Origin of the sequence: Pseudomonas sp. GOM7 (assembly GCF_026723825.1) — a bacterium.
GTDB lineage: Bacteria > Pseudomonadota > Gammaproteobacteria > Pseudomonadales > Pseudomonadaceae > Aquipseudomonas.
In genome coordinates, this window is the sequence record NZ_CP113519.1 from 1,078,698 (window position 1) to 1,134,840 (window position 56,143).

50 protein-coding genes, 3 tRNA genes and 3 pseudogenes (2 of these 56 only partly in view) are annotated in these 56,143 nt (G+C 61.8%); 15 read left to right on the forward strand and 41 right to left on the reverse strand.

The window, feature by feature from the left end; all coding sequences use genetic code 11:
• The 6 genes from OU800_RS04880 to OU800_RS04905 all read right to left on the reverse strand — a co-directional run.
• Positions 1-671: the start of a DUF748 domain-containing protein gene (locus OU800_RS04880; protein ID WP_268181633.1), read on the reverse strand. It extends 2,203 nt beyond the left edge of the window; the window shows 671 of its 2,874 coding nt (coding positions 1-671); it begins with the start codon at positions 669-671; the stop codon falls past the left edge of the window.
• Positions 672-755: 84 nt separating this feature from the next.
• Positions 756-1,772, reverse strand: a complete 1,017-nt coding sequence (locus OU800_RS04885) for a class I SAM-dependent rRNA methyltransferase (RefSeq protein ID WP_268181635.1) — start codon at positions 1,770-1,772, stop codon at positions 756-758.
• 166 nt (positions 1,773-1,938) lie between these two features.
• Complete coding sequence (locus OU800_RS04890; protein WP_268181636.1) at positions 1,939-3,117, reverse strand: acetyl-CoA C-acetyltransferase; 1,179 nt, start codon at positions 3,115-3,117, stop codon at positions 1,939-1,941.
• 84 nt (positions 3,118-3,201) lie between these two features.
• Positions 3,202-4,068 (reverse strand): oxygenase MpaB family protein, encoded by an 867-nt coding sequence (locus tag OU800_RS04895; RefSeq protein WP_268181637.1) that lies wholly within the window; start codon positions 4,066-4,068, stop codon positions 3,202-3,204.
• A gap of 120 nt (positions 4,069-4,188) precedes the next feature.
• Complete coding sequence (gene acs, locus OU800_RS04900; protein ID WP_268181638.1) at positions 4,189-6,126, reverse strand: acetate--CoA ligase; 1,938 nt, start codon at positions 6,124-6,126, stop codon at positions 4,189-4,191.
• Between the two features lie 64 nt (positions 6,127-6,190).
• Positions 6,191-7,288 carry a DJ-1/PfpI family protein gene (locus OU800_RS04905; protein WP_268181640.1) on the reverse strand — a complete coding sequence of 366 codons (1,098 nt, stop codon included), beginning with the start codon at positions 7,286-7,288 and terminating at the stop codon, positions 6,191-6,193.
• A gap of 106 nt (positions 7,289-7,394) precedes the next feature.
• On the opposite strand from OU800_RS04905, the gene OU800_RS04910 reads away from it, so the two are divergent.
• Positions 7,395-8,363 (forward strand): GlxA family transcriptional regulator, encoded by a 969-nt coding sequence (locus tag OU800_RS04910; protein WP_268181642.1) that lies wholly within the window; start codon positions 7,395-7,397, stop codon positions 8,361-8,363.
• A 30-nt stretch (positions 8,364-8,393) separates the two neighbouring features.
• Here the strand turns inward: OU800_RS04910 and pgi are convergent, their stop codons facing one another.
• From pgi to dksA, 10 genes are all read right to left on the reverse strand, one after another.
• Positions 8,394-10,058 carry a glucose-6-phosphate isomerase gene (pgi, locus tag OU800_RS04915; protein ID WP_268181644.1) on the reverse strand — a complete coding sequence of 555 codons (1,665 nt, stop codon included), beginning with the start codon at positions 10,056-10,058 and terminating at the stop codon, positions 8,394-8,396.
• A gap of 81 nt (positions 10,059-10,139) precedes the next feature.
• Positions 10,140-10,997, reverse strand: coding sequence for a pantoate--beta-alanine ligase (panC, locus tag OU800_RS04920; RefSeq protein WP_268181645.1), 858 nt, complete (start codon positions 10,995-10,997; stop codon positions 10,140-10,142).
• Positions 10,994-11,794: a 3-methyl-2-oxobutanoate hydroxymethyltransferase gene (gene panB / locus OU800_RS04925; RefSeq protein WP_268181647.1), complete on the reverse strand. Its 801-nt coding sequence runs from the start codon at positions 11,792-11,794 to the stop codon at positions 10,994-10,996. The genes panC and panB overlap by 4 nt, the downstream gene beginning before the upstream one ends.
• A gap of 375 nt (positions 11,795-12,169) precedes the next feature.
• A complete protein-coding gene (gene folK, locus OU800_RS04930; protein ID WP_268181649.1) occupies positions 12,170-12,655 on the reverse strand; it encodes a 2-amino-4-hydroxy-6-hydroxymethyldihydropteridine diphosphokinase in 486 nt (161 codons plus the stop codon).
• Positions 12,655-14,052 (reverse strand): polynucleotide adenylyltransferase PcnB, encoded by a 1,398-nt coding sequence (locus tag OU800_RS04935; protein WP_268181651.1) that lies wholly within the window; start codon positions 14,050-14,052, stop codon positions 12,655-12,657. Before OU800_RS04935 ends, folK begins: the two co-directional genes overlap by 1 nt.
• A 682-nt stretch (positions 14,053-14,734) precedes the next feature.
• Entirely contained in the window at positions 14,735-16,168 is a 1,434-nt protein-coding gene (locus OU800_RS04940) for a sigma-54-dependent transcriptional regulator (protein WP_268181653.1), read from the reverse strand.
• Between the two features lie 59 nt (positions 16,169-16,227).
• Positions 16,228-19,182, reverse strand: a complete 2,955-nt coding sequence (locus OU800_RS04945; protein ID WP_268181654.1) for a sensor histidine kinase — start codon at positions 19,180-19,182, stop codon at positions 16,228-16,230.
• A complete protein-coding gene (locus tag OU800_RS04950; RefSeq protein ID WP_003244646.1) occupies positions 19,166-19,342 on the reverse strand; it encodes a hypothetical protein in 177 nt (58 codons plus the stop codon). The genes OU800_RS04945 and OU800_RS04950 overlap by 17 nt, the downstream gene beginning before the upstream one ends.
• A 140-nt stretch (positions 19,343-19,482) precedes the next feature.
• Entirely contained in the window at positions 19,483-20,370 is an 888-nt protein-coding gene (gluQRS, locus tag OU800_RS04955; RefSeq protein WP_268181657.1) for a tRNA glutamyl-Q(34) synthetase GluQRS, read from the reverse strand.
• 59 nt (positions 20,371-20,429) lie between these two features.
• Positions 20,430-20,876, reverse strand: a complete 447-nt coding sequence (dksA, locus tag OU800_RS04960) for an RNA polymerase-binding protein DksA (protein ID WP_268181659.1) — start codon at positions 20,874-20,876, stop codon at positions 20,430-20,432.
• 281 nt (positions 20,877-21,157) lie between these two features.
• Here dksA and OU800_RS04965 point away from each other — a divergent pair, with 281 nt between their 5' ends.
• From OU800_RS04965 to OU800_RS04975, 3 genes are all read left to right on the forward strand, one after another.
• The gene (locus tag OU800_RS04965; RefSeq protein WP_268181661.1) at positions 21,158-22,339 is read left to right on the forward strand and encodes a pyridoxal phosphate-dependent aminotransferase; all 1,182 of its coding nucleotides are present in this window, start codon (positions 21,158-21,160) and stop codon (positions 22,337-22,339) included.
• Complete coding sequence (sfsA, locus tag OU800_RS04970; protein ID WP_268181662.1) at positions 22,329-23,036, forward strand: DNA/RNA nuclease SfsA; 708 nt, start codon at positions 22,329-22,331, stop codon at positions 23,034-23,036. The genes OU800_RS04965 and sfsA overlap by 11 nt, the downstream gene beginning before the upstream one ends.
• A 114-nt stretch (positions 23,037-23,150) precedes the next feature.
• Positions 23,151-24,065: a DMT family transporter gene (locus OU800_RS04975; RefSeq protein ID WP_268181664.1), complete on the forward strand. Its 915-nt coding sequence runs from the start codon at positions 23,151-23,153 to the stop codon at positions 24,063-24,065.
• A gap of 77 nt (positions 24,066-24,142) precedes the next feature.
• Here the strand turns inward: OU800_RS04975 and OU800_RS04980 are convergent, their stop codons facing one another.
• Positions 24,143-24,589: a hypothetical protein gene (locus tag OU800_RS04980; protein ID WP_268181665.1), complete on the reverse strand. Its 447-nt coding sequence runs from the start codon at positions 24,587-24,589 to the stop codon at positions 24,143-24,145.
• Between the two features lie 10 nt (positions 24,590-24,599).
• Positions 24,600-24,773, reverse strand: coding sequence for a hypothetical protein (locus OU800_RS04985; protein ID WP_268181666.1), 174 nt, complete (start codon positions 24,771-24,773; stop codon positions 24,600-24,602).
• 138 nt (positions 24,774-24,911) lie between these two features.
• Here OU800_RS04985 and OU800_RS04990 point away from each other — a divergent pair, with 138 nt between their 5' ends.
• Positions 24,912-25,265, forward strand: a complete 354-nt coding sequence (locus OU800_RS04990; protein WP_268181667.1) for an excalibur calcium-binding domain-containing protein — start codon at positions 24,912-24,914, stop codon at positions 25,263-25,265.
• 5 nt (positions 25,266-25,270) lie between these two features.
• Here OU800_RS04990 and OU800_RS04995 read toward each other — a convergent pair whose 3' ends face one another.
• Positions 25,271-25,480, reverse strand: coding sequence for a hypothetical protein (locus OU800_RS04995; RefSeq protein WP_268184456.1), 210 nt, complete (start codon positions 25,478-25,480; stop codon positions 25,271-25,273).
• 220 nt (positions 25,481-25,700) lie between these two features.
• Between OU800_RS04995 and OU800_RS05000 the strand changes: the two genes are divergently transcribed.
• Positions 25,701-25,777 (forward strand) — tRNA-Met (locus OU800_RS05000).
• Between the two features lie 60 nt (positions 25,778-25,837).
• On the opposite strand, the gene OU800_RS05005 is transcribed toward OU800_RS05000, so the two are convergent.
• From OU800_RS05005 to OU800_RS05030, 7 genes and pseudogenes are all read right to left on the reverse strand, one after another.
• Positions 25,838-25,963: a YhfG family protein gene (locus tag OU800_RS05005; RefSeq protein WP_330221404.1), complete on the reverse strand. Its 126-nt coding sequence runs from the start codon at positions 25,961-25,963 to the stop codon at positions 25,838-25,840.
• A gap of 53 nt (positions 25,964-26,016) precedes the next feature.
• A complete protein-coding gene (locus OU800_RS05010) occupies positions 26,017-26,376 on the reverse strand; it encodes a helix-turn-helix domain-containing protein (protein WP_268181669.1) in 360 nt (119 codons plus the stop codon).
• Positions 26,376-26,679 (reverse strand): annotated as a pseudogene (locus OU800_RS05015) (type II toxin-antitoxin system HigB family toxin). Before OU800_RS05015 ends, OU800_RS05010 begins: the two are co-directional and overlap by 1 nt.
• 165 nt (positions 26,680-26,844) lie before the next feature.
• Positions 26,845-27,750: a methyl-accepting chemotaxis protein gene (locus tag OU800_RS24195; RefSeq protein ID WP_442964761.1), complete on the reverse strand. Its 906-nt coding sequence runs from the start codon at positions 27,748-27,750 to the stop codon at positions 26,845-26,847.
• 42 nt (positions 27,751-27,792) lie between these two features.
• A pseudogene (locus tag OU800_RS24200) lies at positions 27,793-29,007 on the reverse strand (PDC sensor domain-containing protein); the annotation flags it as partial.
• A 570-nt stretch (positions 29,008-29,577) separates the two neighbouring features.
• Positions 29,578-29,862: pseudogene (locus tag OU800_RS05025) on the reverse strand (HigA family addiction module antitoxin); the annotation flags it as partial.
• Between the two features lie 106 nt (positions 29,863-29,968).
• A complete protein-coding gene (locus OU800_RS05030; protein WP_268181672.1) occupies positions 29,969-30,469 on the reverse strand; it encodes a BRO-N domain-containing protein in 501 nt (166 codons plus the stop codon).
• Between the two features lie 467 nt (positions 30,470-30,936).
• Here OU800_RS05030 and OU800_RS05035 point away from each other — a divergent pair, with 467 nt between their 5' ends.
• Positions 30,937-31,311: a transposase gene (locus tag OU800_RS05035; protein WP_268181674.1), complete on the forward strand. Its 375-nt coding sequence runs from the start codon at positions 30,937-30,939 to the stop codon at positions 31,309-31,311.
• 145 nt (positions 31,312-31,456) lie between these two features.
• On the opposite strand, the gene OU800_RS05040 is transcribed toward OU800_RS05035, so the two are convergent.
• From OU800_RS05040 to OU800_RS05095, 13 genes are all read right to left on the reverse strand, one after another.
• Positions 31,457-33,121 carry a response regulator receiver domain gene (locus tag OU800_RS05040; RefSeq protein WP_268181676.1) on the reverse strand — a complete coding sequence of 555 codons (1,665 nt, stop codon included), beginning with the start codon at positions 33,119-33,121 and terminating at the stop codon, positions 31,457-31,459.
• Complete coding sequence (locus tag OU800_RS05045) at positions 33,114-36,182, reverse strand: ATP-binding protein (RefSeq protein WP_268181678.1); 3,069 nt, start codon at positions 36,180-36,182, stop codon at positions 33,114-33,116. Before OU800_RS05045 ends, OU800_RS05040 begins: the two co-directional genes overlap by 8 nt.
• Positions 36,183-36,584: 402 nt before the next feature.
• Positions 36,585-36,731: a hypothetical protein gene (locus OU800_RS24205; protein ID WP_442964737.1), complete on the reverse strand. Its 147-nt coding sequence runs from the start codon at positions 36,729-36,731 to the stop codon at positions 36,585-36,587.
• 60 nt (positions 36,732-36,791) lie between these two features.
• Entirely contained in the window at positions 36,792-37,829 is a 1,038-nt protein-coding gene (locus OU800_RS05050) for a DNA cytosine methyltransferase (protein WP_268181680.1), read from the reverse strand.
• Between the two features lie 393 nt (positions 37,830-38,222).
• On the reverse strand, positions 38,223-39,323 hold the full coding sequence (ychF, locus tag OU800_RS05055) for a redox-regulated ATPase YchF (protein WP_268181682.1): 1,101 nt from the start codon (positions 39,321-39,323) through the stop codon (positions 38,223-38,225).
• Positions 39,324-39,347: 24 nt separating this feature from the next.
• Positions 39,348-39,938: an aminoacyl-tRNA hydrolase gene (gene pth, locus OU800_RS05060; RefSeq protein ID WP_268181684.1), complete on the reverse strand. Its 591-nt coding sequence runs from the start codon at positions 39,936-39,938 to the stop codon at positions 39,348-39,350.
• 60 nt (positions 39,939-39,998) lie between these two features.
• Positions 39,999-40,616: a 50S ribosomal protein L25/general stress protein Ctc gene (locus OU800_RS05065; RefSeq protein WP_268181685.1), complete on the reverse strand. Its 618-nt coding sequence runs from the start codon at positions 40,614-40,616 to the stop codon at positions 39,999-40,001.
• A 105-nt stretch (positions 40,617-40,721) separates the two neighbouring features.
• A complete protein-coding gene (locus tag OU800_RS05070) occupies positions 40,722-41,663 on the reverse strand; it encodes a ribose-phosphate pyrophosphokinase (RefSeq protein ID WP_268181687.1) in 942 nt (313 codons plus the stop codon).
• A gap of 46 nt (positions 41,664-41,709) precedes the next feature.
• Positions 41,710-41,784: transfer RNA gene (locus OU800_RS05075), tRNA-Gln, on the reverse strand.
• A 56-nt stretch (positions 41,785-41,840) separates the two neighbouring features.
• Positions 41,841-41,915 (reverse strand) — tRNA-Gln (locus OU800_RS05080).
• A gap of 26 nt (positions 41,916-41,941) precedes the next feature.
• Positions 41,942-42,814 (reverse strand): 4-(cytidine 5'-diphospho)-2-C-methyl-D-erythritol kinase, encoded by an 873-nt coding sequence (gene ispE / locus OU800_RS05085; RefSeq protein WP_268181688.1) that lies wholly within the window; start codon positions 42,812-42,814, stop codon positions 41,942-41,944.
• A 1,030-nt stretch (positions 42,815-43,844) separates the two neighbouring features.
• Positions 43,845-44,462: a lipoprotein insertase outer membrane protein LolB gene (gene lolB / locus OU800_RS05090; protein WP_268184194.1), complete on the reverse strand. Its 618-nt coding sequence runs from the start codon at positions 44,460-44,462 to the stop codon at positions 43,845-43,847.
• The gene (locus OU800_RS05095; protein WP_268181690.1) at positions 44,459-46,186 is read right to left on the reverse strand and encodes a tetratricopeptide repeat protein; all 1,728 of its coding nucleotides are present in this window, start codon (positions 46,184-46,186) and stop codon (positions 44,459-44,461) included. The genes lolB and OU800_RS05095 overlap by 4 nt, the downstream gene beginning before the upstream one ends.
• 228 nt (positions 46,187-46,414) lie before the next feature.
• On the opposite strand from OU800_RS05095, the gene hemA reads away from it, so the two are divergent.
• From hemA to OU800_RS05135, 8 genes are all read left to right on the forward strand, one after another.
• A complete protein-coding gene (gene hemA, locus OU800_RS05100; RefSeq protein ID WP_268181692.1) occupies positions 46,415-47,695 on the forward strand; it encodes a glutamyl-tRNA reductase in 1,281 nt (426 codons plus the stop codon).
• Positions 47,692-48,774, forward strand: a complete 1,083-nt coding sequence (gene prfA, locus OU800_RS05105) for a peptide chain release factor 1 (RefSeq protein ID WP_268181694.1) — start codon at positions 47,692-47,694, stop codon at positions 48,772-48,774. Before hemA ends, prfA begins: the two co-directional genes overlap by 4 nt.
• Before the next feature lie 177 nt (positions 48,775-48,951).
• Complete coding sequence (gene prmC, locus OU800_RS05110; RefSeq protein WP_268181696.1) at positions 48,952-49,785, forward strand: peptide chain release factor N(5)-glutamine methyltransferase; 834 nt, start codon at positions 48,952-48,954, stop codon at positions 49,783-49,785.
• A gap of 4 nt (positions 49,786-49,789) precedes the next feature.
• The gene (locus tag OU800_RS05115) at positions 49,790-50,542 is read left to right on the forward strand and encodes a molybdopterin-synthase adenylyltransferase MoeB (protein WP_268184196.1); all 753 of its coding nucleotides are present in this window, start codon (positions 49,790-49,792) and stop codon (positions 50,540-50,542) included.
• On the forward strand, positions 50,532-51,320 hold the full coding sequence (gene murI, locus OU800_RS05120) for a glutamate racemase (protein ID WP_268181697.1): 789 nt from the start codon (positions 50,532-50,534) through the stop codon (positions 51,318-51,320). The genes OU800_RS05115 and murI overlap by 11 nt, the downstream gene beginning before the upstream one ends.
• Before the next feature lie 93 nt (positions 51,321-51,413).
• Positions 51,414-51,929, forward strand: a complete 516-nt coding sequence (locus tag OU800_RS05125; protein WP_268181699.1) for an acyloxyacyl hydrolase — start codon at positions 51,414-51,416, stop codon at positions 51,927-51,929.
• 236 nt (positions 51,930-52,165) lie between these two features.
• Positions 52,166-53,158, forward strand: a complete 993-nt coding sequence (locus OU800_RS05130; protein ID WP_268181701.1) for a TerC family protein — start codon at positions 52,166-52,168, stop codon at positions 53,156-53,158.
• A gap of 32 nt (positions 53,159-53,190) precedes the next feature.
• Positions 53,191-53,496, forward strand: coding sequence for a hypothetical protein (locus OU800_RS05135; RefSeq protein WP_268181702.1), 306 nt, complete (start codon positions 53,191-53,193; stop codon positions 53,494-53,496).
• A 196-nt stretch (positions 53,497-53,692) separates the two neighbouring features.
• Here OU800_RS05135 and rhlB read toward each other — a convergent pair whose 3' ends face one another.
• Positions 53,693-55,126: an ATP-dependent RNA helicase RhlB gene (gene rhlB, locus OU800_RS05140; protein WP_268181704.1), complete on the reverse strand. Its 1,434-nt coding sequence runs from the start codon at positions 55,124-55,126 to the stop codon at positions 53,693-53,695.
• 126 nt (positions 55,127-55,252) lie between these two features.
• Positions 55,253-56,143, reverse strand: the 3' portion of a protein-coding gene (locus OU800_RS05145; RefSeq protein WP_268181705.1) for a GGDEF domain-containing protein. Its footprint extends 48 nt past the window's final position; only the last 891 of its 939 coding nucleotides appear in the window; its start codon lies off the right edge, out of view; the stop codon is at positions 55,253-55,255.

Genomic DNA, 56,143 nt, shown 5'->3' on the forward strand with positions numbered 1-56,143 from the left:
CCGTCGCTGATCTTCAGGCTACCGCTGGAGGTAATGGCAGGCGTCAGGCTGAGCTGGCCCTGCCAGTCGATACGTGCACCGTAGGGGCCGCTGGCGGTCAGGGTCATTTCGGCATCGTCGCCGGCCAGGGTGCTGAGGTTGCGCAGGTGCAGGTTCAAGGCGTCGTAGGCGAACTCCACGGGTTCGCTGGGGCGCAGATCCTGGAAGCGCAGGGCATTTTCCTGCACGCGCAGATCGTCGATGCGCAGCGGGAAGGGCTGGCTGTCACTGGGTGGCTCCTGTGCATCGCGTGGCGGCAGGCGGAACAACTGAGCGAGGTTGAGCTTGCCTTCCTTGTCGAACAGCACCGCCGTGTGCGCGCCTTGTAGCTCCACCTCGGCCAGGTGCAGGGCGCCACTCCAGAGGCTGTCGGCCTGCAGGTTGGCATACAGGCGTTGCACACGCAGATCCTCCTGTTCGCTTGCACCGAGGCGCAGCCCCCACAGGCTGAGTTCGAGGCTGAAGGGGTTGAACTGTACGCGCTGCAGGCTGGCCGGTACGTTGGCGTACTGGGCGAGCTGCTGGTTGGCGATGCGCAGGGCGATGCCTGGCAGAATCAGAAAGCCGATCAGGCTGTAGAGAAAAACGGCGATCAACAGGGCGCTCAGTGCGCGCTTCAGTCCTTTGGGCATGGCAAGGCGTCATCTATCCGGACGAGGAGACGAATTTGATTATGGCACGGCGGTTCGGTTCCGGCTGTGACAGGCCCGGCTGAGCTAGAGGTGCAGGATCAGGGTTTTCAGCGGCGGCCTGGCGTCGTGCGAGGGAAAGTCTGCCGCCGGGGCGAGCGCCTGGCAATCCCGCACGGGGCGGCCAAGCTTCTCGGCGCAGCGCAGCACCTGGGCGCGAAAATCCTCCATCTGCACCTTCGCCAGGTTGTTGCAGCACACCAGGGTGCCGCCCTCGGCGGTGGCCAGCAGGGCCGGCTTGAGCAGGCTCTGATAATCGCGCAGCAGATCCACCGTGCCGAAGGCGCTCTTGGCCCAGGCTGGCGGGTCGAGGAAGACCAGGTCGAACTGGCGTGGTTGCAGGCGCGGGTAGCTCGGTAGTTTCTGTCCACGACGGCTGCTGATCGGCAGGTCGGCGAGCTGGCGGATGGCCGGGAAGTAGTCGGACTGGATGAACTGCATGGCTGGCAACTCGGGGTTCAGCGCGCCATTCTCACGGCCCACGGCCAGGTTGCCCTGAGCGAAGTCCAGATTGACCACCTCGCGTGCCCCACCGGCTGCCGCGCACAGACCGACGCCACAGGTGTAGGCGAACAGGTTGAGCACGGACTTGCCGGCACTGTTGGCCTTGACCCAGCCACGGGCGTTGCGCAGGTCGAGAAACAGCAAGGGATCCTGCCCGGCGTGGCGGCCGCGCACGCGGTAATTCAGCCCCCACTCCTGGCCGATCATATCCGCCAGTGCCGCTTCTTCGGCCTGGAACAGCGTCGGGTCACGGTCGATGCGCGAGTTGCCTTTGCAGCGGTCGTTGTAGATCAGCAGCAGCGTCTGGCCGAGGTGGGCCTCGACAGCGCTGGCGATGGTCTGCAAGTCGTCGGCTGGCAGTGGCTGATGAAAGCTTTGCACCAGCAACTGCGGGCCGTAGCGATCGACGGTCAGGCCTGGCGCGCCTTCCTGGCTGCCGTGGAACAGGCGGTAGCAGTCGGTGCCTTGGGCGTGCAACTCGGCCAGAAGATCCCGGCGGGCGTCGAGGGCGGCGCGCAGCGCCTGGTCAAGAGCAGACATGCGCGGCGTCTCGGAGAAAGGAGGGGCAGCAGTTTATCAAGAAAAGCAGTCGCCTCCGAGGCTGCACCATAAGGTAGCCCTTCCCACAGAAGCCAGGCAGTAGGGTGGATGTCGCTGTTTACATCCACCCAAGCGGTGGATCGATGAAGCGCGATCCACCCTACGGTCAACGCTCGATGGCCAGCGCCACGCCTTGGCCACCGCCGATGCACAGGGTGGCCAGACCCTTCCTGGCGTCGCGGCGGATCATCTCGTGCAGCAGGCTCACCAGCACGCGGCAGCCCGAGGCGCCGATGGGATGGCCCAAGGCGATGGCGCCGCCGTTGACGTTGACCTTGTCGGCATCCCAGCCCAGTTCCTGACCCACTGCCAGGGCCTGTGCGGCGAAGGCCTCGTTGGCTTCGATCAGGTCCAGCTCGGCCAGGCTCCAGCCAGCCTTGTCCAGGCAGCGGCGGGTGGCGGAAACCGGGCCGATGCCCATGATCGCCGGGTCGACGCCGGCATTGGCATAGCCGGCAATCCTGGCCAGCACCGGCAGGCCCAGCGCTTGTGCCTTGGCTGCGCTCATCAGCAGCACGGCAGCGGCGCCGTCGTTGAGGCTGGAGGCATTGCCGGCGGTGACGCTACCATCCTTCTTGAACGCCGGCTTGAGCTTGGCCAGGGACTCGGCACTGGTGCCGGCGCGCGGCTGCTCGTCACGGGCGAAGGCGATGGGGTCGCCCTTGCGCTGCGGGATCATCACTGGAGTGATCTCGGCATCGAAACGCCCGGCCTCGATGGCCGCCACGGCCTTCTGCTGTGAGGCGGCGGCGAAGGCATCCTGGGCTTCACGGCTGATGCCGTATTTCTCCACCAGATTTTCGGCAGTGATGCCCATGTGGTAGTCGTTGAAGGCGTCCCACAGGCCGTCGACGATCATGCTGTCGAGCATCTGCGCGTGGCCCATGCGCAGGCCGGTACGCGCTTTCGGCAGCACGTAGGGCGCCAGGCTCATGTTCTCCATGCCGCCGGCGATGATCACCTCGGCATCGCCGCAGCGAATGGCCTGGGTGGCCAGGTGCAGGGCCTTGAGGCCCGAGCCACAGACCTTGTTCAGGGTCATGGCGGGCACGGCATGGGGCAGGCCGGCGCGGATGGCGGCCTGGCGTGCGGGGTTCTGGCCACTGCCTGCGGTGAGCACCTGGCCGAGGATGACTTCATCGACCTGGGCGGCGTCGAGGTTGGTCTGCTCCAGCAGGCGCTTGATGACGATGGCGCCGAGTTCCGGCGCGGGGATGTCAGCCAGGCTGCCCTGGAAGCTGCCGATGGCGGTGCGGGTGGCGGCGACGATAACGACGTCTTGCATGTGCAGATCCTCGATTCGGTTCAGACAATGACCGGAAAGACGCCGATGGTCGCATAGCCCAGCGTGACCGGCCAGCCACGCTGCCTAGCGCTCCAGGCGCTTGCGGGCGCGCTGCGCGGCACTGCTGCGCATGGCCCAGCGCAGTACGCTGGCGGTGCGCTGCACACTGGCGCGTATCAGCGGGCGCTGCCAGGCTGCCTGGTGTTCACCCAGCAGATCACTGGCCCAGTCCGGCAGCAGGTCGATGCCGGCCTGCATCATCAGCTTGCCGAAGGGTTTGGTCAGGACGTTCGGCGCTGGTGCGGCATACAGCAGCCTGACCACTTCGCGGGTGCGGGCGTCGCAGAGCAACTGCGGGCGCATGCGTTGCAGGTAGTCGGCGATCGCCTGGCGTGACCTGGGCACCTCCTGCGCGCCGAGGCGCTCGGCGATCAGCGCCACTTCGCGGTAGTAGCGATCCTGCTCCTGTGCGGGCAGTTGCGGGTCGACGTAGCGCAGGTAGCCGGCGAGAAACTGGCTGACCTCCGAGACATGCACCCAGGTCAACAGCTCGGGATCGCTGGCGGCATAGGCTCGCCCATCCGGTGCATGGCCGACCACCTGCAGGTGAATGCGGCGTACCTTGTCGATCAACTGCTCGGCATCCTGCAGGCCACCATAGCTGGTGCCGGCGATGAACAGGCTGGTGCGGCGCAGGCGGCCGAGCATGTCCTGGCGAAAGTTGGAGTGATCCCACACCCCAGCCAGCGCCAGCGGGTGCAGCATCTGCAGGAGCAGCGCAGAGACGCCGCCGACCATCATCGCGGTGAAGTCGGCGTGCACCTCCCAGACCATCGACTGCGGGCCGAACAGGCCGACGTCGCCGCGCGGCTGGTCGAGGTCGAGCACACCCAGCGAGGCGCCGGTGAGGCTGTGCACCTGTTGTTCGATATGACGGCGTAGGCTTTCCATGGTGCGCAGTGTCGAACCTCGGCTCGGCAGACGCAAGGCGGAGGTCCGTAGGGTGCGCCGCGCGCACCTTCATACGCTACGGCGAGTGACCTGGTGCGCACGGCGCACCCTACGGTGGGTTCAGCGGTTGAGTCGCTGCTCAATCAGGCTGTCCACCACGCTGGGGTCGGCCAGGGTGGAGGTATCACCCATGTTCTCCAGCTCGTTGCAGGCGATCTTGCGCAGGATGCGCCGCATGATCTTGCCCGAGCGGGTCTTGGGCAGGCCCGGCGCCCACTGCATCAGCTCCGGCTTGGCGAAGCTGCCGATCTCCTTGCCGACCAGGCTCAGCAGCTCCTTCTTCAGTTCCTCTGAGGGCTCCTGGCCGTTCATCAGGGTGACGTAGGCGTAGATGCCCTGACCCTTCACATCGTGCGGGTAGCCGACCACCGCCGCTTCGGCCACGGCATCGTGCAGCACCAGGGCGCTTTCCACCTCGGCGGTGCCGATGCGGTGGCCGGAGACGTTGATCACGTCGTCCACCCGTCCGGTGATCCAGTAGTAGCCGTCTTCGTCGCGGCGTGCGCCGTCACCGGTGAAGTAGTAACCGGGGTAGGGCTTGAAGTAGGTGTCAATCATGCGCTGATGGTCGCCGTAGACACTGCGGATCTGGCTTGGCCAGCTCGCCTTGATGGCCAGCACGCCGCTGCCGGGGCCGTCGATCTCCTTGCCCTGTTCGTCCAGCAATACCGGCTGCACGCCGAAGAAGGGGCGGGTGGCCGAGCCCGGCTTGAGGTCGGTGGCACCGGGCAGCGGGGTGATGAGGATAGAGCCGGTTTCGGTCTGCCACCAGGTGTCGACGATCGGGCAGCGGGTTTCGCCGACGACGTGGAAGTACCATTCCCAGGCCTCGGGGTTGATCGGTTCCCCCACCGTGCCGAGCAGGCGCAGGCTCGAACGCGAGGTGCTCTTGACCGGCCCTTCGCCCTCACGCATCAGCGCGCGCAGGGCAGTCGGCGCGGTGTAGAAGGTATTGACCTGGTGCTTGTCGATCACCTGCCAGAAGCGCGAGGCGTCCGGGTAGTTGGGTACACCTTCGAACATCAGAGTGGTGGCGGCGTTGGCCAGCGGGCCGTAGACGATATAGCTGTGCCCGGTGACCCAGCCGACATCGGCGGTGCACCAGTAGATGTCGCCTTCGTGGTAATCGAACACGTACTTGTGGGTCATCGCTGCGCCGAGCAGGTAACCGCCGGTGGTGTGCAGCACGCCCTTGGGTTTGCCGGTGGAGCCGGAGGTATAGAGGATGAACAGCGGATCCTCGGCGTCCATCGGCTCGGCCGGGCAGTCGCTGCTCGCCGTATGCAGGGCTTCGTGGTACCAGATATCGCGGCCTTCCACCCAGGCCACATCGCCCTGAGTGCGTTCGACCACCACCACGGTGGAGACGTCCGGGCAGCTTTGCAGGGCCTTGTCGACGTTGTTCTTCAGCGGGATGTACTTGCCGCCACGCACGCCTTCGTCGGCGGTGATCACGGTGCGGCAGTCGGCATCGAGGATGCGGTCGCGCAGAGCGTCGGGGGAGAAGCCGCCGAACACCACCGAGTGCACGGCGCCGATGCGTGCGCAGGCGAGCATGGCGTAAGCCGCCTCGGGCACCATCGGCATGTAGATGCACACCCGGTCGCCCTTCTTCACGCCACGATCCTTGAGCACGTTGGCCAGGCGGCTGACATTGTGGTGCAGCTTGTTGTAGGTGATGTGCGCCGACTCGGCGGGGCTGTCGCCCTCCCAGATGATGGCGACCTGCTCACCGCGCTGTTCCAGATGGCGGTCGATGCAGTTGTAGGCGACGTTGAGTTGGCCGCCCTTGAACCATTCGGCGTGGCCTTGCTTGAGGTCGCTGGCGTGTACCTGATCCCAGGGTTTGAACCAGTCGAGGAAGGCCTTGGCCTGCTCGGCCCAGAAGGTTTCGGGTTGTTCGACGGATTGTTGGTACAGACGCAGATAGGCGTCATTGTCCAGGTGCGCACGCTGACGCACCGCATCGGGTACGGGATGGCGGGTGATCTCGAACATGGCGGGGTCCTTGTAATTGTGTGGCCGCAACGACCACAAGGGTGCACCCAGGCATGTGTTGGGTTCAAGGCTTAAGCATTTCCATATGCTGCCGAGCCCGCTCGTGCGGCCGGTATTCGAGTTGTGCTGCGACCAGACGTCGGGTCGATGCACCGTAACGACTGGCGATTGCCGCGAGCGCCTCATCGAGGGTCTGCGCGGCGTTCGTGGCGCCTCCCGGCAGTTCTGGCAAGCCGCTGGCTTGCGTGCGCTGCGGTATGAACTCCAGCCCGCTGGCGCTGAATACCGGCTGACTGGCCACGCCTTGCACTTGGGTGCGAAAGGTGCGTGCCCAGGCATCCACGCGCAGTGCCAGGCTGATTTCGTCCATGGCGGGGTGCAAGGTGACGGCGAAGGTTTCGTGCTTCCAGAGCGCCAGGTAGTTACCCGCCGCTGTTAGGTAGCCCTGGCTGCCAAGGGAAAACGCCTCGCTGTCATGCTGGGGCGTCCAGTTGCCGACGCCGAGCTCCTGGCCCAGGGCGTGCGCTCTGGCGGTGCCGGCAATGGCTTCGACCAGCGCCAACGTCGCTGGTAGGGCTGCGCTGACGCCTGCGGTGGTCATCAATGGGCCGTCCACCACGTAGCGCCGGTTTTCCTGCCATCGGGTATCGGGAAAGTCGCTCAGGCGCTGGTCGCGTGAGTACCAGTGTCCCGTCGCACGGCGCCCTTGCAGCAGGCCGGCATGAGCTAGCGGCAGCACGCCGTCGCAGATGCCGATGACGCTCGCGCTCAGCGCCGCCTGCTGCCTGATGAAGTCCAGCAGGCGGCGCTCCTGGCTGTCATGCACGGCGGGCACGATCAGGTAATCGGCGCCCTGGGGAAAGTCGCGCTGAAACTCGGCGATGCTGGCGTCGGCGCGCACGCTGAGCGCCGGCATCAATTGCACCGGGCCCGGGTCGATCGCCACCGCCAGCACCCGGGCCACACCGGCGCGACGCAGAACCCCGAGCGGCACCACGAAATCCGTCAGCTCCGTCATCCGGTTCTGCGCGATCACCACTACCAGGGGCTGCTCGCGCTCGAAGCGCGGCTGGTAGATGGGCAGTCGTTCGTCATCGGCGTTTACGCAGCCGACGAAACATAGCAGGCCGAGCAATGCGGCCATTGGCCATTTTCTGCACATGACGTCACTCCTTCGTCTGCAAGAGGCGAGCAGTGTGTCGTGTATATGCTTGGCGCATATGTCATAAATGAGTGAAAACCTGCCATTGATGACGGAAAAGGAAGCGATGACGCACAGGGTTCTGCTGTTGGTGTTTCCCGAGTTTCAGTTGCTCGATGCCACCGGGCCTGCCGACGTGTTCGCCGCGGTGGACGAGCATTTACCGGCAACTGGCCGACCGGCCTACTTGTTGCAGGCGATATCGCTACTGGGCGGTCTGATCGCCTCCAGCAGCGGGCTGGCGATGGCGACCCAGCCGTTGCCGGAACCGCAGCAACTGGTCGGCTGTACCTTGCTGGTGGCGGGTGGACATGGTGTGCAGCGCGCCTTACAGCAGGGGCAGCTCACTCGGTGGTTGGGACAGGCCGGGCCGCTGGCAGCACGCTGTGCCTCGGTGTGTACGGGCGCCTTTCTGCTGGCGCAGGCCGGTTTGATGACGGGCCGCAAGATGGTCACCCACTGGCGTTATGCCGAGTTGTTGCAGCGGCTGTACCCGGGCGTGGAGATCCTGCATGACAGCCTGTTCATCCGCGATGGGGCCTTCTACAGCTCGGCTGGGGTTACGGCGGGGCTGGATCTTTGCCTGAGCCTGGTGGAGGACGACCACGGGCGTGACGTTTCGCTACAGGTGGCCAAGGGGCTGGTGATGTACCTGAGACGGCCCGGCGGGCAGCGTCAGTTCAGTGCCGAGCTGCTGGCCCAGCAGGCGCCTGCCGAGGGCATGATGCAAGGCTTGCTGATGGAGCTGCGCAAGTCCCTGGCTAGCCCTTGGGACGTGGAAAGCATGGCGACCTTCACTAACATGTCGCCGCGTACCTTGCATCGGCATTGTCAGGCCGAACTCGGAGTGACGCCGGCTCGGCTGCTGCTGCACCTGCGTCTGGAATGCGCTTGCCAATTGCTGGAGGCGGGAGAAGCGTCGCTCAAGCGCGTGGCGCTGCGCAGCGGCTTCAGCAACGAGTACAACCTGCGACAGGCGTTCTCCCGGGCGTTGGGGGTAACGCCCGGGGAGTATCGTCAGCGCTTCTGTCGCTGAGGTATGCCGGGGCGCGCCCCTCTCGGACGATCAACCGCGATGCTGGGAGCGGAAGTGCTCGATCAGCCCCTGGGTGGAGGCATCGTTGGCCGGCTCGGCAGTGGCGCCGGTGAGGCGTTGATAGACCTCCTTGCCCATTTCCTTGCCCAGCTCCACGCCCCACTGGTCGAAGGCGTTGATGCCCCAGATGGCGCTCTGCACGAATACCTTGTGCTCATACAGCGCCACCAGCGCACCGAGGTTGAACGGGGCGATGCGGTTCATCACCAGAATGTTGCTCGGGCGGTTGCCAGGGATCACCTTGTGCGGCGCCAGACGTTGCACTTCATCTTCGGCCATGCCCTTGGCACGCAGTTCGGCCTCTGCCTCTTCGCGGGTCTTGCCCTGCATCAGCGCCTGGGCCTGCGACAGGCAGTTGGCGAACAGCCACTGGTGGTGGTCGGACAGCGGGTTGTAGCTGTTGACCGGGACGATGAAGTCCGCCGGCACCAGCAGGCGGCCCTGGTGCAGCAACTGGTGGTAGGCGTGCTGGCCATTGCAACCGACGCCACCCCAGATGATCGGCCCGGTGGTGATGTCCAGCGCGCTGCCGTCCTGGCGCACGCTCTTGCCGTTGGACTCCATGTCGAGCTGCTGCAGGTGCTTGGTAAAGTTGCGCAGGTAGTGGTCGTAGGGCAGGATCGCCTGGCTCTGCGCGCCCCAGAAGTTGCTGTACCAGATGCCCAGCAGGGCCATCAGCACCGGCATGTTCTCGGCCAGTGGCGCCTGGGTGAAGTGCTCGTCCATGGCGTAGGCACCGGCCAGCAGCTCCTTGAAGTTGGACACGCCGATGGCCAGGGCGATGGGCAGGCCGATGGCTGACCACAGCGAGTAGCGCCCACCGACCCAGTCCCACATGGGGAAGATGTTCTCCTCGCGGATGCCGAACTCGACAGCGGCCTTGCGGTTGCTGGTCACCGCGATGAAATGGCGGTGCAATTCCTCTTCAGGGCCACCCATGGCCAGGTACCAGTCACGCGCGGCCAGGGTGTTCTTGAGCGTTTCCAGAGTGCCGAAGGATTTGCTGGAGACGATGAACAAGGTAGTTTCCGGATCGAGGCGGGCGGTCAGCTCACGGAACTCGCTGCCGTCGATATTGGCCAGGTAGTGGCAGCGCACACCGCGCTGGGTGAAGGGGCGCAAGGCTTCGGAAACCAGTTGCGGGCCGAGGAAGGAGCCACCGATGCCGATGTTCACCACTTCCTTGATCGGTTTTTCGCTGTAGCCGCGCCACAGCCCGCTGTGCACACGGGTGACCAGTTCGGTCATCTGGTACAGCACGCGATGCACCTCGGGGATGATGTCCTCGCCGTCCACCACCAGGCGCCGACCTACCGGGCTGCGCAGGGCGGTATGCAGGGCGGCGCGCTGCTCGGAGGCGTTGACCTGCTCGCCGTTGTACAGCGCCTCGATGGCATCGCCCAGGCGCGCCTGCTCGGCGAGCTGGATGAGCAGATCCAGGCTGTGTTCGTTGATCAGATTCTTCGAGTAATCGAGCAGCAGGCCGCAACTGTCCAGCGAGAAGCGCTGGAAACGGCGGGGATCGCTGGCGAAGGCCTCACGCATGCTGAAACCGGCCATCTCCTCGCGGTGCTGGCGCAGGGCCTGCCAGGCGGGCAGGGTGGTAACGTCGTGAGGCTGTTGATAGTAGGCCATCGGAACTCCTGATCCGCAAAAGCAAAAAGGCCCGGATTCGTCCCGGGCCATGAAAGTGTAACCGCCTGGCTTTGGATGCAGCTACTGGCCCGGCAGTTCAACCAGAAGGTTGTCGATCAGGCGCGTCTTGCCCAGGTGTGCGGCGGTCAGTATCACCAGGTGACGGTCGTCGATGACGGCTGGACGCAGGCTGATGGCGTTGCGGATTTCCAGGTAGTCCGGCACGAAGCCGGCCTGGCGCTGTTGCGCCTGAGCTGCCTCGATCAGGCGCTGGTAATCGCGCGCACCGCGGCGCAGCTCCTCGGCGATGGCTTGCAGGCTGCGGTACAGCGCCGGGGCGGCGGCGCGCTGCTCGGCACTGAGGTAGCCGTTGCGCGACGACAGCGCCAGGCCGTCTTCGGCGCGCTGGGTTGGCGCGCCGACGATCTGGATGGGCATGTCGAGGTCGCGTACCAGGGTACGGATCACCGCCAGTTGCTGGTAGTCCTTCTCGCCGAATACGGCGATATCCGGCTGCACCATGTTGAACAGCTTGGTCACCACCGTGGCCACACCCTCGAAATGCCCCGGGCGGCTGGCACCGCACAGGCCTTCGGACACGCCCTGCACCATCACCCGCGTCTGGCCGGCCATGCCCTGTGGATACATTTCGCTGACATCCGGGTGGAACAGCAGGTGGCAGCCTGCACCGAGCAGCTTCTCCTGGTCGGCGGCCAGGGTGCGCGGGTACTTGTCGAGGTCTTCAGTGGGGCCGAACTGCAACGGGTTGACGAAGATGCTGGCAACCACGAAGTCGGCGCGCTGGGCAGCGATCTGCACCAGCGAGACATGCCCGGCATGCAGGTTGCCCATGGTCGGCACGAAACCGATGCGTTTGCCCTCGGCGCGAGCCTGGGCGATGGCGGCGCGCAGCTCGCGCAGGGTGGTAACGGTGTTCATGCGGAGAAACCATGTTCGGCAGCGGGGAAGCTGCCGTCCTTGACGGCCTTGACGTAGGCGCCGATGGCGTCGGCAATGCTGCCCTGGCCGTCCATGAAATTGCGCACGAACTTGGGCGTGCGCCCCGACAGCGACAGGCCGAGCATGTCGTGCTGCACCAGCACCTGACCATCGGTGGCGTTACCGGCACCGATGCCGATGACCGGAATCTGCACTGCCTGGGTGATCTCGGCGGCCAGCTCGCTGGGCACGCATTCGAGCAGCAGCATGGCGGCGCCGGCCTGTTCCAGGGCCATGGCATCGGCACGCATCTGCCGCGCCTGGGCTTCCTGGCGGCCCTGCACCTTGTAACCGCCGAGCAGGTTCACCGCCTGCGGGGTCAGGCCCAGGTGCGCGCATACCGGCACGCCGCGTTCGGCCAGCAGGCGGATGGGTTCGGCCAGCCAGCCTGCACCCTCGAGCTTGACCATATGCGCGCCGGCTTGCATCAGCGCGGCGCTGTTGAGCAGTGCCTGTTCGGTGGTGGCGTAGGCCATGAACGGCAGGTCGGTGATGATCAACGCGCCCTGATTGCCGCGTTTGACACAGGCGGTGTGGTAAGCCATGTCCGCGACGCTGACCGGCAGGGTGCTGTCGTGGCCTTGCAGTACCATGCCCAGGGAGTCGCCGACCAGCAGCACGTCGACACCGGCCTGGCTGGCGACCTGGGCGAAGGTGGCGTCATAGCAGGTCAGCATGACGATCTTCTCGCCGTTTTGCTTGCAGCTCTGCAGGGTGGTCAGGGTGACGTCAGGCATTTCAAGGGTCCTCGCTCAGGCCTGGTATACGGCTTCTAACCGGCAGCAATCCGGCCTGGATTGGCATAAAGGTGCACCCGGCAGTGGGCGACGGGACGCCTATAGTCCCGATGGGGGGGCATGAAGTCAATTGCAGGTGTTACCGCCCTGTTACTGGCGTTACCGCCAATGCCAGAGGGATGCACTCGATGGGGGCTGTCGCCTGGATACATGGGGCGCGCAGCCAGGGCTCTAACAGGCTGTTGAAAAACTATCTGCGTTGCCTGGCCGTCGTTAAAAACAGCCTCAAAATGCTCATTTACAGCACGTAAACTGCGCTTTTTCGGCTGTTTTTGCCTAGGCCAGCCTGCCTCGTCTACGTTTTTCAACGGCCTGCTAATCGGTCAGGCGTTCCAGCCCGGTGAAGGGGCAGGCGGCGAGTAGTTCGGGCAAGCTTCGGCCATCGGGCAGCAGCAGCTCGGGCGCCAGCTCGGCCAGTGGGTAGAGCACGAACGGGCGGGCCTGCATGTGGTAGTGCGGCACGGTGAGGCGTTCGTCGTCGATCAGCCGTTGGCCGAACAGCAGGATATCCAGGTCCAGGGTGCGTGGGCCCCAGCGCTCGGCCTTGCGCACGCGCCCCTGTTCCTGCTCTATGCGCTGCAAGGCATCGAGCAGTGTCCAGGGCTGCAGCTCGGTATCCAGCGCGGCCACGGCATTGACGTAGCGTGGCTGGTCGGGCGGGCCCAGCGGGTCGCTGGCATACAGCGAAGAGTGAGCGACCAGATGGCTCTGTGGTAGTTGAGCCAGGGCGGCGAGCGCGCTGTGCAGTTGCAGGCGGGGCGTGTCGAGATTGCTGCCCAGGCCGATGTAGACCCGTTCCATCACTCGGCGCTGCCAGTGTTCTCGGCACCACGCTTGCGTCGGCCACCGCTACGCCGGCGCTTGCGCGGCGCGCTGCCTGCCGCTTCCGGCTTGCCGGCCAGGTCACGGATCATCTGCCGGCGCTGGCTGTCGGCGGCATGCTGATATTCCGTCCACCACTCACCCAGGCCTTCGGTGTCCTCGCCGGCACGTTCGCGCAGCAGGAGGAAGTCGTAACCGGCGCGGAAGCGTGGATTCTCCAGCAACAGGTCGGCGCGCTTGCCGCTGCGTCGTGGCAGGCGCTCCTGCATGTCCCAGATCTCGCGAATCGGGATGGTGAAGCGCTTGGGGACGGCGATGCGCTGGCATTGCTCGACGATCAGCGTGTGGGCGGCTTCCTGCATGGCGGGAATCGGCGGCATGCCCTTGCTCTGCAATTGCAGCACGCGCGCCGGCAGGGCGGGCCAGAGCAGGGCGGCGAAGAGGAAGGCGGGGGTGACCGACTTGCCCTCGTGGATGCGGTCGTCGGTGTTGATCAGCGCTTCGCGGATCAGCTTCTCGGTGTATTCGGGGTTGCGTGCGAGCGCCTCGCCGCTGGCCGGGAACAACTGGGCGAAGAGGTCATGCTCGACCAGCAGGTCGAAGGTGTATTCGGCGTAACCGGAGAGGAACAGCTTGAGCACTTCGTCGAACAGGCGCGCAGCGGGGATGTCACGTAGCATCGGCGCCAGGCGACGGATCGGCGCGGCGCTGTGCTTCTCGATGTCGAAATCCAGCTTGGCGGCGAAACGTACCGCGCGCAGCATGCGCACCGGGTCTTCCAGGTAACGCTGCTCCGGGTCGCCGATCAGGCGTACCAGGTGGTTGCGCACGTCATGCATGCCACGGGCGTAGTCGAGGATGTGTTCCTGGGTCGGGTCGTAATACAGCGCGTTGATGGTGAAGTCGCGGCGCTGGGCATCGTCTTCCAGGGTGCCGTAGACGTTGTCACGCAGGATGCGCCCGCTCTCGTGGCGTGCGGCCTGGTTGCTGTTTTCCTCGTCCTCGCCCTGTGGGTGATTGGCGCGGAAGGTGGCGACCTCGATGATCTCGCGGCCGAAATGCACGTGCACCAGCTTGAAGCGACGGCCGATCACCCGCGCATTGCGGAACTCGGCGCGCACCTGCTCGGGGGTGGCGCTGGTGGCCACGTCGAAATCCTTGGGATCGAGATCCAGCAGCAGGTCGCGCACGCAGCCACCGACCAGATAGGCCTGATAACCGGCGCGCTGCAGGCGCTCGACGACGCTGATGGCGTGACGGCTGATCTCGTTACGCTTGAGCGGGTGTTGGTTATTGCTCAGCACTTCGGGCGTGCTGCGAGGGCGGGGTACGCGGCGCAGGGGCGAGCGGAAGGACGTAAACAGCTTTTTCAGCATGGGATGCACTGTGTGGAGGCGTGACCGGCCAGACGAAACGATGACCGCATGATTGCAGCGGATTCTAGCATCGTGTCGGGAGAAGATGTGTAGAGGGGCGGCAGGCGGGGATCCGGGAACCGGAAGCTACTGGGGGAGCCTAAGCTCCCCCCCAAGTTGGTGCGTGCTTCTTTTTTATTGTTATTGAGGGCCTGTTGTTCTTGTTGTGTGGCCCTTCCCGGCTTGCCGTGGCTTACCGGGTGCTCCCCAGAGCGGGGAGCCAATAGCAAACGGATTTCTTTGGACGCTGATGTTGCCATTACCAACCAGTTCCGGCGCTGCCTGAAGGCAGTTTTGTTGTTCTCAGCCTGGCTGCAGGGGCGAACCCCTCGCGGCAACTCCTCTCCAAAAGAATCAGTTAGCTGCGCCTCCGTACCTTGTTGTTCTTGTTGTTCTGGAGTCGTTACGTCTTGTTCTTGTTATGGGTCACTGCTTGTTATTGTTGTTGTGCCAGAGATAAAGCAGATGCCGTGCCAGTTTTTTAAAAGCCTTGTAAATCAAGGGCTTGAGGATTCTGTTGGCAGGGAGGGCGAAAAAAAAGCCGGTTTTTCGTTACCTTTGAACCCGGCTTCTGTTACGAAATATTGAAGCGGTAACAGCCTGCGGAACCTCCGCTTGACCAGGCTGTCACCGTGCAGCTTTGTCAAGGGGCGTTGGTGGCGCCCGATTTGCGCCGCGGGATGCCCAGGCGCTGACGGCGCTCCCACAGGCACTTGCGGCTGATGCCCAGTTTGCGCGCCAGCTCGGTTTCGGTCATGTGATCCTGATGTTCGAGCACGAAGTGCTGGAAGTAGTCTTCCAGCGACAGGTCTTCGGTGGGCTCGTGGCTGGCGTTACCCTGGCCCGAGGCCATGGCGGCCAGGTCGAAGTCGTCGTCGTCGAGATCGTCCAGCTCGACATCGATGCCCAGCAGCTCGGCGGAAATCTCCGAGCCCTCGCACAGGATCACCGCGCGCTCGATGGCGTTTTCCAGTTCGCGCACGTTACCCGGCCAGGGGTAATGACGAATGGCCTGTTCGGCATCGTGGGCGAAGTGCAGCGGTTCGCGCCCCATGCGCGTGTACTGGCGCACCAGGAAGGCCTGGGCAATCTCGATCACATCGTGCCCGCGCTCACGCAGCGCCGGCAGCTTGAGGGCGATGACGTGCAGGCGGTAATAAAGGTCTTCGCGGAACTGGCCGGTCTTGGCCAGCGTCTTGAGGTCGCGGTGGGTGGCGGCGATCAGGCGTACATCCACCTTCTGCGACTGTACCGAGCCAACCCGACGAATTTCCCCTTCCTGCAGCACGCGCAGTAGGCGCGCCTGGGCCTCGAGTGGCAGCTCGCCGATCTCGTCGAGGAACAGGGTGCCGCCGTCGGCAGCTTCCACCAGGCCGGTGCGGCTGGCGCTGGCGCCGGTAAAGGCACCCTTCTCGTGGCCGAACAGTTCGGACTCGATCAGGGTTTCCGGGATCGCCGCGCAGTTCACCGAGATCAGCGGCGCCTTGGCGCGGCGGGAGAGGTTGTGCAGGGCGCGGGCGACCAGTTCCTTGCCGGTACCGGACTCGCCCTGGATCAGCACGTTGGAGTCGGTGGGGGCGACCTTGCGGATCTTGCCGTACAGATCCTGCATGGCGGCGCAGGAGCCGATGATGCCGATGTCGCCGTTGGCGTTGTCCGTGGCCTTTTCGGCAGCGCCGCTACGCGATGCGCTGACCACGGCTGGCGCCGGTGCGCTCTTGGCTTCCTGGCGGTCGCGCAGGATACGCGCGACGGCTTGCAGCATCTCGTCGTGGTCGAAGGGCTTGGCGATATAGTCGACGGCGCCCATCTTCATCGAGTCCACCGCCGAACGCAGGCTGGCGTAGCTGGTCATGATCAGCACGGGTGTGCCTTCGCCCAGCTTGATCAGCTCGGTGCCGGGGGCGCCGGGCAGGCGCAGGTCACTGACGATCAGGTCGAAGCTGGGGATGCTGTAACGCTCCTGGGCTTCCTGTACCGAGCCAGCTTCGCTGACTTGGTACTGATTGCGTTCGAGCAGGCGGCGCAGGGCAGAGCGGATAATGGTTTCGTCTTCGACGATAAGGATATGTGGCATCAATTCGGTCTCTCGACGGTCACTTGAGGGACTGCCGGTGGCAACCCTTCTGTCGCTGTTTACATCGCTACGGACGTCGCCTCGACATGCCTTGGCAGGGTGATCCGGAAACGAGTGCCCAGTTGGCGCTCGGGATCGGCCGGGCTGTCGATTGTTATCTGTCCATAATGCTCTTCCACGATCGAATAGACCAGCGCAAGGCCCAGTCCGGTACCTTCACCCGGATCCTTGGTGGTGAAGAACGGCTCGAACAGACGGTCGAGGATGGCCTTGGGAATACCACTGCCCTCGTCCTCGACTATCAGGTCGACGGTATGCTCGCTGGCCTCGCTGCGCACGCGGATGGCACCACCGGGCGGCGAGGCGTCGCGGGCGTTGGAAAGCAGGTTGATCAGCACCTGGGCCAGGCGCTGCGGGTCGCCATAGGCCCAGTGCTGCGGGTCGCACAGGTTGTAGAACTGGATGTCGAAGTTGCGTTTGTTCAGCGACAGCAGGCCGATGGCATCCTGCGCTACGTCGGCCAGGCACACCGGCTCGTCGTTGCGCTGGTGGCTGCCGGAGTGGGCGAAGCTCATCAGCGACTGGACGATACGCGACACGCGCTTGGTCTGCTCGAGGATCTGCCCGCTGATCTCGGTCAGCTCGGCATCGGCCTCGCGTTCTTCGCGCAGGTTCTGCGCCAGGCAGGCGATGCCGGTGATGGGGTTGCCGATCTCGTGGGCCACACCGGCGGCCAGGCGGCCGATGCTGGCCAGGCGCTCGGAGTGCACCAGTTTGTCACCGAGCATCTGAGTTTCGGTCTGATCCTCCACCAGCAGCACCAGGCCACTGTTACCGGGGGCCAGGGGCTCGTTGATCGCCGCCTTGTGCAGGTTCAGCCAGCGGGTCTGGCCGTCCAGCGCCAGGTGCTGCTTGTGCAGGTGCTGGTCGGGGCGTTCGATGAAGTTCTGCAGCAGGCTCTGCCAGGGCTCGGCCAGGGCGCTCAGGCGCGAACCGACGATACGCTGGGCGGGAATCTCGGTGAGCTCTTCCATGGCCCGATTCCACATCAGGATCTCCTGATCCTTGGCCAGCGAGCAGACGCCCATGGGCAACTCCTGCAGGGTCTGGCGGTGATAGCGGCGCAGGGCGTCGAGTTCGGCGGCCAGGCCAGTGAGGCGCGACTGGTAATCCTCCAGGCGGCTTTCGATGAAGTGAATGTCCTCGGTGACGTAACCCTCGGAGCCGGACTTGTAGGGCAGGAAGGTCTCGACGATGTCCTGCGCCACGCTCGGCCCCATCAGGCCGGAGAGGTTGGCCTCGATGCGATCACGCAGACGGCGCAGGGCATAGGGACGGCTTTCGTCGAACGGCAGGTGCAGGTCGCGCAGTGCCTGTTGCACTTCGCGCTGGGCGGTCTTGGCGCCGAGCGGTTTGGCCAGTTGCGCGGCGAACTCCTGCGGGGTAACGGCGAGCAGCTCGCGGCGTTGCGGGCGGCGCACGTTGTCCACTGCACAGGCTTCGGCGGCACTCTTTTCCTCGGGGCTGGCTTCGGTGAACAGCGACACCAGGGTGAAGGCCAGCACGTTGGCGGCCAGCGAGGCGATGGCCGCCAGGTGCCAACTGGCGTCGTCGAGCACGTAGATGACATCGAACAGCGGCAGATAGAAGCCTTCCAGATTGCCCAGCAACGGCAGCAGCATGGTCACCGCCCAGACGCTGATGCCCGCCAGCAGGCCGGCGAGGAAGCCGCGGCGGTTGGCCGTCTGCCAATACAGCACCGAGAGCACGCCCGGGAGGAACTGCAGGGTGGCGACGAAGGCGACGATGCCCAGGTTGGCCAGATCCTGCTGCGCGCCGAGCAACAGGTAGAAGCCGTAGCCGGCCATGATGATGGCGATGATCAGGGCGCGGCGCGTCCATTTCAGCCAGCGGTAGATATTGCCTTCGGCCGGCGGCTGGTACAGCGGCAGCACCAGATGGTTGAGCGCCATGCCTGAAAGCGCCAGGGTCGAGACGATGATCAGGCCGCTGGAGGCCGACAGCCCGCCGACGTAGGCGAGCAGCGCCAGTGTGGGGCTGTTCACCGCGATGCCCAGGCCGAGGGTGAAGTATTCCGGGTTGGTGGTGGCGCCGAGCTTGAGGCCGGCCCAGAGGATCAGCGGCACCGCCAGGCTCATCAGCAGCAGGAACAGCGGCAGGCCCCAACTGGCGCTGACCATCGCGCGCGGGTTGAGGTTCTCGGTGAAGGTCATGTGATACATGTGCGGCATGACGATGGCCGAGGCGAAGAACACCAGCAGTAGCGTGCGCCAGGGGCCTTCCTGCAGCGGCGTGTGTAGGGTGGAGAGTGCTGCCTGGTTCTGCACCAGCCAGATCTCCAGCTCGCGCGGGCCGCCGAACACGTGGTACAGCGCGTAGAAACCGATGATCCCCAGCGCCCCCAGCTTGACCAGCGACTCGAAGGCGATGGCGAACACCAGTCCCTCGTGCTTCTCACGGGTGGCGATATGGCGTGCACCGAAGAGGATGGTGAACAGGATGATCAGCGCGCAGTAGCTCAGCGCCACCTTCTCTTGCAGCGGCTCGCGGCTGAGGATGCCCACCGAATCGGCCACCGCCTGGATCTGTAAGGCCAGCAGCGGCAATACGCCAATCAGCATGAACAGGGTGGTCAGCGCCCCGGCCCAGGTGCTGCGAAAGCGGAAGGCGAACAGGTCGGCCAGCGAGGACAACTGGTAGGTGCGGGTGATGCGCAGGATGGGGTAGAGCAACACCGGCGCCAGCAGGAAGGCCCCGGACACCCCCAGGTAACTGGCGAGAAAGCCATAGCCATACTGATAGGCCAGGCCCACCGTGCCATAGAAGGCCCAGGCACTGGCGTAGACGCCCAGCGACAGGGTGTAGGTCAGGGGGTGGCGGATGATCGCGCGCGGGATCAGCCCATGCTCGCTGACCCAGGCCACGCCGAACAGCGCCAGCAGGTAGCCGGCGCTGATCAGCACCAGTTCGCTCAGACTAAAGCTCATCGGCATCACGTTGGCTCTGCAGGATGAAGGTGACGACGATGAGGATCAGCCACAGCAGATAGGGCCGGTACCAGGCACCGTTGGGGTCGATCCACCAGTCCATGATGGCCGGGGAGAACAGATAGATCCCCACCACCAGGATCAGAACCAGTCGGTAGATATACATGTGGCAACTCGTCGGAAGATGCCCCGATGGTAAAGGAAGCGGCGCGCTTCAAGCCACAAACTTGAGGCTTACCCTAGGGTGCGCTGTGCGCACCGAGACCGTACACGGTTCGCTTGGCGGATCGGTGCGCGCAGCGCACCCTACCTCAATTGCGCTTCGGCCAGGGTGCGGCTGCGCGGGATGCGGCTGGCGTCCCAATGAGCGATGCCCCAGGCCAGCAGTTCTGCAGGCGCGGCGCCCTGCAGTTCGGCCGGTGGTTGCTGCCCCAGCGCGCGCAGGGCGCGCAGCAGCAGCGGCCCGGCCTCGTCAGCGGCCAGGGGCGGGGAGCGGTAGCTCTTGCCCAGCTTGTGCCCGTCCGGCTGGATGATCAGCGGCACGTGCAGGTAACGTGGTTGCGGCAGGCCGAGCAGCTCCTGCAGATAGAGCTGGCGCGGAGTGGAGTCGAGCAGGTCGGCGCCGCGCACCACATCGGTCACCCCCTGCCAGGCATCGTCCAGCACCACGGCGAGCTGATAGGCGAACAGGCCATCACGGCGGCGAATCACGAAATCCCCCACCTCGCGCCCCAGATGCTGGCCGAACTCGCCCTGCACGCGGTCGTTGAAGCGATACTCCAGCTCCGGCACACGCAGGCGGATGGCCGCATCCTCATCGGCATGGCAGGCGTTGCGGCAGAAACCGGGGTAGATGCCGGCATAACCTTCCAGTTGCTTGCGCGAGCAGACGCAGGCGTAGGCCAGGCCCTGGGCGAACAGGCGGGCGATCACCGCAGCGTATTCGGCGTGGCGCTCGCTCTGGCGTACCAGCGTGCCATCCCACTCGAAGCCATAGGTCTCCAGGGTACGCAGGATGGCATCCTGGGCACCGGGCATTTCCCTTGGCGGGTCGAGGTCTTCCATGCGCAGCAGCCAGCGGCCACCGACGGCGCGGGCATCGAGGTAGGAGGCGAGGGCGGCGACCAGCGAGCCGAAGTGCAGATAACCGCTGGGCGTGGGGGCGAAACGCCCGATATAGGCAGTGTTCGTCATGGCGCGTCAGTAACGGAAGCCAGAAACACAACGGGGCGCCTGAGCGCCCCGTCGACAGATCAGGAACCGATCTGTTTTTCCTTGATTTCCGCCAACGTCTTGCAATCGATGCACAGCGTGGCGGTGGGGCGGGCTTCCAAACGGCGAATGCCGATCTCGACACCGCACGACTCGCACCAGCCGTAGTCGTTGTCTTCGATCAACTGCAGGGTCTCGTCGATCTTCTTGATCAGCTTGCGCTCGCGGTCACGGGCGCGCAGTTCCAGGCTGAATTCCTCTTCCTGGCTGGCACGGTCGGCCGGATCGGGGAAGTTGGCGGCTTCGTCCTGCATGTGGTGCACGGTGCGGTCGACTTCCTGCATCAGTTCCAGCTTCCACTTGTTGAGGATGCTGGTGAAGTGAGCGCGCATCGAGTCGCTCATGTATTCCTCGCCCTTCTTCTCTTGATAGGGCTCGAAACCACGAATCAGCTGGCTGGCGCTTTGTGCTTTATCTTTTGTCGGCATGGATGACGCCTCTCACTCTCTCGAATCCATTACGCAGGTTTGTTCCATGGCCAAGCGAATATCAGCCCTGCGTCTGCAAGCGGGCGAACTTACCAGATCGAATCAGGGCGCGCTACTCCCGGTTGTCCATGCGGTGGCGGGTTGTGAACGAAAGCTGCATGGGCACGCGCTGCAGGCGTAACGGCAGGCTTCGGCGGGGTTGAAAGGTGCAGTCGTTGCGCTTGCCGCCCGGCCTGCACGCCCTGCTAGAATCCGCCGCTCGCAATCTTGAAGACAGACCCATGGCCCAGCTCTACAGCGCGCGCAGTCGCGCCATCGAACCCTTCCACGTGATGGCCTTGCTGGCGCGCGCCAACGAGTTGCAGGCTGCCGGGCATGACGTCATTCACCTGGAGATCGGCGAGCCGGATTTCACCACCGCCGAGCCCATCATCCGCGCCGGCCAGGCCGCCCTGGCCGCCGGGCACACGCGCTACACCGCTGCGCGTGGCTTGCCGCAACTGCGCGAGGCCATCGCCGGCTTCTACGCCGAGCGTTATCGGTTGAGCATAGACCCACAACGCATTCTGGTGACGCCAGGCGGCTCCGGAGCGCTGCTGCTGGCCGCCAGCCTGCTGGTGGATCCGGGCAAGCACTGGCTGCTGGCCGATCCCGGTTACCCCTGCAATCGCCACTTCCTGCGCCTGGTCGAAGGCGCCGCGCAACTGGTGCCGGTCGGCCCCGATGTGCGTTACCAGCTCACCCCGCAACTGGTGCAGCGCCACTGGGATACCAGCAGCGTCGGCGCCCTGGTGGCCTCGCCGGCCAACCCCACCGGCACCTTGCTGCACAAGGACGAGCTGGCGGCGTTATCCACCTGCCTCAAGCAGCGCGGCGGCCATCTGGTGGTGGACGAGATCTACCACGGCCTGACCTATGGCTGCGATGCGCCCAGCGTGCTGGAAGTCGACGACGAGGCCTTCGTGCTCAATAGTTTCTCCAAATATTTCGGCATGACCGGCTGGCGCCTGGGCTGGCTGGTGGCGCCCGAGGCGGCGGTGCCTGAGCTGGAGAAGCTGGCGCAGAACCTCTACATCAGCGCACCGAGCATGGCCCAGCACGCCGCGTTGGCCTGCTTTGAGCCGGATACCCTGGCCATCCTCGAAGAGCGCCGCCACGAATTCCAGCGCCGCCGCGACTACCTGCTGCCGGCACTGCGTGAGCTTGGCTTCGGCATCGCCGTGGAGCCGGAAGGCGCCTTCTATTTATATGCCGACATCAGCGCCTTTGGCGGCGACGCCTTCGCCTTCTGCCGCCACTTCATCGAAACCGAGCACGTCGCCTTCACCCCGGGCCTGGATTTTGGTCGTTACCAGGCCGGGCACCACGTACGCTTCGCCTACACGCAGAACATCGAGCGCCTGCAGCAGGCCGTCGAACGTATCGCCCGTGGCCTGAAAAGCTGGCAGCCCGATGCGCTTTGATCCGCCGCTGGAAGAAGGGCGCCTGCTGCGCCGCTACAAGCGCTTTCTCGCCGATATCGAGACGGCCAGCGGCGAGCAGATGACCATTCACTGCGCCAACACCGGCTCGATGCTCAACTGCATGAGCGAAGGTTGTCGGGTGTGGTTCAGCCGCAGCAACGACCCCAAGCGCAAGCTGCCGGGCAGTTGGGAGATCAGCGAAACCCCGCAAGGGCGCCTGGCCTGCATCAACACCGCGCGGGCCAACGCCCTGGTGGAAGAAGCGTTGCGCGCCGGGCTGATCAGCGAGCTGGCCGGTTTCACCGCGCTCAAGCGTGAAGTGCCCTATGGCGTGGAGAACAGTCGTGCCGACTTTCGCCTGGACTACGCCGAGGGGGCCGTCTTCGTGGAGGTGAAGAGCGTCACCCTGGGCTTCGACGGCAGCGACATTGCCGCCTTCCCCGATGCCGTGACCCTGCGTGGTGCCAAGCACCTGCGCGAACTGGCGGCGCTGGCGCGGGTCGGGGTGCGCGCCGTGCAACTGTATTGCGTGAACCTCTCCGGCATCCGCGCCGTGCGCGCCGCCGAGGAGATCGACCCGGCCTACGCCGCCGGCCTGCGCGAGGCCAAGGCCGCCGGAGTGCAGGTGCTGGCCTACGGCGCCGAACTCAGCCCTGAGGGCATCGCCCTGGTGCGGCGGCTGGACGTACAGCTCTGACCATCCGCTGCCTTGCCAAGCCCGGCATGCCTCCGTATGGTGCAAAATCGCCTGATTCGGAAGCCACCTAATGAATGCGCCGCTCTGCCCAGACGCGCGTCTTGTTGCCGACCTATGACTGCCCTCAATCATTCCCGCCCACTGGCCTTCGGCGGCCTGATACTGGCCAACCTGTGCTGGTCCGGCAATGCCCTGGTGGCGCGCGCCTTCGCCGGTGAGATCACGCCCTTCACCCTGTCGTTCTGGCGCTGGTGCCTGGCCTTGGCGCTGCTGCTGCCCTTCGTTGCCTTGCCGCTATGGCGCCACCGCGCCGCGTTGCGCCATGCCGGTTGGCGCCTGCTGGTGCTCGGTGCCCTGGGCATCACCGGCTACAACACCTTGCTCTACAGCGCGGCGCAGACCACGGCGGCCATCAACATCTCCCTGGTCAACACCTGCCTGCCACTGGTGACCTTCATTGGCGCCGGGCTGCTGCTCGGCGAGTGGCCGGCGCGCCGTGCCTGGTGGGGCATGGCCGTGGCCGTAATGGGCCTGGCGGTGCTGATCGGCCAGGGCCAGTGGAGCCGCCTGGCGGGCCTGTCGTTCAACCAGGGCGACATGATCATGCTGCTGGCGGTGGTGGACTGGTCGCTCTACTCGCTGTTGTTGCGGCGCTGGTCGGCCTATCTGCAACCCATTCCACCGCTGGCGCTGCTGGGCGTGTTCATCCTGCTCGGCGTGCCGCTGATCTTGCCGCTGTACCTTTATGAACTGAGCCAGGGCGCACACCTGGCGCTGAACGTCGCCAACCTTTCGGCCATCGCCTACACCGCCGTATTCGCCTCGCTGGTGGCCTACCTGGGCTGGAACCATGGCATCAAGGTGGTGGGCGCGGCCAAGGCGGCGCTGACTAATTATCTGATGCCGGTATTCACCGCGCTGTTGGGCTGGGTGCTGCTGGGCGAGAGCCTGCAGGCTTATCACTGGATCGGCGCGGCGATGATCTTCGGTGGCCTGCTGCTGGCGACCCGCCCGCGCAGGAGCGTGTAACCGAGTAGGGTGCATCACGCTTCATCGATCCACCTGGCGTAGGGTGGATGAAAAAAGCGTCATCCACCCTACGGCTATCACTCCGGCCTGAGCATCACGAAGGCTTCGCCGCCCTCGCGGTCGTGCATGATGATGAACGGCTGGCCAGCGATCATCAGCTTCGCCGGCACGCGGCGTGGTACCTCGGTGCCGGCGCTTTCGGCAGCGGCGCTGAGCAGTTGCCGGGTCAGGCTGTCGTCCTGCTGGCTGTCGGTGGTGATCACGCACTCGTGGCTGGCTTTCACCTGCAAACCCAGGCTCTTGTCGGCATTGAAGCCGACGGTGGCGAAGCCCATGTCGGTCAGATCCTCGATCCCATGCTGGCGCGCCACGCTGTGCGCCTCGGCGAAGCTTGGTGCGGTTTTCAGGCAGATATCGCGAAAGGCCTGCACCGCTGGCGAACTGATCGGCATGGGCGGCTGCGTACCCAGGCCCGCACAGGCCGAGAGCAGGGTGACGCTGGCGAACAGAGCGAGCTTCTTCATTGCATCTTCCTTAATGAGGGGGAGGTTGTTGGCACAGGTCATGGCCAAGCAATTGCGAGGCCAGCCTCTTGGCCAGGTAGGTTTCTACCACGCGGCCATCGGCGCACTCCGTCTTATGACCGATAGCGAGGCCGACGGACAACAACACGAACAGGGCCAGGCCGATATGCTGGATGGGCGTCATGACTGGGCACTCGAATAAACGATGGACGAGGATGCAGAGGCCAGCAAGGGATGACAAGTGCGCCAGTGCGCAACTCTGGTCTTTGCTTGATTGCTCCTTGATACTGCCGAACATCTTTCACGTGCAACGGAATGTCTCATGAAGAAGTGGCTAATCATCCTTCTGCTTGGCGGCGCCTTTTGGCAGTTCTACCTGAGCAAACCGGGAAACCCGTTGATCAGCAATATCGCCAGTGATGGCTCACAGATGAGCGAACCCATCATCACTCAGCCCACATCATCTACTTTCTCACCTGAAGGCCGCAGCACTTCATCCACTCTCGGCCAACCGGCGGCACAAACCACCGGCAGCCGCTACCGCTGCGATGGCCGCACGCACTGTTCGCAGATGACGTCATGCGCTGAAGCCACCTTTTTCCTGCGTAACTGCCCGGGCACGGCAATGGATGGCAATAACGACGGCGTGCCTTGTGAGCGGCAATGGTGCCGGTGAGAGACTCAGTGCAGCGTGATGGCCAGGCCGCCGAGCGCGATACGGGAGATGACCAGCCAGGCAACCGCACTGATGACCCCCAGCACGCCATAACCGACCACGATCCCCAGCGCGATCTGCTTCCACAGCCCGGCGAAGCGGTTCGCCTCATGTCGGTGGCGCATCGGCATATCGCGCTCGGCGCGCAGATCGTCGAAATCGTCTCTGTCTCTCAAGGTAGGCTCCAGGGCCGAACGGCCCGAATGGGGTAGGGCGGGGCGCTATTTTCTGGCATGGCCCGAGCGCCACACAAGCGTCGCGACAGGCCGAAAATCGTCTGGCACGGGGCCGATGTCCCCTATCCAGATGCCACGACCTAACCGCTTGATAAAACGTAAATTTATCGATGATCTGGGGTTGACAGCGGTGGGCGAGGCGCGGACAATGCGCGCCGTTGGCTACATAGCTCAGTCGGTTAGAGCGCAGCATTCATAATGCTGATGTCCCAGGTTCAAGTCCCGGTGTAGCCACCATAAATTTCAAGGGGTTAGCGCAAGCTAGCCCCTTTTTATTTGCTCCGCTTTTTGTCTCTTTCAGCCGCACTTAGAGCGAAGCTGGCTGAATATCGCTTCGTGTGAAGGTAATGGGCGTTCCGCATCGGTAGGCGTGACCTGAAAACCCGCCAAGTGCAGACTGGCGATGTAGTTGGAACGACGCACCCTGGCGAAGTAGGCTTGTGAAAGATCTGATAAAAGCCCTTCCCCCCTAGCCGTCAGGCCACGTCCGCCAGCAAACTTTCATAGGGGATACGTAGGCCGTCATGCAGGCGTCTGATCATCGCCAGGCTCAATTTTCGCTTGCGGTTCAGCACTTCGGAAACCCGGCCACTGGAGCCAATGAATGGCTCAAGGTCGCGCGGCGTCAGGCCTTGCTGATCCATGCGAAATTTGATGGCTTCGATAGGGTCGGATGGTGGCATGGGAGCGTGCTCGTCTTCGTATTTACCCACAAGCAGAGCCAGCACTTCGAGCTCATCACCTTCAGGCGTACCAATTTCTGCGCCCCACAGCTCGTCAATGCGCGCCATCGCGGCCACGTAGTCCTGCTCGGTGCGAATGGGCTTGATGTTCATCACACAGTCTCCGCGTCAATTTTGGTCGTATTGGGCATGAGTGCCAACGAAGCGCACCTTGGCCAATTGTCGTTGATAGTCGATGGCAAGAATTATCCGGTACTTGTTTCCCGCGATGTTGAACACCACTCGACCTCCCTTGAGAATGCTGGCTGTGCGCAACTCGGCCTTCAGCTCCTGTGGTGTAAGGTATGTCGCCTTCTCCATATGCCTGTACCACTCCACCATGGGTAACTGAGCATCGGCATAAGCAGGGCTGCTCTCCCAGAATGTTCTGAGCGTCCCTCTCGAAATAACATGCACTGGATTTCTCCCATTTTGGGAGATTCTAGGTTGTCCGAACCGTAAGGGCAAGGCTCGGTGACGCCAGTGATAAGGGGCGGGGCAGGGGGCGACTGATTCATGAGCGCTTCACGCAACATTTGCCGCACTGCCTCTACCATCGCCCCCTTGTGTTCGTCGCTCCTGTTACGCCCTCTTGATCTTGAACCGGCTCAGTTCACGTTGCAGCACGGAGGCGCGTTCAGACAACTCTTTCGCCGCGACCGCACAGGCTTGTGAGTTGGACTGGTTCTTCTGCGTCACTTCGTCGATTTGCTCGAGCCCGACACTCGCCTGCTGCAGCCCCGAGGCCTGCTCGCTGGAGGCCTGGTAGATCTGCGAAACCAGGCTGGAGACCGCCGTGGTGCCGGTGACGATGCCCCTGAGCGACTCGGCGGTGCGGCCGGCGATGACCATGCCGCGCTGGGTCTTGACCGAGGAATCGGCAATCAAGGCCGAGGTCTGCTGCGCGGCTTCGGCGCTGCGTGCAGCCAGGCTGCGAACCTCGTCGGCGACCACGGCAAAACCACGGCCCAGTTCACCAGCGCGGGCTGCCTCGATGGCGGCATTGAGTGCCAGCAGGTTGGTCTGGGCCGCAATGTTGTCGATGGTGGTGATGATCGCCGTGATGTCCTTGCCCGACTTGTCGATTTCCGTCATGGCGTCGATCAGCTCGCTCATCAGCTTGTCGCTTTCACCGGCATCGGCACATGAGAGCTGTGATTGATCATCGGCTTTCTTGGCATTGCCGGCATTTTCGGTGGTCTGCGCGGCCATTTGCGTCATCACCGCGCTGATCTCGGTAATCGATGAAGCCGAGTTGGAGGCACCGTCGGACAACGACTGGCTCAGCTCGCTGACCTGAGCGGAGCTACCGGCGATCTGCGTCGCACTGCGCTGCACCTCGGAAATCAGGCCATTCAAGTTGGCGACCATCTTCTCCAGGGACATACCCAGGGTGTCCTTGGGCGAGGACAGTTGCACCTGCAGATCCAGATCCCCTTCGGAGATGCGCTCGGCGACCCGCACCTGCCGTTGCAGGCTGTCCGACATATCGTTGAGGGCATAGGCGAGTTGCCCCACTTCATCCTCGGTCTTCTGCACCAGGCGCTGAGAGAAGTCACCCAGGCTGATATTGCCTGCCAGTACCGCCGCCTCGCGGATCGGCCCGACGATTCTGGCGGCTGTCAGCCACAGCGCGACCAGAGCCAGCAGGGAAATGCCCAGGCCCACGACGATCTGCCAGATGCTGTTGTCGATACTGCGTGCCTGCAGTTCCTGCTCCAGGGCAATGGCCTGGCTCATGACCACTGCTTTGGGCAAGCGAATCAACAAGGCCCAGGGCTTGCCGGTGCGGCCTAGCTGAATCGGCACCTGCACCTCGAAGTTTTCGCTGGCCGGGTTGAGCAGGCTTTCTGCATTACCCGCCTGGATGTTCTTCAATACCTTGTCCCAGGACTCGGGCAGCAAGGTCTTGAGGGCTTGCCCGATCAGATCGCTGCGTTGGCTGTCGGCCACGATCAGGCCTTGATGGCTGAGAATCGACACACTGCCTTTGCCACCGTAAAGCTCGGCGGACATCTGCTCGCTGAGCTTCTGGATAAAGGCAATGTCGAAGTCCGCCCCTACCACGCCATGGAACTTGCCATCGGCGACAATGGGCACCGACAGGGTGGTCAGCCAGACATTCTTGCCTTGCACCACGTAGGGCAGCGGATCCAGCACGCTTTCCTTGCCGGTGTCACGCGGGCCGCTGTACCAGCCACCTTTCAGCACGCCGTTGGGGTGCTTGTCCGCCGAGTCATATTCCACCAGCGGCTGCACCGCGATCTTGCCATCGGCGCTACGCGTCCAGTACGGCGTAAAGCGCCCGGTTACCGGGTTGTTACCGTCCCGATCATTGCGGAACGCCTGATCCATACCATCCAGCGCATCCGGCTCCCAGCAGGAATAAGTGCCGTTGAATTCCGGGTTATCTTTCAGAACGCTGAGCAGTACCGTATTGATCTGCTCGCGACCCATCGCCAGCGGGCTTTGCGCTGACTTGCTGGCAGCAAAGGTATTGCCCATGGTGCGCGCCGCATCCAGCGCGTTCTGCAACTTGGCTTGAATGGCGTTGGCGCGGGATTCGGCGAGGTTCTGGAGTTCTCTGAACGTCGATTTCTCGATCAGCTTGGAAACTTCTTCCGAGACATAAGCCTCATTGGCTCGCCCACTCACGAGACCATACCCAACCAGACTGGCGGATGAGAGGAACAGGCACACACCGGCGGTGGCACATATACGTACCTGTAGCGATTTGAATTTCATAATAGCCTCGGACTTTCTAAGCCTGCATAAAAGATGGCGGCATTCGGCTCCTTTGCATAAAACTTCCACATCCCAAAAGATGTCCACGGTTACCCTGCGTCAAGGACGGATAATCCTCACGATGGCTGCAATAAGTTATCCGAAGATCAACGCTGCTTATTTTGACAGCGCCTGAGCGACTGCCATAACAAGGTCAGCGATGGGTACAGACAAAGCACTGCCCGTGGACGCGTTCTTTATTGTTGCTCCCAAAAACAGAATCAATAGCGAGTACAGGTGACCTCAGATTCAATCATGGAGGTCTTGTATTAATTCATAGCATGCAAGGGCTATCTGAGATTGACGTAGGTCAAAGTGCCATTAGGTTAAGGGAGGGGGTAGTACTGAAAGATAAGACTTTCGATCTAAAGAAGAACAACTTTGGTCGCAGCAGGGCGTTGATGAGAAAAACTGAAGGGTAAGGTCTGTGAGAAGTATTTAGTTTTAGTGGGCTGGCAGGGCTTGAACTGCCGAGTTCAAACCGCTTGCGCAGTCTTTTGTGCTGGAAAGGTTTGCCTTTTTACTTAACCGACAGCACGCAAAGGCATGAACCTCATGCTCAATTTCTTCGCCTGCCTCTGCATAGGTAACCGCTAACGCGTACTCGGTCTGCAGGTTCATCCAGAATTGAGCTGAGGTGTCGAAGTAGCGGCCTAGCCGAATAGCCGTATCAGCGGTAATGCCACGACGCTTCCGCACGATGTCATTGATGGTTGGTGCCGACACATGCAGAGCGCGAGCCAGTGCGGCTGGGGTCATGCCTAGCGGCTCAAGAAACTTTTCGCGTAGCACTTCGCCAGGGTGAACGGGGCGCATGCGTTAATCCTTAACGTTAAGCGTTAAATCGATCATGCGTGGCAAGCACCGACTGAGGCCAGTGCTTTTTACCTGTCATGGATTGCCGCACCTGGCGAGTTGGCCATCAGCGCCACCAGCGCTGGAGCAGGGCGCGCAGCGAGCGCTCACCGGGGGCGGGCGGTGGGGCGAAGCGCGGTATATCGCGCAGGGCGATCCATAGGTCGCCTTGCCATTCCAGCAGGCTAATGCGCTGGCGATCCCAGGCCATCAGCGTGCGTTTTGGTTCCTGCGCGCGATGCTCCCAGGCGTCGCGCAGGGCGGGCAGCGCCTCATGAGTGAGCCAGCGGCGCAGACTACGATTCTCGGGATGGCTGAAACGGCACAGGGCACGATAAAGCGCGGATTCGCTGAGCACCTGCACAGGTTCCGTATCGCCCTGGTGAGTGCGGAAGATCACCGTGCGTACCTGGTCGTCATCCATCAGCCGGCAGATTCGCTCCGGGTGGCGATGCCCCATCAACAGGCCGAATTCCTTGGCGCAGACCCAGGGCTGGCGGTCGATCATCACGCCACGCAGCGGGCGGTTGTGGCGCATCAGCAGCAAGGGGACATAGCTTTCTTCCATAAAGGCCTCCGTGGGTTCAGGCAGGCGCGCGTCTTGGCTGATGAGTGCCATGTCAGATGCTGAGCTGCTATGCACTTTTGCCGAGTGTTGCGTTGCGGAAACCCGCTACAGACTGGGCGCACACCAGAACAGGCATCCTCCATGTGATTGCACCTATAATCGGGCGCACCAATAGAGGTGCACTCAAGCGCACTAGATGCATGTGTACATAATACATTCATCTCGTCGGATGTACATAGAACATTTATGGTTTTTTCTAATGAGCGAAGGGATTACCGATAGAGGCCTTAGATTGCTGGAAATTGCCAGCATCAAGGCCCTGGCTGAAGCGGGAAGCACTGCCTACGTACGCTGGCAGAACATAAAGAGAGGCAAGGCTCGCATCGGCGCGAACGAGATCGAGATTCTCGGGCGAGTATTTCCTAGCTATCGGTGGTGGTTGCTTACTGGCGAAGCGATGCCGGAACATGGCCAGACCAGCCCTGATTACGACGAAGACAACCGGAACCAGAGCGGCTCAAACGAAGGGTGGGACAGAAAATAAATCTGTCCCCTTTTTCCATCACGACAAGCCACGCGAGCACTGGCTCAAGCTCAATAGATGGCGCCCACATATTCAGCGTAGGGGCCAAGCGGGCAAGCCCATCGGCGAGCGGGACAAGGCACGCAACAAGCGTATCGCCAGCCCACGCGCTCGGGTTGAACATATATTTGCCCGTCTGGCACAGATGGGCGGTAAGACGATCCGCAGCATCGGTTTGGCACGCGCGCAGTTTGGTCTGACGATCAAATCAGCGGTGTACAACCTGAAAAGGATGTCGAGCCTGCTGGAGATGGCGTGAAGATGACAGCAGGCCGGTTTATCCGGCCTGCATTACCCCCATTGCGATAGGTACTGACCGCATATCCTTTGTGCTGGGCACCTCTTCACGCCTTGTGCTTAGGTCAGAATCGGGTTTTTAGAGGTGCCCTATTGGGGGTTTATGTTTAGTCAGGTCGTCGAGTAGGTTCGTACTCATTGATTCCCGGCATGTGTAGCCGACTTGCAATTTTGCTTGCCAATCGCTGGGCCTTGTCTTTTCTAAGATCACCTACCCAGTAAAGTCTTAAACCGGTATTATCTTCAAAGTACCACTTGCCGGCTTCCTCATCTAGTTGCGCATATATTGCAGGTGCTGGCTCACCCCAAGTTCCGAATTCACGAATTTTTATATCAAATAGCTTTTCGCTAGAAGCGACTGCTCTATAATCCGATGCCCAATATAAATGAATATTAGGTTGATCAGAGCGTTCGAGGCTGGCGAAAGGGAAGGCTCGGGGCTGGTCAATGCGAACGCTATCACATCTCGGCTGAATGCACATTTGATAGTCGAAGTTCTGCCCGCGACAAATAGCAACAATAGCTCCCATGGTCAGTCTTGGGGGATTATCATTAATTTTTTTATGTAGATGCGTCCGGGTAAAATCATGCAAGAAAGCCATTTCTTTTCGCCGGGCCTCTGCCTCTCCTGCGTGTCCGTAGAGTTTTGCTATAAAGCGCTTTTCTGGATTCCTTTCTTCATCTGTAAGCCCCAGTACTTCTCGAATTATTCTAACTTTATCTGGGCCATACGAACTCACGCACTGAGCAACCAGTCGCATCTGATCCTCTGAAAATCCATGATTGCTCTGCAAGGTTTCTAGACGAGAAATACAGAGTTGATGAGAAAGGTGGTTACGTACTCCTTCGGATAACATGAGGTGATAAAGGCTATCTGCTACCAACTCTAATAGGTGCATTTCTGCATCATCAGGCTTAGGGATTAGAGCCCGATGCGCGATGAATGCTGCATCTAACCCCTCATGAAACTGCCCTAATATCTGATGGGTATGCCCACGGAGCGTACCCATTGCAGAGATTGCAGCCGCAGGCAGCAACCCGGATGAAAAGCTTGCATGGTGCTCTAAAATTGCATCTGGAAGCTCATTTAGCGGAACCGCCCCCTCATTAGCATGGGAAGGTTTATTTAACACAACAATACAAGCGTGCTCAATTCTAATTAGGTGTCCATCAAATGTTACAGTCTGTTTGGGGAAATGCTCATTAAGTTTTGTTTTTATTGCTCTCTTTACAAATCTTTGCTTTGCGGCCGTATATACGACAATGAAACGCAAGCGGCCGCCATTCAAAATATCACCTTCGACTATTTGAGAGATGGCCTCGAGGCTGGCAGTATGGTCTCCTGGGCGAAGCTCCCAGTCGAGAACCAAGACGTCCGCAACTTGTGCAATAGTTTTTATTTCATTAACAAGCGCCCCCATCTCTTGGCTAGCAGGAGGCTCGACAATTGAGCAGACCACCCCCTTTTGGGCAAATAAGCGAACTAAAGCCGGCCCGTCCAGCTCATGCGCCTCATCTTCAACAAGCTCAACAAGTTCTTCAGCTTTAGCCGCTTCTTCACCCGAAACAAGGGGGCGGGCTGAGCCTATGGAGGCGAGTGGGTTGATAGGCTCAACCTCAATGGTTGTAGTATCTTGAGGTGAGACTGATCTATACGCACGGTCATCAAAGACAACAACTGTTCTAAGGAACTGCTGGACGCACTTCTTGTAGTGATCTCGCAGTAGATCTTGCTCTGCATCCACAAGGGCAGCTAGTACAACATTACTCATCCGTAAGCACCTCTTGATCAAAAAGAGAACCTTCTTCAACTACAAAGTTAACCTTCACGAGAAACCTCGGTTCATTTTCCTTTCCGGGATTCAAGAGCTGAATATCTAATCCGTCCCTTCTCAAAGACTTGCGAGATATCGCAAGTCCCATTCCACGACCATCTTGTTTCTCGCTAAAGCCAAACTCGAAAATTTGCTCTGCGTAGCGCCATTCAATTCCCGCGCCACTATTCTGAATCCATATTCCATCTGAATTTCTACCGAGCTTGATCCAGCGAGAACCCTCTGGGCGCTTGGAAACCCAGTAGCAGGCATTATCAACAATATTGATTAGTACAGGATATATTGTTGATGGATAGGCCAGTATCACGCTGGATAATAAGCTTGAGGTGGCTTCGTACTTTATTGAATGCCTGTCAAAACGATCAGAAAATACATTCTCAATATAATTTGCTATTTCCCCTCCGCTAAGTTCCATTTCGCTGCGGTACATTCGCCGATCCAATGGGGTGAACAATGAGAGGTATTCTTCCAAGTGAGCGAAGCCAGAGTGCAGTCCATTAAAAAGCCCTCTCAAGGCAGGGGTCTTTTCTGCCCAAGGTCGAAGATTACGTATGTCCTTTTTCACGCCTCTGGCCACAGCATCAAACTCATGCTGAACCACGCCAAGAGCCATGCCAATTTGAGCCCAATACATGGCATCACTCAAGTCTTCCCGAAGGCTATTGTTTTGACCTTCCAAAGCAGCACTAAAATCATCTGGAAGAAGACCATCGCTCACATCTTCACTTAGAGACTCTAGCTGCTGTCTCATATGAGAAAGAAAATCGCGCTCTTTAGTCGCAGCAAACTCGATTTTCTGCTGTAAAGATGACTGAAAATCAATTAGGTCTAGATCACTAAATTTGTCTATATTGGTTCGGTCAAAATCAGACATCGCATCTTGAACAGAATTGCGGAATCGTTGCAAGCTCAAATCAATTCCACGCTGCAGTGCGCCAGTAGATTGATTCATGCTTTCCCGCGCCGAGTCGCGATCCTTGCGAACCAGTTTCTCCATTTCCTCTTTTCTGCTATTTATGCCATCACGAAGCAGTAGTCTTCTATTTATTGCGCCTCCGCGCTCTTTGAGAACTTCGGCTAGGCAGCCTTGCAGGCGAGCCTCTAAAGGAGAATAGATTGATGCTTCTAATTCGTCTTGTAATACTCTGTATCTTGCCCAGTCCGACTCGCTGCTCTTTGATAAGCCAATGCCTCTAGGGCGACTTATTCGAGATCCATTTCTGAGACTTCCTAGTCCGTCTCTCAGCTCTCGCTCCGCTCTTTGTAGTTCGCGCCCCATAAGGTCTGGATCGCTATAAGCCATAATAGATTTCAGTCTAGAGGACAGTTTTTCCTCAAACGCCTCTGCTCGCCTCTTTGGCAAGCCATCTTCTACATCTTTAAAGAAACTATCCAGTGACTCTTGGAGCTTGGCTTTTTTCTTTGAAACCTGCTTTTCCCGCTTTTTTAATAGCTCATTTTGGCGATCCATTTCCTCTCGCATGCGATTAAATTCATCGCCCAAGGGGGCATCTTTCCTGAAAAAATCCTTAGCAAGAGACATTAAGAAGTTTTCCAAAACTGCCCTAAACTGGCGAAATGCAGCATTTTCCTGGAAACCTTCTCGACCGGCTTTCTCTCGTAAGGCTTGGTTGCTGGTATTGTCGAGGATAATAGCACCCAGCATTCTGCGGAAAGAGAAAAACCAATCCTTCGCTGCTTTGTTTCTTCGCTGTTCTATTCGGAGAAAATCATGCTCAATTTCACCATATGGCAGTATTCTAATGCCATCTCGATATACATAGAGGCCGCCATGCTTCGCCAGCTTTGCATTTAGTCGCTCATGATCGTGCGACTCTAAAAGAGACTGGTGAGAGAACCCCTGAGAGTAACCAAACCTAATTCTAAAGGGGCCACATTGTAATGGGGAGGATGCTGGGTAGCTTAGTGTATAAGAGACTGCTGGCTTGTTGAATATTTTTACAGTACCCGTAAATTTTCCATACTCATCAAAACGTCCATCAAATTGATGGTCAGCCATTTCAAAGTCTTCAGGGCAGATGAAAGCACGCTCATCTATTAGGTCGGAAAAATCTCCAATACGCTTATGATCCCTAAAGCATGCTTTAATTGGTGGAACACCAAGGTCAGGAAAAATAGTATTAGCAAAGCCGACTAGCAGGGTTTGCAGCTTGGAGGGCCTTTTGTCGCCTAGCTGCCCATCATCCTCTAAGTCTATATCCAATATGGAATCATATGGTCTTATTATGAAGTGAGTGCCAAAGCCGGCCTTCTCCACGCTCGGGTTTTCAGACCCTGTCTCGGGTGGGACGGCCATGGACAAGCCTGCATATACATCTTTGGGAGAAAATCGCATTAAAGAAAGATCAGCCTCTATCTTTGATCTGGCTTCCCCAGTAAGATTTGGTTGCAGGCTGTCTAAGCTATCTAGAATGGCATCCACCATGCCATCCATGTCTGATTTCTCTGGAAGCGTGCCAGCGTTGAAGGTCTTTACCGGGACGACAATTCTATCTAAGCCAACACCAGGGATTTCAAACAGTCCCCAGTGTACTAGAGCCGCAACCAAATCATGTAATCCATCAGCGCGGTTCGCTCGGGTTAGTACTAATACTGCTGGGCCGATAATAGCTATAGCAAGTCGTCCGATGCCTTTTTCACCTAGGACATGCCGCTCTTGCATTCCATGCTCACCAAGCCATGGTGCGGTATTTATCTTGGAGCCTAACTTGCTCTCAGTTCCTACTGTAAGCCACCGCTGCAAGAAGTCGTCATATGTCATTCCAATCCCGTTATCACGAAGGACAAACATCCTCTGCTCTCGAAGGACGTCGACCTCTACGTTACGAGCAAATGCATCATATGAATTCTTAAATAACTCGTGAATTGCGGAAGGCACGCCCGCAATCTGCTGGCGCCCCAGCATATCGACAGCCCTAGCCCTTACCTGCATTTGAGCTAGAGAGATACCTAGACCAGGTTTGAGATTTGAATCCACCATATAACTCGTCCCTGTACTGAATATTCAAATTTTTTACTACAATAGAAGTAAGTAGTAATTAAAAGCTGGTTGAAGAAATCAAAATAGCGGTTTTTACATTGGATAGAGGTTGTCTAGCTGCCGTCAGCTAAAGTACGTCACACCCCTAGATACTCAGCTATTTAGTTTTTCTTATCCGTCCTTGTGTAGCTGTAGTCGTGGAGTAAAGTATTTCGTGCGTTCATTACCACTGTACATCCCCGCCAGCCCCAATCAGCAAGAGTGGCTGCCCGCTCAGTCCAGATGCGGTTGCTAGTGAGCTTTCTATCCACCAGCTCTCCTGAGTTTTCGGGATCGTACCGTGATTTGAGCAACTATGCCAAAAACATCCGTCCACGAAGATTGTGACCTTTTTACCTGTTAAGGCGATGTCGATGTTCGAGCGCCCCAGAGTCCCAGAGCCACGACCTTAGGTCTGGAATGGGTACGATACCGTAGCCCAGCGGCAAACAGCAGCTTGCGCAGAGCCAAATCTAGGGCCGTGTCTTTAATACGCACATGCTTCATCACGACTTACCCCACTTCCGAAGGCGGTGGGAGTCTAGACAGTGGAAGCTTTGTCCTAGGTCAGGCTTGGAGTGCTGCCTTCAAGCTTGATGCAATGTTGCGCATCATTTCCGGCGGCACTGCGTTACCAATTTGTGTGGCTACTTGGCTGGCGTTCCCATGGAATACGTAGCTATCCGGGAAGGTTTGAAGTCGAGCAGCCTCTCGCAAAGTGATGGCCCGGTTTTGTTCGGGATGAGCATATCTACCCCGGGTTATATCCGTGCAGCCTGTAGTAAGTGTTGGCGCGATACTGTTCCAGGCCATACGGCCGTAGGTATCCGAGAAGGAGCCCTTCTTCGTGGTGTTCTTATGGCAAGCGAGCTGCAGATTCGGAGGTAAAGACTCACGGCCACCACCGTCAATGGGGATGTGCCGTAGACGCTCAATGTTCAGCGGCGAATGCTTGCGGGCGTAATGGAGAGGGTCAGCACCTGCTGATTCACGGCCCACGGGAGGCGATGGGAGGTCACGAATAACTTCGCCAACCGTCTTCTTGCCGGTTCGTGCAATGCTTGTCGCCTTTTCAAGCGAAACGCCTTTTGCAGCGACAAGGATCATTCGAGTGCGCCTTTGCGGGACTCCCAATTCCGACGCATCCACGCGCATCGGTTCGGCCACTACGTACCTCTCTTCGCGGAGCCAAGCAGTGAAGCCGTCGAAGATGTCGGTAGAGGCCAACCCAGGAACATTCTCTAGGAACACGAGCGAAGGCTCGAAGCGCTTGATGAACTTTTGGGACTCTTCAACTAGGTTGTTTCGGGAGTCGTCCTTGCTCTTATGGCGATTCTGGCTGCTGAAGGGCTGGCAGGGAGCGCACACCACCAACAGGTCAAGCTTGCCTGGTATGAGGTCAGCGAACTCTTCGGGGCTGGCCTCGCGGATGTCTTTCTCGAGCAAGCGTACTTCAGGGTGGTTCGCTCGATAGGTGCGACATGCGCCTGCGTCGAAATCGACAGCTCCCGCCACCTTGAACCCGGCTTGCTTCAGTCCCAAGGAGACTGCACCTGATCCGCAGAACAGATCCAGAGCAATGGGCTTTTGAGAGCGCTTGGCCATGAGGGTATCCCCAACGAAATAGTGTGTGTCCTACACCCAAAATCGTGACGGGTAACGGGAACAGAATCTGCCGGGAATACTAGGCGCAAGTAACTGTAGAGTCTAGGTTTTTGCGGGTTACTGCCGCACTAGAAGGCACCGAGACACCTGCATTATGAGCCCCTCACAGCTTCCGGTTTGGTGACTACATTTGGTTTTTTTGTAAAGCTGTGTAGCAACAAGCGAGGCTAGGCTCTCGGCGCCGCGCCACGTGGCATTCATTGGAGCAGTGGGGCGGTTCGTAGTGGATTCATAATTTCCAGTCCGCACACCAGCCCACCCCAACAATTCCCCATCCCAAAAACAACAAAACCCCGCTTTCGCGGGGTTCTGTCTATGCACTACCTACAACGATCAAACGTTAAAGCGGAAGTGCATCACGTCGCCGTCCTTGACGATATAGTCCTTGCCTTCCAGGCGCCATTTGCCGGCTTCCTTGGCGCCGGCTTCGCCCTTGTAGGCGATGAAGTCGTCGTAGGCGACCACTTCGGCGCGGATAAAGCCTTTTTCGAAATCGGTGTGGATCACGGCGGCGGCCTGCGGGGCGGTGGCGCCGACGCGGACGGTCCAGGCACGCACTTCCTTCACGCCAGCGGTGAAGTAGGTCTGCAGGTTGAGCAGCGAGTAACCGGCGCGGATCACGCGGTTCAGGCCCGGCTCTTCCATGCCCATGGTTTCGAGGAACATCTGCATCTCTTCGAGATCGTCCAGTTCGGCGATCTCGGCTTCGATCTTGTTGCACACCGGCACGACGATGGCGCCTTCTTCTTCGGCGATGGCGTTGACCACGTCGAGGTGCGGGTTGTTCTCGAAGCCGTCTTCGGCGACGTTGGCAATGTACATCACCGGCTTGGTGGTAAGCAGGTGGAAGCTCCTGGCCAGGCGCTTCTCTTCGTCACCCAGGTTCTTCAGCAGGCTGCGCGCCGGCTTGCCTTCGGTGAGGTGGGGGATGAATTTCTCCAGCAGGGCCTTTTGCGCCACGGCTTCCTTGTCGCCGCCCTTGGCAGTGCGAGCGACGCGCTGCAGTTGCTTCTCGCAGCTATCGAGGTCGGCCATGATCAGTTCGAGGTCGATGATCTCGATGTCGCGCTTGGGGTCGACGCTGTTGGCGACGTGGATGACGTTCTCGTCCTCGAAGCAGCGCACCACGTGGGCGATAGCGTCGGTTTCGCGGATGTTGGCGAGGAACTTGTTGCCCAGGCCTTCACCCTTGGACGCACCCGCTACCAGGCCGGCGATGTCGACGAATTCCATGGTGGTGGGGATGACGCGCTCGGGTTTGACGATCTCGGCCAGGGCGTCCAGGCGGGCGTCGGGCATGGGTACGATGCCGCTGTTCGGCTCGATGGTGCAGAAGGGGAAGTTCTCCGCCGCGATGCCGGATTTGGTGAGGGCGTTGAACAGGGTGGACTTGCCGACGTTGGGCAGGCCGACGATGCCGCAGTTGAATCCCATGGGGTGACCCTCGGTGAAAGGTGGTTACTGGGTAGCCTTCTGGCTATGCAGTTTGCGCATGGCCACGGTCCAGTCGCCGGCGAGTATTTCCGGCAGGACGTCCAAGGCGAAGTCGATGCTCTTGTCGAGCAGTTCCTGTTCGCCGCGTGGGGCGCGCCCGAGCACGTAGCCGGAAACCAGGCTGGCGTGCCCCGGGTGGCCGATGCCGAGGCGCAGGCGATGGAAGTTATTCTGGTTGCCGAGCTGGGCGATGATGTCGCGCAGGCCGTTGTGCCCGCCGTGGCCGCCGCCCTGTTTGAGCTTGGCGACGCCGGGTGGCATGTCGAGTTCGTCGTGGGCCACCAGGATCTCTTCAGGCTTGAGCTTGAAGAAATTGGCCAAGGCCGCCACGGCCTGGCCGCTGCGGTTCATGTAGGTGGTGGGGATGAGCAGACGAACTTCGCGCCCCTGGTGGTCGAATTTGCCCACCAGGCCGAAATATTTGCGATCCACAGCAAGGTTGACGCGCTGGCTGGCTGCCACGCGCTCAACGAAAAGGGCCCCTGCATTGTGCCGGGTCTGGTCGTATTCGGGGCCGGGGTTACCCAGGCCAACGATCAGTTTTACGGCAGTCATACAGGAGCCCTTTCGAGAACATGGCCCGGCGTGATCGCATGCCGGGCCTGCTACTGACGATTACTCGGCAGCGCCTTCTTCACCGGCCGCTTCTTCACGAACGCGCGGCAGGTGGATGCTGGCTACCGGCAGGTCGCTGCCGTGGGCCAGAGCAACCAGCTCGACGCCTTTCGGCAGTTTGATGTCGGACAGGTGAACGGTCTGGTCAACAGCGACGTTGGCCATGTCGACTTCGATGAATTCCGGCAGGTCTTTCGGCAGGCAGGACACTTCGACTTCGTTCAGGGCGTGCAGGATTTCGCCGCCGCCTTTCTTGACGCCAACGGCGCTGGCTTCGTTGAGGAAGTGCAGCGGTACGTGGGCGGTCAGCTTCTGGCCGGCGATGACGCGCTGGAAGTCAGCGTGCAGCACGAAGCCTTTGGCCGGGTGGCGTTGCAGGGCCTTGATCAGGACGCTTTCCTTGGTGCCGGCAACGTCCAGGGTCAGAACGTGGCTGAAGGCCGCTTCGTTTTCCAGCAGCTTGGCCAGGTCTTTGGCCAGCAGGCTGATCGATTGCGGGGCTTTTTCGCCGCCGTAGATCACGGCAGGCACCATGGACACGTTACGACGCAGGCGGCGGCTCGCACCTTTCCCCAGGTCGGAACGCACTTCGGCATTCAGGGCAAATTCAACAGTCATTTCACTTCTCCAAAATAACCAAACCGCCTACAGGCTTGCGACCAGCCTTGGGCGGTAGGGCAAAAAGCCCCGCACGAGGCGGGGCGCTTAACGTCAGCGGGTTCCTTAACGGAACATCGCGCTGATCGATTCTTCGTTGCTGATGCGGCGAACCGCTTCGGCGACGACCGGGGCGATGTCGAGCTGGCGAATGCGCGAGCAGGACTGTGCCGCAGCGGACAGCGGGATGGTGTTGGTCACCACCAGCTCGTCCAGCGAGGAATTCTCGATGTTCTCGATGGCGCGGCCGGACAGCACCGGGTGGGTGCAGTAGGCGTACACCTTGGCGGCGCCGCGATCCTTCAGGGCCTTGGCCGCGTGGCACAGGGTGCCGGCGGTGTCGACCATGTCGTCGACCAGGATGCAGGTACGGCCTTCGACGTCACCGATGATGTGCATGACTTCGGACTGGTTGGCCTTCTCGCGACGCTTGTCGATGATCGCCAGGTCGACGCCGAGGCTCTTGGCCACGGCACGGGCGCGTACCACGCCGCCGATGTCGGGGGAGACGATCATCAGGTTCTCGAAACGCTGGTCTTCGATGTCGTCGACCAGTACCGGGGAGCCGTAGATGTTGTCCACCGGAATGTCGAAGAAGCCCTGGATCTGGTCAGCGTGCAGGTCGACGGTGAGCACGCGGTCGATGCCGACCACGGTGAGCATGTCGGCAACCACTTTGGCGCTGATCGCCACACGCGCGGAACGCGGACGGCGATCCTGGCGGGCGTAACCGAAGTAGGGGATGACTGCAGTGATACGAGTGGCCGAGGAACGGCGGAAGGCGTCGGCCATCACTACCAGTTCCATCAGGTTGTCGTTGGTGGGTGCACAGGTCGGCTGGATCAGGAAGACGTCCTTGCCGCGGACGTTCTCGTTGATTTCGATCATGACTTCGCCGTCGGAGAACCGACCGACCGAAGCGTCGCCGAGGGGAATGTGCAGCTGACGAACGATCCGTCGCGCCAGATCGGGGTTGGCGTTCCCCGTGAAGACCATCATCTTGGACACGCGCAGTACCTGCCGGCTGAGGGTATACCTGGATGGGTATGGAAAATGGCAGGGGCGGCTGGATTCGAACCAACGCATGGCAGGATCAAAACCTGCTGCCTTACCGCTTGGCGACGCCCCTATATTCTGTGTCGAATGTCGTGCGATCCGGTTGTCGATGCCTCCCGAGGGAGGTTATGGCAGGGGCGGCTGGATTCGAACCAACGCATGGCAGGATCAAAACCTGCTGCCTTACCGCTTGGCGACGCCCCTGTATCGTATAACCGAATGTCGAACATTCACTTCTTGGCCAATGCTTGGAGCTTGCGGTGCAACATCGAGATGTTGCGACCTTGAGCGACAAAGCTCGGCAGAGTGCCTGGAAGTTGGCGGGCGACTTTATCAGCATCGTCCCGATTTGGGAAGCTCCCAAATACGCAAGCTCCAGTGCCGGTCAATCTAGCTGGAACGAATTTGTTCAGCAAGATCAAAGCGTTACGAACTGCTGGGTAACGCTTCTCGACGACCGGCTGGCAGTCGTTACGACCACCCCCCGCAAGAAGGCTGCGAACTTTAATGGGCGGCGTATCCCGTGTCAACTCGGGTGCGCCGAAAACTTCTGCTGTGCTTACAAAGACTTGCGGCACGGCGACGAGGAACCAGGGTTCGTCCAGTTCCACCGGCGTCAGGCGCTCGCCAACGCCCTCGGCGAAGGCCGCGTGGCCGCGCACGAATACCGGCACGTCGGCGCCCAGGGCCAGGCCCAGTTCGGCCAGGCGATCCTCGCCCAGTTGGGTGTGCCACAGGTGGTCGAGGCCGAGCAGGGTGGTGGCGGCATCCGAGCTGCCGCCGCCGATACCGCCGCCCATGGGCAGGCGCTTGTCCAGCCAGATATCGGCGCCGAGCTGGGTGCCACTGGCCTCTTGCAGGCGGCGGGCCGCACGCACGATCAGGTTGCTGTCGTGCGGTACGCCTTCGATGGGCGTGTGCAGGCGGATCTCGCCGTCCTGGCGCAGGCTGAAGCCGAGTTCATCGCCGTGGTCGAGGAACTGGAACAGGGTCTGCAGCTCGTGATAGCCGTCGGCGCGGCGGCCGAGGATATGCAGCATCAGGTTGAGCTTGGCGGGGGCGGGCAGGATCAGTTCGGCGTGGGCGGGGATGGCGGTGGTCATGAGTAATTCGGCGGCGGCAGATATAGCCCGGAATTTTGGGCATGGTGGAGAGCGTCCCCGGATTGCATCCGGGCTACGGCTTTTAGCACCTTTGGGTGGTTTGTGGGAGTGTGATTTGGTAGTCGCGTGCGGGTTTGGCCCCCTCTCCCTAGCCCTCTCCCCGAGGGGAGAGGGGATTGGTTCGGTGTGGCTGGGGGCTTTGGGTGTACGCCGGTTGCCCTTGGCTCCCCTCTCCCGCATGCGGGGCGTAAGCGGAAATAGCGAAGCACTGCTTCGCCCGCTGAAGCGCCCTGAGCTTTGCGAAGGGCCGGGGCGCAGGGCGGGGGCTGGGGGAGAGGGCGTGTTGTAGCCCGGATGCAATCCGGGGATTGGGAGCGCCGGATTTCCCGGATTTCATCCGGGCTACGGCAATGGTGCGCGCAGCGCACCCTACGAGGCTTAGCCTGCTGCCGCGTTTGGCCCCCTCTCCCTAGCCCTCTCCCCGAGGGGAGAGGGGATGGTTCGGCGTGGCGGAGGTTTGGATATACGCCGGTTGGCTGTCGTGGTCAGGCTTTGGCTCCCCTCTCCCGCTTGCGGGGCGTAAGCGGAAATAGCGAAGCACTGCTTCGTCCGCTGAAGCGCCCTGAGCTTTGCGAAGGGCCGGGGCGCAGGGCGGGGGTTGGGGGAGAGGGCGTGTTGTAGCCCGGATGCAATCCGGGGATTGGGAGCGCCGGGTTTCCCGGATTTCATCCGGGCTACGGCAATGGTGCGCGCAGCGCACCCTACGAGGCTGAGCCTGCTTCGGCGTCTGGCCCCCTCTCCCTAACCCTCTCCCTAACCCTCTCCCCGAGGGGCGAGGGGATTGGTTCGGAGTGGCGGAGGTTTGGGGGTACGCCGGTTGGCTTGGGCTCCCCTCTCCCGCTTGCGGGGCGTAAGCGGAAATAGCGAAGCACTGCTTCGCCCGCTGAAGCGCCCTGAGCTTTGCGAAGGGCCGGGGCGCAGGGCGGGGGCTGGGGGAGAGGGCGTGTTGTATCCTGCCGCCAAGGCTCTACTACTGCCCCAACTGACGCGGTTGCCAGTCCTTGATTACCAGGGTGATGTCCAGATCCTGCCCGTGGAGTTTCAGGCGCTCGGGCAGGGCGTAGCCGTTCTGTTCGGTGTAGCTGAGGTATTCGACCTGCCAGCCGTCCTGCTCCAGGCGGGCCAGGTGGCTGGCGCCGTCGAGGGTGATGTGGCTCTTGCTGCCGGGCGCCGGCAGGCCGCGAATCCACCAGAGCAGGTTGGACACCGGCAGATCCAGGCGCAGTTGCTCACGCAGCAGGGCTTCCGGCGACTCGGCCTGGTAGCGGCCACGGTTGGCCACTTCCAGCACGATATCGCCCGGGCGGCCGGTCAGGCGCGCCGCGCCGCCACCGAGCGGGCCGGACAGGCGGATGTCGTAGTAGTCCTGGCGTTGCAGCCAGAACAGCGTGGCGCTGCCAGAGTCGCGCGGGGCACGAATGCCGATCTTGCCGCTGATCTGCCAGCCATCGAGCTGGGTGATCTGCTGCTTGTGGGCTTGCCATTGCTCGCGATTGCCCTGGCCCTCCACGGTCTCTTGGGAGGTCAGGCCGGCGCAGCCGGCGAGCAGGGCGATAAGGCTGAAGGTAAGAAGGTGGCGCAACATCAGGGAGTCTCGGAACCTGTCAGGCGCAGCAGGGTGCTGCGCAGGATTGAGCTGTTGGGGGTGCTCTTGAGGGCTTCGCGCCAGACGCGGCGGGCTTCGTCTTGCTTGCCTTGAGCCCAGAGCACTTCACCCAGGTGGGCGGCGACTTCGTGGTCGGGGAATTTCTTCAGGGCCTGGCGCAGCAGGCGCTCGGCTTCGGCCAGGTTACCCAGGCGGTAGTTGACCCAGCCGAGGCTGTCGAGGATGGCCGGGTCGTCCGGGTTGAGCTGGTGGGCCCTTTCGATCAGCGCGCGGGCTTCGTCGTAGCGCGTGGTACGGTCGGCCAGGGTGTAACCCAGGGCGTTGAGGGCCATGGCGTGTTCCGGCTCACGCTCGATGATGAAGCGCAGGTCGGTTTCCAGTCGCGCCAGGTCATCGCGTTTCTCCGCCAGCATGGCGCGGGTGTAAAGCAGATTGAGTTCGTCGGGGAACTGATCCAGGCCCTGGTTGATCACCGTCCAGGCGGCTTCGACCTGGTTGGCGTTGCTCAAGGTCTCGGCCTCCAGCAGGTAGAGCTGGATGGCGTAGTCGGGCTGGGCATCGCGGGCTTTGGCCAGGCGTCGGGAGGCTTCGTCGTAGCGGCCAGCGCTGACCAGAATCTCGGCCTGGCGTTGCTGCGCCGGGAGGAATTCATTACCCGGGCCGACCTGGGCGTATTCGAGCAGGGCGCTGTCGTTGTCCTTCAGTTCCTCGTAGGCGCGGCCCAGGTTGTAGTGGGCGGCATCGACATGGCTGCTGCGCTCGACCAGCTCGTCCAGATAGACGATGGCTTCTTCCCAGGCCTCGGCTTCCAGGCAGACCAGGGCCAGAGAAAAGCGCAGGTCATCGTCGTTGGGGTTTTCCTGCACCAGCTTGGAGAACTCGCCCTTGGCGTCGTCCAGGCGGTCGTGTTCCACCAGCAGGCGCGCGTAGGTCAGGCGCAGGCGCTTGTCCTCGGGGTTCTGACGGATGCCCTTTTCCAGCAGCGGCAGGGCTTCCTCGCCACGACCGAGGCTCTGCAGCAGGCGTGCGCGCAGCAGCAGCGGAGACACCTCACGGGAGCTGGCGGGCTGCTCTTCGAGCAGGCTCAGGGCCTCTTCGGAACGGCCGTCCTCCTGCAGGAGGATGGCCTTGCCGAACAGTAACTGGCTGTTGTCCGGGTGCTTGGCCAGCAGGCGGTCGAAACCCTGCAGCAGGCCGGCGCGGGTGTCCGGGTCGGTTTCCGCCGCGGACAGGGCGAGGAAGTCGAAGTGGGTATTGCCCTGGCGTTGCAGCACCTGCTCCATGAAGGTCATGGATTCGTCGTAACGACCGGCGCGCGCCAGTTGTACGGCGGCGGCGCGCTGCGCGTCGATGTCGTTCGGTGCGGCATCGGCCCAGATCAGCGCGGTTTCCAGCGCGGCCTCGTCAGCGCCGAGGTATTCGGCGATGCGGAAGGCGCGTTCGGCCACACCGGGGTCGCGGGTGGTCTCGGCCTGCTGCACGTAGTTGCCGAGAGCAATGTCGAAGCGGTTGCGCTGCCCGGCCAGCTCGGCGGCGAGCAGTGAGAAGAGGGTCTCTTCGCTGAACGAGCCGTACTCGTCCGGCGCAGGTTTGGCCGCCTGATCGGCTTCCTGCACCGGCGGGGTGCCGTCCGGCTCCTGCGGCGCGAAGGCCTGGCAGCCGCTGAGTAGGGCGAATGCGGTAAGTAACGCGAGGGGTCTGTTCATAGTGCCTTGTCGTGCTTGATGGCGGGCGCGGGCGCTGCTTCGTCGATGCGGCCCTGCCCTGGCGACTGTCGCGGCATCATGACACAAGCCTCGGGGCAAGCCCATGGGGCGCGTGATCGATCCGTGATGTCGCGGGCCGTCTATTGGGACAATAGGTTGTGGGAGTTGTTCTCGCCGAGGCGAAGTAGGACAATTGCCGGCTTCCGTATTGCCCCTCAGCGACTCTGCATGGCCTTCATCGCCCTCGGTATCAACCACAAGACCGCCTCGGTAGAGGTGCGCGAGCGCGTGGCCTTCACCCCGGAGCAACTGGTCGAGGCGCTGCGCCAGTTGTGCCAGCTGACGTCCAGCCGCGAGGCGGCGATCCTCTCCACCTGCAATCGCAGCGAGCTGTATCTGGAGCAGGAGCATTTCCAGGCCGATGAGGTGCTCAGGTGGTTGGCCGACTACCATCGCCTGAGCCTGGACGAGCTGCGCGCCTGCGCCTACGTGCACAGCGACAATGACGCGGTGCGGCACATGATGCGTGTGGCCTGCGGGCTGGATTCGATGGTGCTGGGTGAGCCGCAGATCCTCGGCCAGCTCAAGTCCGCCTACGCCGTGGCGCGTGAGGCCGGCACCATCGGGCCGCTGCTGGGGCGCCTGTTCCAGGCCACCTTCAGCACTGCCAAGACCGTGCGCACCGACACCGCCATCGGCGAGAACCCGGTGTCGGTGGCCTTCGCCGCAGTGAGCCTGGCCAAGCAGATCTTCGCCGACCTGCACCGCAGCCAGGCGCTGCTGATCGGCGCTGGCGAGACCATCAGCCTGGTGGCGCGCCACCTGCATGATCAGGGCATCAAGCGCATCGTCGTCGCCAACCGCACGCTGGAGCGCGCCAGCCAGTTGGCCGAGCAGTTCGGTGCCCATGCGGTGCTGCTGTCGGACATTCCCGACGAGCTGGCGCACAGTGACATCGTCATCAGCTCCACCGCCAGCCAGTTGCCGATCCTTGGCAAGGGTGCGGTGGAAAGTGCGCTGAAGAAGCGCAAGCACAAGCCGATCTTCATGGTCGACATCGCCGTGCCGCGCGATATCGAACCGCAGGTGGGCGAGCTGGACGACGTCTACCTCTATACCGTCGATGACCTGCACGAGGTCATCGAGGAAAACCTCAAGAGCCGCCAGGGCGCGGCGCAGGCCGCCGAGGAGCTGGTGGCCGCCGGCACCGACGATTTCATGCAGCGCCTGCGCGAGCTGGCTGCGGTGGATGTGCTCAAGGCCTACCGTCAGCAAGCCGAGCGCCTGCGCGACGAGGAGCTGGCCAAGGCCCAGCGCATGCTGGTCAACGGCGCCAACCCCGAAGACGTGCTGGCGCAACTGGCCCGTGGCCTGACCAACAAACTGCTGCACGCACCCAGCGTGCGCATGAAGAAACTCACCGCCGAGGGGCGCGTCGATGCGCTCAGCCTGGCTCAGGAATTGTTCGCCCTCGACGAGGGCGCGCCGCAGGACAAAGGTCTGCAATGAAAGCTTCACTGTTGAACAAGCTGGACAACCTCAGCGACCGCTTCGAGGAACTCACGGCGCTGCTCGGCGACGCCGAGGTGATCGCCAAGCAGAGCCAGTTCCGCGCCTATTCCAAGGAATACGCCGAGATCGAGCCGGTGATCGCCACCTTCCGCGAGCTGCGCAAGGTGCAGAGTGACCTCGAAGGCGCGCAGGCGCTGCTCAAGGACAGCGATGCCGACATGCGCGAGATGGCCGAGCAGGAAGTGGCCGAGGCCCGCGATGCCCTGGTCATTCTGGAAGACAAGCTGCAACGTATGCTGCTGCCCAAGGACCCCAACGACGGGCGCAACGTTTACCTGGAAATCCGCGCCGGCACCGGCGGCGACGAGGCGGCGATCTTCTCCGGCGACCTGTTCCGCATGTATTCGCGCTATGCCGAGAAGCAGGGCTGGCGCGTCGAGGTGCTGTCGGCCAACGAAGGCGAGCATGGCGGCTTCAAGGAAGTGATTGCACGCGTCGAAGGCGACAACGTCTACGCCAAGCTCAAGTTCGAGTCTGGCGCCCACCGTGTGCAGCGCGTGCCGGAGACCGAATCCCAGGGCCGTATCCACACCTCCGCCTGCACCGTGGCGGTGTTGCCGGAGCCGGACGAACAGGCAGCCATCGAGATCAACCCGGCCGACCTGCGTGTCGATACCTACCGCAGCTCCGGCGCCGGTGGTCAGCACGTCAACACCACCGACTCGGCCATCCGCATTACCCACATTCCCACCGGCACCGTGGTGGAATGCCAGGAAGAGCGCTCGCAGCACAAGAACCGCGCCAAGGCCATGGCCTGGCTGGCGGCCAAGCTGCAGGATCAGCAGGAAGCGGCAGCGCACAAGGAAATCTCCGAGACGCGCAAGCTGCTGGTGGGCTCCGGCGATCGCTCCGAGCGCATCCGCACCTACAACTTCCCGCAGGGCCGAGTGACTGACCACCGCATCAACCTGACCCTGTATTCGCTGAACGAAGTGATCGCCGGCGGCGTGGAAGCGGTGATCGAACCGCTGCTGGCCGAATACCAGGCCGACCAGTTGGCGGCGCTGGGAGATTAGGGGCAGTGGCAAGCTGCAAGCTGCAAGCTTCAAGCCGCAAGCTAAAGCCTCGTAGGGTGCGCTGTGCGCACCATTACCGTAGCCCCGACCCTCCCCGTGAGAGAACCATAAGCTACAAGCCGCAACCGAATACGGGCCAACTTGTCGCTTGAAGCTTGCCGCTTGAGGCTTTAACGCATGTCCACCATCGCAACCCTGCTCGCCACCGCCGACCTGCCCGATTCGCCCACGCCACGCCTGGACGCCGAGCTGCTGCTGGCCGCCGCTCTGGGCAAGCCGCGCAGCTACCTGCGCACCTGGCCAGAGCGCGAGCTGGAGGCGGATCAACTGGCGCAGTTCCAGGCGAATCTGCAGCGCCGCCGCCAGGGCGAGCCGGTGGCCTATATCCTCGGCCAGCAAGGCTTCTGGAGCCTGGAACTGGAAGTGGCGCCGCACACCCTGATCCCGCGTCCGGACACCGAACTGCTGGTGGAAACCGCCCTCGCGCTGCTGCCGGCCACGCCCCTGGCGGCGCTGGATCTGGGTACCGGCACGGGCGCCATTGCCCTGGCCCTGGCCAGCGAACGCCCGGCCTGGCAGGTGACCGGCGTGGATCGAGTGGCGGACGCCGTGGCCTTGGCCGAGCGCAATCGCCAGCGGCTGCAACTGGATAACGCAGCGTTCGTGCACAGCCATTGGTTCTCGGCTCTGGCTGGGCAACGCTACGGCCTGATCCTGAGCAATCCGCCCTATATCCGCGCCGATGACCAGCACCTCGAGCAGGGCGACGTGCGCTTCGAGCCGAGCAGCGCGCTGGTGGCCGGCCGTGATGGGCTGGACGATATCCGCGCGATCATCCAGGCTGCGCCGGCGCACTTGCTGTCGGGCGGCTGGCTGCTGCTGGAGCACGGCTTCGACCAGGCCGAGGCCGTGCGCGAATTGCTGGCCGCCGCTGGTTTCGTCGAGGTGCACAGTCGGCGTGACCTGGGAGGCCATGAACGTATCAGTCTGGGGCGTTTCGACCATGAGTGAAGCAATGCTGAACGATGACGAACTGCTGCGCTATAGCCGACAGATCCTGCTGAAGCAGATCGATATCGAGGGGCAACTGCGTCTGAAACAGGCCCGTGTGCTGATCGTCGGCCTGGGAGGGCTGGGCTCGCCCGTGGCGCTGTACCTGGCGGCTGCCGGTGTCGGCGAACTGCACCTGGCCGACTTCGATACGGTGGATCTGACCAACCTGCAGCGGCAGATCGCCCACGACAGCAGCAGCGTCGGCCAGACCAAGGTGGATTCGGCCATGGCGCGGCTGGCGGCACTCAACCCGCACATAACGCTGGTGCCGCAGCGTCAGGCCCTGGATGCCGATTCGCTGGCTGCCGCTGTCAGTGGCGTCGACCTGGTGCTGGACTGCTCGGACAATTTCACCACCCGCGAAGCGGTCAACGCTGCTTGTTTCAAGGCAGGCAAGCCGCTGGTGTCCGGCGCGGCGATCCGCCTGGAAGGCCAGCTATCGGTGTTCGACCCACGTGATGTTGCCAGTCCCTGCTACCACTGCCTCTATGGCCACGGCAGCGAGGCCGAGCTGACCTGCAGCGAGGCCGGTGTGGTCGGCCCGCTGGTGGGGCTGGTGGGCAGCCTGCAAGCACTGGAAGCGCTCAAGCTGCTGGCCGGTTTCGGCGAGCCGCTGGTGGGGCGCCTGCTGCTGATCGATGCGCTGGGCAGTCGTTTCCGTGAGCTACGGGTCAAGCGCGACCCGGCCTGCGAGGTGTGCGGCAATGGCCAGTGAGGCGCCGGTTGGCGTGTTCGACTCCGGCGTCGGGGGGCTGTCGGTATTGCGCGAGATTCGCCAACTGCTGCCGAGCGAGTCGCTGCTCTACGTCGCCGACAGTGGTCATGTGCCTTATGGCGAGAAGAGCCCGCAATACATCCTCGAACGCTGCGTGCTGATCACCGAACACCTGCTGGCGCAGGGCGCCAAGGCGCTGGTGCTGGCCTGCAATACGGCCACCGCCGCCGCCGCTGCCGAGTTGCGCGAGCGTTATCCACAGGTGCCTATCGTCGGCATGGAGCCGGCGGTGAAACCGGCGGCGGCAGCCACACGCAGCGGCGTGGTCGGGGTACTGGCTACCACCGGCACGCTGAAGAGCGCCAGGTTCGCTGCCTTGCTCGACCGCTTCGCCAGCGATGTGCGGGTGCTCACCCAGCCTTGTCCGGGGCTGGTGGAATGTATCGAGGCAGGAGCGCTGCAGGCGCCGGCCACGCGCGAATTGTTGCAGGGCTACGTGGCGCCGCTGCTGGCCGAGGGCTGCGATACCCTGATTCTGGGGTGCACCCACTATCCGTTCCTGCGTCCGCTGTTGCAGGAGCTGGTGCCGCCGTCGGTGACCCTGATCGATACCGGTGCTGCCGTGGCACGGCATTTGCGCACCGTGCTCGAACAGCGCGAGCTGCTGGCCGCTGGCCCGGCGCTGCCGACGCGTTACTGGAGCAGTGGTGAGATCGCGCAACTTTGCCGAGTTTTGCCGGTTTTGCTGCATGAACAGGCAGAAGTACTTGCGATATAGTGAATTTTTTCCGATAAGGTTTTCTTTGATATCGGATACTTCTATATGTTTTTAAGAGCTTGATGAAACCCTCTCACAGAAAAGGAATTACTCATGAAGACGTTGTATGCCTTTGCTGCAGCTACAGCCCTTGCGTTCGGAACCATGGGGGCTGCGCAGGCGGCGGATGTGACCGCTGCCATCGGCCAGAGTGGCGACTCCACCATGGTCTACCGCCTGGGGGCGCAGTGGGACTGGAACCATAGCTGGCTCGAGAGCAGCTATGGCCGTCTGACCGGCTATTGGGATCTGGGTTACACCTACTGGGATGGCGACGAAACGGCGAGCAATCACAGCCTTTCCTTCGCGCCGGTGTTCGTCTACGAGTTCGCCGGGCAGAACGTGCGGCCGTACATCGAGGCCGGTATCGGCGTGGCAGCGTTCTCCAGCACCGAGCTGGAGAGCAATGACCTGGGCTCGTCCTTCCAGTTCGAGGATCGTCTGGGCTTCGGTCTGCGTTTCGCCGGGCAGGAGATCGGCCTGCGTGCCATCCACTACTCCAACGCCGGCCTCAAGCAGCCCAACGATGGCACCGAGGCCTATACCGTGCATTACCGCACGAGCTTCTAAGCAGTCGATCGGCAAGCCATAGCGCCGCGCTCCCCAACAGGGAGTCGCGGCGTTTTTCTTCCCCGAACCAGCCGTATAGCGCCTTTCGCTGCCGCGGAAATGATTTGCAAAACTCGCCCTGTTGAACGGCGCCGGTAGCCTGCCTATCGTTGCGCCCGTGATGCCGGGCCCCTCTGGCGGTTAACACCGCGATGTCGGAATCACAGTCTGTTCAATCTGACTGTAGGAGGGGCTCCATGACTGCCCTAGAACCGTTTCTCTTCGCCGACTTCCTCGGCACGGCCACCTGGTTGTGGCTGGTCTTCATCGCTGTCGTCATCTCCCTGCTGGCCTTCGACCTTGGCGTGCTGCATCGCGACAATCGCGAAATCGGCGTGCGCGAGAGTCTGTTGCTGTCGGCCGGCTACATCAGTGCGGGTCTGCTGTTCGGTGTCTGGGTGTTCTTCCAGAAAGGCGGCGACGCCAGCATGGATTACGTCACCGGTTTTCTGATCGAGAAATCGCTGTCGATGGACAACGTGTTTCTCATGGCCATGATTTTCAGCTTCCTCGCCATCCCGCGGCAGTACCAGCACAAGGTGCTGTTCTGGGGGATCATGGGCGTGCTGGTGCTGCGGGCGATCATGATCGGCCTGGGCGCGGCGTTGATCCACGAATTCGCCTGGATCCTCTACGTATTCGGCGCCTTCCTGTTCTTCACCGGCGTGAAGATGCTGTTCTCCAAGCTGGACGATGCGCCGGATCTGCAGAACAACATGCTGGTGAAGTTTCTGCGCAAGCACTTGCGCGTCACCGATGAGCTGCATGGCGAGCGTTTCTTCGTCCGCCAGAACGACGACCAGGGGCGCAGCGTGCTGTGGGTGACGCCGCTGTTCCTGGCGCTGATCCTGATCGAGTGCGCCGATCTGATGTTCGCCATCGACAGCGTGCCGGCGATCTTCGCCATCACCCAGGATCCGTTCATCGTCTACACCTCGAACATCTTCGCCATCCTCGGCCTGCGTGCCCTGTACTTCGCCCTGGCCGCGTTGATCCACCGCTTCGCCTACCTCAAGTACGCGCTGGCACTGGTGCTGGTGTTCATCGGCGCGAAGATCTTCCTGGTCGGCATCATCGGCAAGATTCCGGCCGTGGTGTCGCTAAGCGTGACCCTGGGGCTGCTGGTCGGCGGCGTGCTGCTGTCGCTGTACAAGACCCGCGGCCAGCAGCCCAGCCAGATCGGATCTTGAACGACCTTTTCCATCATCGAAAGCGGAGACGCATGATGCACGCACACGGGAAAAACCGCCTGGCGCTTGCCGCGCTGGGCATGGCGCTGATCACCCTGGTCGGCTGCGACGCCGCCGAGCAGTCCGCGCAGAAGCTGGCCGAAGAGGCGAAGAAGGAGGCGCAGGCGCTGATCGAGGAGTCGGTGGGCGAGGTGGTGGACGAGGTCAACCGTCAGGTGGACTCCTTGCAGGAATCCTCCAAACGCGCCCTGGGCAAGGCCGAGCAGGACGAGCAAGCCGAGCGCGAGGAGAAGGAGGAGGCTGCCGAGCAGCCCATCGAGCCGGGGGTGGAAACCTGACGGCGGTGGTTTTCACGCCCTGAGTGTCTGGAGGCACGGTCGGCTGGGGGGCGGATTTATCCGCAGGAATGAATACCCCGGCGTGCGATAGGTAGGAGCCATGTCGTGCAGGTAAGGGCAGCCCTTTGCGCCATTGACGCGCGGCAAACGAAAAAGGCGAAGCCACTGGCTTCGCCTTTGTTTTGCTGCAATCGCCTCAGTGTTTGCGCGGCACCGGCTTGAGCAGTTCGTCCGGTGGCATCTCGCACTGGATCTTGCGGCCGATCAGCGCTTCGATCGGCGGCAGGGCGAAGGCGTCGTCCTCGCCGGCGAAGCTGATCGAGGTGCCGCTGGTGCCGGCGCGGCCGGTACGGCCGATGCGATGCACGTAGTCGTCCGGGTCTTCCGGCAGGGTGAAGTTGATCACGTGGCTGATGCCGTCGACATGGATGCCGCGGCCGGCCACGTCGGTGGCCACCAGCACGCGGATATGCCCGGCGCGGAAGCCTTCGAGCACCTTGATGCGCTTGTGCTGCGGCACGTCACCGGACATCTGCGCGGCGCTGACGCCGTCGCGGGTCAGGCGTTCCTCGATGCGCCGTACTTCGTCCTTGCGGTTGGCAAAGACCATCACCCGATCCCAGGCGTTCTGCGTGATCAGGTTGTACAGCAGCTTGTACTTGTCGCTGGAGGCCACGGCGTAGACGTGCTGTTCGACGGTGTCGCTGGCCACGTTCTCCGGTTCGATCTCGACGATGGCCGGGTTGACCGTCCATTGCTTGGCCAGGTTCATCACGTCTTCGGTGAAGGTGGCAGAGAACAGCAGGGTCTGGCGGTCACCCTTCATCGGCGTCTGACGGATGATCTGGCGCACCTGGGGGATGAAGCCCATATCGAGCATGCGGTCGGCTTCGTCGAGCACCATCACCTCGACCATGTCCAGATGCACTTCACCGCGCTGGTTGAAGTCCAGCAGGCGCCCTGGGGTGGCCACGAGGATGTCGCAGAAGCGCGATTCCAGTTGCTTGAGCTGCTTGTCGAAGTCCATGCCGCCGACAAAGCTCATGACGTTGAGCTTGGTGTATTTGGTCAGCTCGGCGGCATCCTTGGCGATCTGCACCACCAGCTCGCGGGTCGGCGCGATGATCAGCGCACGCGGCTCGCCCATGTAGCGCTCTTTCGGCGGCGGGGTCTGCAGCAACTGAGTGATGATCGAGATGAGGAAGGCGGCGGTCTTGCCGGTGCCGGTCTGGGCCCGGCCGATGGCGTCCTGGCCCTTGAGGGTGTAGCCCAGCACGCCGGCCTGGATCGGCGTGCAGTAGGGGAAGCCGAGGTCGTGGATGGCATGCATCAGCTCGGGGGCAAGCTTGAAATCGTGGAAACGCATCTTGCCTTCGGCCGGCTCGACCACGAAGTCTTCCAGCTTCCAGGTGTCCACCGGCTTGGCCGGGCGTTCGCGGCGCGGCTTGTCCGCCTTGGTCGGGCGCGGTTTGTCGCCGGCAGTTTCGCTGGCATCGCGTGCGGGTTTGTTCTTGCGGGGCGCGTCGTCACCGGCGTTGGGTAGCGGGGCGGGTGCTGCGGTGGTGGACGGCGCCGGTTGTGGCCGCTCGTCTTCGGCTTTGCCGAACATTTTCTTGAGTGCTTTGAGCACGGGCTTCTCATCGACTGGTTAAGGAGTGAACGCCCGCCAGTGTAATGCAAGACGCGAGCGTGGCGAAGTGCTTCGCGTGTGCCTGTCAAGGGGCGCTCGGTGCGACGCTCGAGCGGGGGATGGCCGTCAGCCGACCAGGCAGTTACGCCCCTGCTGCTTGGCCTGATACAAGGCGTCGTCGGCACGGGCGATCAGGCTCTGCAAGCTGTCTTTCGGGTTCATCAGAGCCAGGCCAATGGATACCGTCACGCCTGGCAACGCGCCAAGGGGGGAATAGAAATCGTCGACCTGTTCCAGGCTTACGCGCAGGCGTTCGCCGATGCTGCGGGCGTCCTCGGCGGTGAGTTCCGGCAGGAGGATGACGAACTCTTCGCCACCGAAACGCACCATGCTGTCCTTTGGGCGCAGTTGCTTGCGCAGAGTCTGGGCTACCAGGCACAAGGCATAGTCGCCGGCCAGATGGCCGTGCTGGTCGTTGTAGGCCTTGAAGTGATCGACGTCGAGCATCATCAGCGCCAGGGGCGCTTCATTGAAGGCGCAGCGGGTGCTTTCGCGCTCGAATACATGCTCCAGCCAACGCCGGTTGAAGCAGCCGGTGAGGGTGTCGACGTTGGCATTCTGTTCGCTGTCGAGAATCAGCCGGTTGCCCTGGCGTACCCGTTTGCACAGCAGCTCCAGCAGGTTCTGCATCATCTGCGGTGACTGCTGGAACAGGGTGATCAGCGACTCGCGGTGCAGGCGCAGCACCGTGGTGGGCTGTTCCGCCACCACGTAGGCGCTCGGGTGGTCGTTGTCGATGAAGCTGATCTCGCCGGCGCAATCGCCTACTTCCAGGCTGCTCACCGCCTGGTTGTCCAGCGAGCCGAGGTAGACGCGCAGACGCCCCTTGACCACCAGGTACAGGTGCTGATTGCGGTTGAAGGGCGATAACAGCACTTCACCGGCATCGAGATCGTAGGCACAGAATTCCTGCAGCAACAGATCGAGGCTGTCCAACGCAACCTTGTTGAAGAGTTG

What these genes read in the sequence shown, in the direction of transcription:
- OU800_RS04885 (WP_268181635.1), bottom strand. Translation starts at nt 1,772, where the DNA reads ATGTCTGCTCTTGACCAGGCGCTGCGCGCCGCCCTCGACGCCCGCCGG.
- OU800_RS04890 (WP_268181636.1), bottom strand. Translation starts at nt 3,117, where the DNA reads ATGCAAGACGTCGTTATCGTCGCCGCCACCCGCACCGCCATCGGCAGC.
- OU800_RS04895 (WP_268181637.1), bottom strand. Translation starts at nt 4,068, where the DNA reads ATGGAAAGCCTACGCCGTCATATCGAACAACAGGTGCACAGCCTCACC.
- acs (WP_268181638.1), bottom strand. Translation starts at nt 6,126, where the DNA reads ATGTTCGAGATCACCCGCCATCCCGTACCCGATGCGGTGCGTCAGCGT.
- OU800_RS04905 (WP_268181640.1), bottom strand. Translation starts at nt 7,288, where the DNA reads ATGTGCAGAAAATGGCCAATGGCCGCATTGCTCGGCCTGCTATGTTTC.
- OU800_RS04910 (WP_268181642.1), top strand. Translation starts at nt 7,395, where the DNA reads ATGACGCACAGGGTTCTGCTGTTGGTGTTTCCCGAGTTTCAGTTGCTC.
- pgi (WP_268181644.1), bottom strand. Translation starts at nt 10,058, where the DNA reads ATGGCCTACTATCAACAGCCTCACGACGTTACCACCCTGCCCGCCTGG.
- panC (WP_268181645.1), bottom strand. Translation starts at nt 10,997, where the DNA reads ATGAACACCGTTACCACCCTGCGCGAGCTGCGCGCCGCCATCGCCCAG.
- panB (WP_268181647.1), bottom strand. Translation starts at nt 11,794, where the DNA reads ATGCCTGACGTCACCCTGACCACCCTGCAGAGCTGCAAGCAAAACGGC.
- folK (WP_268181649.1), bottom strand. Translation starts at nt 12,655, where the DNA reads ATGGAACGGGTCTACATCGGCCTGGGCAGCAATCTCGACACGCCCCGC.
- OU800_RS04935 (WP_268181651.1), bottom strand. Translation starts at nt 14,052, where the DNA reads ATGCTGAAAAAGCTGTTTACGTCCTTCCGCTCGCCCCTGCGCCGCGTA.
- OU800_RS04940 (WP_268181653.1), bottom strand. Translation starts at nt 16,168, where the DNA reads ATGCCACATATCCTTATCGTCGAAGACGAAACCATTATCCGCTCTGCC.
- OU800_RS04945 (WP_268181654.1), bottom strand. Translation starts at nt 19,182, where the DNA reads ATGCCGATGAGCTTTAGTCTGAGCGAACTGGTGCTGATCAGCGCCGGC.
- OU800_RS04950 (WP_003244646.1), bottom strand. Translation starts at nt 19,342, where the DNA reads ATGTATATCTACCGACTGGTTCTGATCCTGGTGGTGGGGATCTATCTG.
- gluQRS (WP_268181657.1), bottom strand. Translation starts at nt 20,370, where the DNA reads ATGACGAACACTGCCTATATCGGGCGTTTCGCCCCCACGCCCAGCGGT.
- dksA (WP_268181659.1), bottom strand. Translation starts at nt 20,876, where the DNA reads ATGCCGACAAAAGATAAAGCACAAAGCGCCAGCCAGCTGATTCGTGGT.
- OU800_RS04965 (WP_268181661.1), top strand. Translation starts at nt 21,158, where the DNA reads ATGGCCCAGCTCTACAGCGCGCGCAGTCGCGCCATCGAACCCTTCCAC.
- sfsA (WP_268181662.1), top strand. Translation starts at nt 22,329, where the DNA reads ATGCGCTTTGATCCGCCGCTGGAAGAAGGGCGCCTGCTGCGCCGCTAC.
- OU800_RS04975 (WP_268181664.1), top strand. Translation starts at nt 23,151, where the DNA reads ATGACTGCCCTCAATCATTCCCGCCCACTGGCCTTCGGCGGCCTGATA.
- OU800_RS04980 (WP_268181665.1), bottom strand. Translation starts at nt 24,589, where the DNA reads ATGAAGAAGCTCGCTCTGTTCGCCAGCGTCACCCTGCTCTCGGCCTGT.
- OU800_RS04985 (WP_268181666.1), bottom strand. Translation starts at nt 24,773, where the DNA reads ATGACGCCCATCCAGCATATCGGCCTGGCCCTGTTCGTGTTGTTGTCC.
- OU800_RS04990 (WP_268181667.1), top strand. Translation starts at nt 24,912, where the DNA reads ATGAAGAAGTGGCTAATCATCCTTCTGCTTGGCGGCGCCTTTTGGCAG.
- OU800_RS05010 (WP_268181669.1), bottom strand. Translation starts at nt 26,376, where the DNA reads ATGAACATCAAGCCCATTCGCACCGAGCAGGACTACGTGGCCGCGATG.
- OU800_RS24195 (WP_442964761.1), bottom strand. Translation starts at nt 27,750, where the DNA reads ATGTCGGACAGCCTGCAACGGCAGGTGCGGGTCGCCGAGCGCATCTCC.
- OU800_RS05030 (WP_268181672.1), bottom strand. Translation starts at nt 30,469, where the DNA reads ATGGAAGAAAGCTATGTCCCCTTGCTGCTGATGCGCCACAACCGCCCG.
- OU800_RS05035 (WP_268181674.1), top strand. Translation starts at nt 30,937, where the DNA reads ATGGCCAGACCAGCCCTGATTACGACGAAGACAACCGGAACCAGAGCG.
- OU800_RS05040 (WP_268181676.1), bottom strand. Translation starts at nt 33,121, where the DNA reads ATGAGTAATGTTGTACTAGCTGCCCTTGTGGATGCAGAGCAAGATCTA.
- OU800_RS24205 (WP_442964737.1), bottom strand. Translation starts at nt 36,731, where the DNA reads ATGAAGCATGTGCGTATTAAAGACACGGCCCTAGATTTGGCTCTGCGC.
- OU800_RS05050 (WP_268181680.1), bottom strand. Translation starts at nt 37,829, where the DNA reads ATGGCCAAGCGCTCTCAAAAGCCCATTGCTCTGGATCTGTTCTGCGGA.
- ychF (WP_268181682.1), bottom strand. Translation starts at nt 39,323, where the DNA reads ATGGGATTCAACTGCGGCATCGTCGGCCTGCCCAACGTCGGCAAGTCC.
- pth (WP_268181684.1), bottom strand. Translation starts at nt 39,938, where the DNA reads ATGACTGCCGTAAAACTGATCGTTGGCCTGGGTAACCCCGGCCCCGAA.
- OU800_RS05065 (WP_268181685.1), bottom strand. Translation starts at nt 40,616, where the DNA reads ATGACTGTTGAATTTGCCCTGAATGCCGAAGTGCGTTCCGACCTGGGG.
- ispE (WP_268181688.1), bottom strand. Translation starts at nt 42,814, where the DNA reads ATGACCACCGCCATCCCCGCCCACGCCGAACTGATCCTGCCCGCCCCC.
- OU800_RS05095 (WP_268181690.1), bottom strand. Translation starts at nt 46,186, where the DNA reads ATGAACAGACCCCTCGCGTTACTTACCGCATTCGCCCTACTCAGCGGC.
- hemA (WP_268181692.1), top strand. Translation starts at nt 46,415, where the DNA reads ATGGCCTTCATCGCCCTCGGTATCAACCACAAGACCGCCTCGGTAGAG.
- prfA (WP_268181694.1), top strand. Translation starts at nt 47,692, where the DNA reads ATGAAAGCTTCACTGTTGAACAAGCTGGACAACCTCAGCGACCGCTTC.
- prmC (WP_268181696.1), top strand. Translation starts at nt 48,952, where the DNA reads ATGTCCACCATCGCAACCCTGCTCGCCACCGCCGACCTGCCCGATTCG.
- OU800_RS05115 (WP_268184196.1), top strand. Translation starts at nt 49,790, where the DNA reads ATGCTGAACGATGACGAACTGCTGCGCTATAGCCGACAGATCCTGCTG.
- murI (WP_268181697.1), top strand. Translation starts at nt 50,532, where the DNA reads ATGGCCAGTGAGGCGCCGGTTGGCGTGTTCGACTCCGGCGTCGGGGGG.
- OU800_RS05125 (WP_268181699.1), top strand. Translation starts at nt 51,414, where the DNA reads ATGAAGACGTTGTATGCCTTTGCTGCAGCTACAGCCCTTGCGTTCGGA.
- OU800_RS05130 (WP_268181701.1), top strand. Translation starts at nt 52,166, where the DNA reads ATGACTGCCCTAGAACCGTTTCTCTTCGCCGACTTCCTCGGCACGGCC.
- OU800_RS05135 (WP_268181702.1), top strand. Translation starts at nt 53,191, where the DNA reads ATGATGCACGCACACGGGAAAAACCGCCTGGCGCTTGCCGCGCTGGGC.